We start from the raw sequence: 53,956 nt of genomic DNA, 5'->3' as shown, positions 1-53,956 counted from the left end.
ACGCCCTTCAGGGCGGTGACATCGGTCAGGGCGTCGTATCGTTCCCCGCCGACCACACCCCGGATCTCCGCTGTTACCAGCGCCAGCACCAGGGCGGCGGTGGCCGGTGCGACCGTTGTGGCCGGCGGGTACGCCTCCAGCTCGGCCTGCGTGAACAGGTCAGGCACCGCTCGCCTCCTCGAGGTGGTGGTCCGGCCGGACCGGGCCCGTGTCTACCCGGCCCGGCCGGAGATCACTCGGTGGGGACGTCGGCCGCGTCGAGCGCCTCGATGACGGCCTCGCGGGACGCGTCCGCCGGCACCTCGACGCCACGCCGGTCCGCGTACTCCCGCCACGCCGGGGCACCCGAGCCAGCACCACCCTTCGGCGGCGGCCCGTCGTCGCCCCGGCCCTGGCCGGCGTCGGCGTCGGCGTCGCCCGGCTCGTCGCCGTCCAGCTCGGCGAGCTGCGCCAGCAGACGGGCCCGCTGCTGCTCCCGGGACTCACCCGGCGCGCTCGGCGCCGGTCGGCCCGCCCCGTCGAGCAGGTGATCGCCGACCAGGTCGGTCGCCCAGTCCGGCAGGGACCCGCCAGCGGCCAGCAGCACCGGCTCGCCCGTCTCCGGGTGCCGGACCACCGTGTTGTCGGTCAGCCGCCGCATCACAGCACCTTCACCGACATGATGAGGTCCGGGTCGGTGACGACCGGCATCGCGATGCCGGCGACCATCGTGCCCGTGTGGACCGGGTTCTCCGACTCCATCGCTACCGCCACCAGGCCCGGGGCGTTCTCGTCGCCGAGCGCCTGCGCGCGGACCAGCTTCTTCGCCTCCTCGGTCGTGCCCCACTGGGTCTGACCGACGGGCATGCCGCCCTCGTTGCCCGGCTCCTCCGGCAGGAAGACGATCCGGTCGTCGGGGATCTGCCGGCGCATCACACCGGTGTGGTCCGGGACCATCGTGTCGTCGATGATCAGCCGGGGCAGCTCCCGGTCGGTGAGCGCCTGCCGCACGCTGCCCGCACCGATCGACGGCGGGGCCCCGAGCAGGCTGCCGAAGATGTTGCGCAGGTCGGAGTCCTTGAGCATGACGTTCAGCACCCGCGTGCTGGTGATCATCACCCCGGGCATGACCTCGGACCCGGTGGTCGTCTTGTACACCGTCTTGTAGGTATCCAGCTGGCCGAGGATGTCCGGGCTGCCGCCGTTCCACAGCGTGCCGGCGGTGAAGTAGTGCTGCGCCGGGATACCGAAGTCGACGCTGCCGAGCTGGAGCCGGTTCTCCGGGGCCGTTGGGGTGCCGACGGTGACCTTCCCCGCCCAGATCGCCTCACCCTGCGCCAGCATGATCCGCTGGAGGGCACCCCTGGTCAGGGTCAGCAGGTCCTGGTCGAACACCTCGGCGATGGCGTCCTCGTCGCCGGCCGCGCGGGCCGCGTCGAGCAGCTGGGAGTCCTCCTCCAGCAGCCACAGGATGCCCGACAGGGGCAGCATCCGGCCGGTGACCTCGGTCATCTCACCGCGGTCCATCGGCACCGCCGGGGTGTTCCACGGCCGGAACGGGATCGCCCGGCGCAGCGACCGCGCGGACCGGCGGAACAGGTACCGGTGGTCGCGGCGGGTCACCGACGGCAGCCACCGCTGGAGGATGCCCGCCGGGAACGGGATCTGACGGGCCGCGAGGGTCAGCTCCTCGGGATCGGTCAGTTCGAGAGCCATGGTCGCCATGCTCAGGCACCCACCTTGTCGAAGTAGATGTTCGGGGCGAGCTCGGCCTCAGCCGCGGCGTCGAACCCGCTGTTCGCCGGGAGCAGGTCCTTGTAGACCCGGCCCCGGTAGTAGAGGGCCGCGTCGACGTGCCGGCCCGCCCGAACCTGCTTGTCGCCGAGCAGGAACCCCTTCGCGACCTCCGTGCCGCCGGTCCCGAGGTCGGTGCCGCCGCCGGTGGTCGTCGACACGGCCACCGTCGGGCTGGACCCGCCGGTCAGGGACGCGCTGGACGCGGTCATCTGCGCCACGTTGGTGTTCGCCAGCGCTCCCACGAAGGTGACCGTGACCGGGGTGCCCGGGTGCGGGCCGCCGGCCGTGGTCACGTTGCCCGAGCCGATGTTCGACAGCGCTTCCAGGGCGGTGCGGACCTGCGCGGCCGTGGCGTTGTACGGGATCGCCGCCGTGGTCTGCCCGCTGAACGTCAGCGTGTACGTGCCGCCCGTCGGGGTGCCGGTGATCGTGACGGTCTGCACCTCCTCGGTGCTCCCGCCGTACGGGGCGAACCGGTTGGTCGCGGTGACCAGCGCGAGCGTCGCGCCTGAGGGGATGTTCCCGTCGGCGTAGACCGCCAGGACGGCGTCCGCGTCGAGGGTGATGGGTGCACAGTCGACCGGGAACTCGCCGGCCCACGCGGGACCGCCGGCACGCCGGGTCGTCTTCGTCACCCCAAGATCGCTGTACATGGGTGTGATCCCTCATCTCTGGGTGGGTGACCCCGACGGCGGTACGCCCCGGGGATAGGTCAGGTGCCGGCCGGCTTGCGAATACCGAGCCGCTCCAGCCGCTTCGTGGCCCGGTCCGCCGAGGTCGGCTTCGCGCCGCCCCGGTTGCCCTGCGACCGGTCCGGCTTCGGCCCCTTGCGCTCCGGCTCGGCCGCCTTGACCGCGAGGTACGGCTTGCGTTCCAGCAGGTCGTCGAGGGCCTCCGCGATCGCGTCACCGTCGATGCGGCTGCCGTCGAGGAAGTCGTCGACGCCGTGCTCACGCAGCAGCAGCGCCGCCGCGTCGGCCGGGTCGGCGAACCGGCGGGCCTTCGCCTCGATCTTGTCCAGGACACGATCGTTGAGCGTCTCCCGCTGCGCCTCGGCGCGGGCCTCCCGCCGGATCTGCTCGGGGTCGACCTGGTCGTCCCCGCCGTCGCCGCCGGGCTTCCTCTTGGCCAGGAGCGCCTTCACCTCGTCGGGCGTCTTCACGCCCAACTCCCGGGCCAGCGCGGTCCACGGGCGCAGGTCAGCGCGGGCCTTGTTCCGCTGACCCTTCATCGTGTCGAGGGCCTTCTTCCCGGCGTCGCGCAGGTCGTCGGCGTCACCGTCGCCCTGGTCGTCGCTGTCGCCGTCGCCCGTTTCCCCGTCGTCGTCTCCGGTGCCGGAGTCGTCGTCCGGGGCTCCGCCCTTGACGGGCCAGATCGGCTGGCCGTTGCGGCGCAGACCGATCGCGGTGAGCCCGGTGAACGGGTGGACGGGCAGATCCGGCCCGAGGGCCGGCAGGTGGATCCTCATCGTGACTCCGTTGCGGGGTCGGCCCCGACGCCTTGCGCGCCGGGGAAGTCTCTACAGCAGGTAGCCGAACCGCTTGAGCAGCCTGATCGCTTCCTGCCGGTCGTTCCCGGCGATGGCCAGGATCGACTCCGGCATCAGCCGGGGCGTCTTCGCCGACCGGTACCGCTGACCCTCCAGCTTCACCCCGGTCTGCTTCGCGCCCAGCCGAACACCGGCCACACCCCGGGTCGTCACACCCTCCGAGGTGATGAACAGGGGCCGGCCGTACACGTCGACCGCCTCCAGCCGGCCGCGGTCCCGGCCACCGCGCAGCATCCGCGCCTCAGCGGCGGTGATCCGCGCGCCGGCCGGCGTCAGGCCGCGAGCACCCTTGCGCGCGTTGACCACCTGCGAGATGTCCGCGCCGAGGCGGATCGCCTCTGCGCCGGCCGCCGTGAACACCCGGTCCTGCTCCGCCGGGGACAGCGAGTCGAAGAACTTCCGGGGGTCGGTGCGGATCTCCTCGGCGGTGTCCTCCCGGGCCGGTACGTGCACGCAGTCGCAGCGCGGATGCCGATCGAACCCAGCGTTGTAGCGGTAGTAGCGGCCCGCCAGGACTACACACCGCGAGCAGGATCGGCCCACCAGCATCCGCCGGTAGCCGGGCACGTCCCGCGCCACCATCGCCACCTGGTCCGCGACCCGACCAGCGTCCGCGACCTGCGTCCGCACGATCATGTCGAGGGTCGCCGCGCCGCCGGCCAGCGCCTCGTCCACGGGTGCTCCCGCCTTGACCCCGACCAGCGACGTGACCACCGGCCGATACAGCAGGTCACCCAGGTCCCGGCCGTCCGAGGCGACGCCCGCCAGGGCCTGCGGCGGCACCCGGCCGGCCGCCGCCGACGTCACACCCTGGACGTCCAGGATCTCGTCGAGGTACCCGTCCGCCCGACCTGCCGCGGCGACCTGCGCCCCGGTCAGCAGCACCAACAGCCGGGCCAGCGACTCCAACCACGAATCGCCGATCCGGGCCGGGTCCACCAGGGCCCACAACCGGCCTGCCTCGGCGGCGACCGCCAGGGCTAGCCGACGCCGGGCCGCGGAGTGGTCCTGGGCGACCTCAGCCGCCGACATTGGCGTCGGCCGGCGCCGGTGGGGGCACGTTGCCGGCCAGGCCACGGGCGATCTCCGCGACCGGGTCGCGGGCCTCCTCGGCCGCGAACAGTTCGGCGAGCTTCTTCCGGCGGGCCGCCGAGTAGCCGAGATCCACCCACGCAGCCTCACGCGGGATGATCTTCTGCTGCACGAGCTTCACCGCCGCGTCAGCCGCCTGCGCCCGGGTCGGGGTGGCCGCCGACCGCCACTGCGTCTCCAGCTGCTCCATCCGCGGGTCCCAGCGGCCGTCCCGGATGCGAACCGCGATCTTCATGGCCCGCTCGTACGCCGCCTCCAGCGCCGTCTGGAAGTCCTCGACCTGCTTGATGACCCTGCTCTCGTCGGCGAGGATTCCCTCCGCCGAGGGCGGGTTCGTCGTCGCCTGGCCGAGGTAGCGCATCGGCAGCCCCGACACCCCCGAGACGAGCTTCGCGTACAGGCTGACGATGGTGTCGAAGTTCGCCAGGTCAGCGGCCGAGAACGCCCCGAACTTCGCCTCCGGGTTCGCCGAGGCCCACAGCGCGCCGAAGTACGCCTCCCACGTCGGGAGCGTCTCGCCCGTCTTCGGGTCCCGGAAGTCAGCCGGCGTCAACCCGGCCGCCCACCGCTGCGGCACCGCGAGCGCCTCGGTGGCGACCTGCCCGTTGGTCAGCGCGCGGGCGGCAGCGTCCGTCAGGCCGATGATGCGGGTGAAGATCGACCGGCCGTCGCGCTTCGCCAGCCGGGCGCCCCGGACCAGCGGCACCACCGGCACCACCCCGAGGTTGTGCACGTCGCGGTCGACCTCAGCCCAGGCCGCGTTGCGCCGCTCCAGCCAGATCGTCTCGTTCGGCTGGTAGAGCGTGGCGTGTGCGACGCTGGGCGCAACGCTGGTGTCGGTGTAGAACTTTGCCGCGGCGACCGGCTGCCGGGTCCTCGGGGACAGCTCGACGGCCATCTCGTCGGACGACTCCACCGTGATCAGCGGAATCTCCGCCGTGCGCTCCCGGTCGTCGTCACCGCCCTCCGCCGACGGGGCGTCCGGGGTGTCCGCGTCGCCCGCCCCGATGGTCAGGAAGCTCGCGCCCCGCACGATCGCGTCCAGCTGGCCCAGCTTCGACTCGGCGTCCAGCCCGTTGGCCTGCCAGATCCGCCAGAGCTCCTCGTCCGCCTCGGTGGCGTCCGGCAGCTCGAACCCCTCCAGGGTCGTACGGGCAGAGATCTCATCGGCGTACGTGCCCGGCCAGGCCGCGATCGTCAGGAACCGGCGCAGCTCCGGCGGGATCGCCAGGCCCAGCTGCTCTACGCGCTGCTCGCCCTCGTAGTACGCCTCCAGCACCCGGTTACGGCGCTCCGTGCGCATCACCTTGATCTGGAGGCGGTTGAGCAGCGTCTTCTCGTCGTCGCTGAGAGCCACCCGAACCTTCCCCCCTGGCTAGCGGAACACGAGCACCGTGGTGTCGACAGGTGCGGCGGGAATCCACAGGCCGGCGGCGGTGACATCCCCGGCGGCCTCGTGGCACAAGATGGACGTCACCGCCGCATCGATCTTGCGACCGTCCTCAGGCTTGGTCAGGACGTACCGCGGGTTGTCCTTGGTGCCGCCTGGGCGTGGGTCCTTGTGAGTCGCTTCGACGTGGTCCCTGGTGGTCGCGCAACCGTCGTGCGAGAACGTCGAATTCGCCTTCGTGATGTCGGTGAGCAGCCGCTGAGCGGCGGCATGCATCTGCACCACCCGGTTGGTGTACCAGCGGATGACGACCTGCTCGCCGTACTTCGCCGCCCAGGAGTCGATCTCCGTCGTCCACCAGGCCGGGTCGGCGTACATCCGCACCACCTGGAACCGGCGCATCAGCTCGGCGAGCGCACTGGCGACCTCAAGACGAGGCACCTGGCCACCCCAGTCGGCCGGGTCCCAGATCGTCGGCGTCCGCGACCCGACCGGCCCGTACATCGGGGTGAACTGGTAGCCATCCTCGGTTTCGGCCCGGATCGCCGTCCAGTCGTCGATGTCCGAACCGTCGAAGCCGAGCACCACCATCGTGCCGTCCGGCACCGACCGCACCGACTCGCGGGCATTCCACGTTTCGATGTCCTCAAGCCAGACGCCGGCGCCGGCCTTCATCCGGTTGCCGTAGAACCGCTCGGCCTGGGCAAGCTCGCCCTTCTCGATCAGTTCGTTCGCGAAGCCCTCGATCGCGTCGAGGTGAACGTGCTTCGACCCGGCGTACACGATCTGGTGGATCTTCCGCCGCTCAGCCTTGTTCTTGTAGCTGAGGTGCGACGGCGGGGGTCGGTAGAACTTGAAGATCCCCGGGGCCTTCGACTGGTAGGACATCTGGGCCTGCGACCGCTGCGTCGGGTCGAACGCGTTCGTCGTCTCCTGCGAACGGCCCTGCATGCCCGCCAAGCCACGGTTCTGCGTATCACCGACCATGGTCATCTTGTTCTGCTTAGTCCAGATACCGGTCTCGTCCTGCGCCGCGTACGTGATCGGGTTACCAAGGCGGGACTGCGCGCTGGAGGTCACGACGTCGATGCGGTTCAGCTCCGGGTCGTCGTCGTCAGTGCCCAGAATCCGGGTGAACTCCTCGCCGACCCTCATCTGGTCCGACAGCGGCCCCTGCTTGATCATCGACTTGAGCGGCCGGTAGATGTTGTCCGTCTGGTCCGAGCTGGTCGCCGTGATCTGGATCAGCGGAGTCGGCCAGCGCATCGCCATCGGCTCACCCGGCGCGTACTCGTACTCCCAGCCACACCCGCAGCCGTGATCCGAGCACGCCCAACCGTCACCCCGGCCTGCCCAGCCCGCGAACAGTGCCGGGCCGACAGCCTCAATCGCCACGCCAGTCGCCGACCACGGGCCCTTGCCGGTCTTCTGCGGCGCGATGACCAGCGACCGCCGGTGGTAGAACGCGGTGCTCAGCAGCGGCTGCTCGGGAATCCACAGCGCGTCCTCCCGGACCCGGTAGTGGTTGAGCGTGCACCACTCCTGCCATGGGTACATCTCGAACGGCTGACCACGGCGGAAGCCGTCCGGGACGACGCAGTGCGCACCCACCCAGTCGATCGTGATGAACAGGGTAGGCCAGGCGACCACGAACTCAGGCGCCTCCACCGACGACCTTGAACCGGTCGCGGGCCAGCGACCGGGCTGGCACCGTGGGGGCTTTCTCCTCGCGCTTCGCAGCCACCTGGTCGGCGGCGATCTTCCAGCCGTTGAAGGCCAACCCTGCCGGCGTCAAGCCGATCTGGTCGGCAAACCGGTGCAGCGAGTTCTTATCAGCTGCGGTTCCTTCCGCCGACTCGCAGATCACCGAGGTTCGCACCCACATGGCGACCGCGTGCCAACGCCACGGCTCCACCGACCAGGCGGCGGCCTGGGGGGTACGCCACGCCCAGGTCCACAGCGCCAACTCGCGCTTGCGACGGGCTGCCGTGGCCTTCTCGTCGAACTCCTTGACCCGCTGCTTGTCCACGAAGTAGACGTCGTACACCGGCACTCGCGGCAGCGGGAACGTCGGCACCTTCCCGTCGAACCCCGCGGCGGGCAGCGCGGTCAGGGACACCCCTCGCTTGGCGGACTTCTGCGACGTCGGATCCGGCTGTGGGCCGGACCGGTTACGGGCACCACCGGATCCCATGATGATCTCCCTCAACCGCCTTGCGCGGCATCGGCGGTCGTCACCTTGCGTGACCAACCGTGGTCGTTCTGGAAGTTTGAACCCTGCGGACCTCGAAGAGACCTCCCCGGCGGTCCTCTGACCTGGGGGTCCGTGGGGGAGTCCCCCCACCCCCGATTACCCAGAGTGATGGTCGGCGGGGTCACCCGAGTTGCTGAGGTAGTCGATGACGGCGATGTCGATCCAGTCGGCTCGCTCGCGCAGTTCACCCACCGTCGTGTGGTACGCGACCGCCGTCTCGTACTGCTCGGGTGTCAGCTCGTCACCCATGGCCAGGGCAAGCGCCTCCACCTCGTCGGCGCGACCGCGCATGAGGGCGACGAGGTCGGGCGCGCTGAGGTAGACGGTGCCGTCGATGGTGCGGGCCTCGATGGTGGTGCTCACCGGTCGCGCCTCCATCCTCGGTTACAAGATCGATGTTCGGGTCCGCGCCAGGTGGTGCGGTCGTCGGTGTGCCCGAGGTCCCACAGCTGGCCCGGCTTGATACGCCGTTCGGGCATGACGCAGGTCGGGGCAGCGCAGTCCACCTCGCCGCGTTCGACGGCGGGCCGCCAGCGTTCGCGCTCCTGCTCGTGGGCGGGGCCGTATCCGCGCTGCTGGCGGGTGCCGCGTGCCCGGTCGGTGGCCCGGGTGTGGGTGGGGCACCTTCCGGTGCTGACGAGCTCCGGGCAGCCGGGGCTCGCGCAGACCTTGAGTGCGCGCGGCACGGACCCTCCTGTCGGCTTTCCGTCGCGGGCTGGACCCCGCATCAGCGGGTAATCACCCTGGCCGGATGCGTAGATCCCTTGCTGTCGTGGCCGTTGCGGTCGTCCTGCTCACCGGGTGCGGTACCGACGAGAACCGCGACCAGGAACCCTCAGCCAAGCCGCCAGCCTCGTCAGGCGATGCCGTCGACCCGACAGCGTCGGCGCCGGTGCTGGAGGGTGCCCCGTCGTCTACGGCCCGCTGGCCGGACGGCATCACGGCACGCCTGCTGAAAGTGGAGCGGGTGCCGAACGACTGGGGTGTGGACGTGGCGAAGAGCTGGGCCATCATCCGGGTGCGGCTGGAGGTCGCCAACACCGGTGCGGCCCCTGTGCCGGTGGACGGTGCAGGCTACATCCATCTGTTCTACGGCGTGAACCGGACGCCTGCGGACGGCCCGACTGGGTACGCCTACCCCGACCCGGAGGAGGAACGTGAGAAGGGGTTGACCTCGAAGAACCCTACGCGGATCGTGGCCGGCTCGAAGGTGGTGTTCACCCAGTCTTTCAAGGTGCCGGTCGCAGAGCTGGGGTCGTTGACCGTGTCGGCGGAGCCTCCCGCCGAGGAAGGCTTTCGTGACCCCTACGTCTTCGTCGGCGTGGACAAGGTGCTCACCGGGGTGAAGTGAGGGTGTGCGGGCCGGCCACCACCGCCAGCAGCCGGCCCGCTCTCCCCGCACCCCTGCACGTCCCGTCCCTGGACGCACGACAGCCCGGCGGGACCTGAGTGGTCGACCTACCGGGCTGCGGGCACACCTCGCCTACGAGGTGGATGAACAAATGATCAGGCGGCGGGGGTGGTCAGGTCAAGTCGGCGGGGTCGTCCGCGTGTCGAGGTGCGGGTGGCCAGCTCGATGGCGGCGGCCTCGTCGATGGGCGAGTAGCCCTGGACGGTGGTGAGGCCCTTGCGGTCGCGCCACCGTCGGATCATGGCGGGGGTGACGTCGGGGCCGAGGCGCTCGGCGAGGTCGGCGGGGGTGCCCCACTCGCGTCCGTTGACGGTGATCACAGAGCCTCCCCCGTAGTGATGATCTTCTAACAGAATCGTCATTATGATGCGCCGCATTTGCGGCCTTATCGGACACGGGACCGTTTTATGACGGGTATCAGGTGCCGGTCGGCCGGGTGAGCGACCGCTCCAGGGCGGCCACGTACGCGCGGCCGTCGGGGCTGGTCCGCCAGCAGGGTTCGACGGCGGCGGCGCGAAGGCGGTCGAGGTAGGGGGAGATCACGGGCACGTATCCCCAGACGTAGCGGGATCGCCTGCGTCGGGTGAGCCGGCGGCGGAGGCTGCGCGTCATGGTCGTCTCCTCGGGTCGGGTGGCCCGGGGCGCGCGTGCACCCCGGGCCGGACGGGTCAGGCGGTTCGGCACGGCCCCCGCGACCGCGCCGAGGTGTGGTCATCGCATCGGGGCGTAGTGCTCGCCGGAGCAGCCGGCGGCCGGGTGGACGTCGGCCACGTCCGCACAGCCGGCTTCGGCAATCGCTTGGTGGTCGTCGCAGGAGGGGAGGGCGACCCAGCCCCAGCCGGGGGCGCGGCCGATGATGTGGACGGTGGCGGCTTGGGTGCAGGGCGGGGCGTCGAGGTCTGCGGCGTAGGCGCAGCCGTCCGCGGTGTCGCTGGGGAGTCCGACGAAGGGCTTCACCGGGTCGCCCCCGCGACCGCACCGAGCACGGACGCCTTGGGCCAGATGCCGTTGCAGGCGGCGCACACCACGGCCCGGTCCGTCTCCGGCCCGACAGTGGTCACCTCCAGCCGTCGCTGGCGGCAGTCGGGGCAGGGGTGCGGCCCGCTGAGCGCCACTCTGGCGGCTCCGATCCGGAGCACCCGGCGTGCGGACTGGTCGAGGTGACTCAGGGCCTCAGCGGTCTTCTGGGCGGCGTGGGCGGACATCGCCGGGATGGCCCGACGGATGCGGGTCACCGGGTCCATGCCGGGCGCACCCGGGAGCGTGCCGGCGACGGGGTCCAGGGCGCGGAGGAGGTCGCCGAGTGCGGCGGCGGCCGGGTCGGGTCGGCCGGGGGCCCATGCGCCGATGGCGAGGTCCGCAACGGGGTCGCCGTGGCCGCCGAGGCCGTGCCGGCGGCCGAACTGCTGGGACGGGATGCCGATGTCGATGCTGCCTCGGTCGCCGTCGACGGCGTCGGCGATGGCCGCGCGGGCGGCGGTCTCCAGGCGGGCCAGGGCGTCCGCGAGGGAGTCGGCGGCGGCGGTGGCGTGCAGGTGGTGCGAAGAGGTCACAGCAGCTCCATCAGCGAGGGTTGCGGGGTGTGGTCGGCGAGCGCCCGGTCGGTCGAGGCGATCCGGTGAGCGCCCGTGCGCCGGCCGGCGGTGCGTGCGGGGGCGGCGAACAGCGGGGTGACGGTGGTGTGGCAGGTGCAGTCGCACAGCCACCGGCAGGCGCGGCCGGCACGCCATACCGGGGTCAGGGCGGCGTGGTGGTTGCTGCTGACGATGTACGTCTCGGGGTCGGGTTGGCCGTGGCGGTGCCATTCCTGGGTGCGGGGGCACTGCCCGCAGTTGCCGTTGCCGCAGTGGCCGCTGGGGCCGCCCTGGCAGGGGCAGCGGGTGGGGTCGGGGGTGGCGGCGAGGTAGCCGGCGGTGAGGACGGTGTCGCGGATCCATGCGGCGACGTCGGCGGGGATCATGCGGCGTTCCGGGCGGCGCGTTTCGCGGCGGCACGTCGGCGGCCGGTCATCCGGGCGGCGGTGGTCGGTGCGGCGGCCCGGTCACCACCGGGGGCGGCACGGCGGTCGCGGCCCCACAGGGTGGAGGGCTGCTCGCCGTCGTGCCAGAGGACGAGGAACCTCTGGCGGGCGCGTCGGACGGCGGCGCAGAACGTGTAGTAGCGCATACCGAGGGCGTCGGCGGCCTTGGCGTAGTCCTCGTGGGCGGCCAGGGCGAGCAGGGTTTGCCGGTCGGCGTCACGCATGCACGACCAGATCTGCCACAGGCCGAGGCTGTCGACGACCCGGTCTTCGTGGGTGTGGGTGACCTGACGCAGCGCCCAGTAGCGGACGGCGTTGACGGCGGTGTCGTTGGTGTGGTGGGAGACCCCCCGGTGCCGCATGTCGTCTTGGGTGGCGGCGTGCAGGACGTAGCGGGCGTAGCGGAGCAGGTCCTGCCGGGTGGGATTGTCGGCGGCGTAGAGGTGTTCGGCGACGGCGGACCAGGCGATGTCGTACCGGTCGTGGTAGTCGGCGGCGTGGTGGGACCAGTCGGTGGCGACGGCGTGGCGGGCGATCTCGTGGAGGTCGGCGAGGTTGTAGCCGTGGCGGAGTTCGTGCATCAGGACACCTCGGGGATGTGCAGGGTGGTGATGGGGCGGCCTTGATAGGTGGGCGCGGCCGGCTCGGTGTCGGCGGCGGGCAGCGGCGGGCGGTCGGCGGCTTGCCGGTCGGCGTCGAGGCACTGGCTGTGGTTGACGCACCAGTGCTGACCGAAGGCGGTGATCCCGCCGGGGAGGTGGGCGGCGGCGGCGATACCGCGGGCGAGGGCGTTGAACACGGCGGCGGTCTCACCGCGTTTGCCGCCCCGGAACTGGAGGATGTCGCCTTTGTGGGCGACGGTGTCGGCGCTGTCGGCGGCCCAGCGGCGGATGCGGTCGTCGCGGTGTGCGGGTGGGAGGGCGGCAAGTTCGAGGATCCAGAGGGGCACGGCGGCTTGCAGGGCGATGATGAGGCCGTCACTGCTGGGCGGGGCGGTCACCGGGTCCTCCAGGTGCGGGCTGCGGCGAGTGCGAGGGTGGCGGCCACCCCCGCCACCAGTGCGGCGGCGAGGGCGGCCAGACGACGGCGGGTCACGTGAAGCACGAGCTGTTGTCGCATTCGGCGTCGTCCTCAGTACCGGTGAGTTCGTCCTGGGCCATGACGACCGCTTCGGCGAGCGGACGCCCGTGCCGGGTGAGGTAGACGGGGTCCTTGCCGATCTCGCGGCGGGTGCGGTTGATGCGCTCTTCCAGGTCGCAGGCTGCGGCGAACTGCTCGGGCCTGTCCCGGCGCTCTTCGGCCCAGGTCGCCAAACGCTTCATCGGGCAGAACCAGCAGGCACTTTTGGGCGGGATGGGCAAGCCGGCGAGGCGGATGATGCGGGCGCAATCGTCGCGTCGCATCGGCGGGTTCTGGTCGAGCAGCGGGTAGACGGGGCGCTCGTAGGGCTGGGCTTTGCGCTGGTTGACGCGCCACACCTCGTCGAGGCTGATGCCGATGCCGACGACGGCGGGGTTGTCGGTGCTGGCCCCATGCTGGCGGAGCCACTTGCCGACGACTTGGATCTTGAATTGGGCGGTGCAGGTGCGGTTGCCGGGTGCGCCGTTCGCCATCCGTACGGGGATCTCAACGGAGCGGGAACCCTCGCGGTGCAGCTTGGTGTACAGGGTTTCCCGGGTGCCGTCGCGGCGAGCGCGGTGCAGCTCGTGGAGCTGGATGCCGTGCAGCGCGGCGTAGGGCTTGGCGTACTGCTCGACGTACTCCAGGGTGGCCGGGTCTTCGCTGTCGTCGCCGACGTTGGCGAACAGGAAGATCGGGAAGTCGATGCGGCCGGTGGCGGCCAGCACGAGGGCGGCGGTGGATTGGACGCCTCCGCCGTAGCTGAAGGTACGCAGTCCCTGCACCGGTCAGCCCTCCCGCGTGCTGGCCGGGCTGTTGGCCGGGCACGACGCGGCGAAGTGGCCACCCCGCATCGTCTCGGACGGCCCGTGCAGCTCACACCCGGTCGCCTCGGCGGTGCGCACCACGTACCCGCAGGGGGCTTTGGGGCAGGGGCAGGTGGCCTCCAGGTCGGACGGGCCGGTGCCGCGGGTGACGTGGTAGCCGGTGGGCGGTCCGCCGAGGTGGTCGTCCACGCGGCCGGCGGCCACGGCGGCCTGGTGCTGGGCGGCGTCGCGCTCGATCTGCGCGAGGGTGGCGGCCTTGGCCAGGTCGGCGTACTCGGCCAGTGCCGCCCGCCACTCGTCGACCTCGGTCACCCGCACCCAGCCGGTGCGCAGGCACGGCTCCCCGGGGTGGCTGGTGATGCACATCTGTCGGACGGCGGAGGTGAGGGCGGCGGCGAGCCGCTCGGCGACGTCCAGCGCGCGGGCCGGGCCGGAACCGGGGGACGGCGCGTGCACCGCCGGCTGGCTGTCTCCCGCGTCGGGCCCGTAGGTGTCGATGAGGCATTGGCGGCATTCGTCGTCGAGGCTGACGTCATGTTCGCATCGGCCGACCTCCTCTTCCTCGTCCTCGGGTTCGGTGGCCAGCATCAGGGCGGTGCAGGTCTGCCCGTACTTGTCGTGGATCTCGTCGAGGGTGTGCAGCCCGTAGAGGGGGTGCTGCCAGCGGCCGTCGGGGGCGGTCCGCCAGATGACGTCGCGGGTGTCGATGCGGACGCTCTCAGCCCGCTCCATGGCGTCGGCGAGGCGCTCGCAGTCGTCCCGCTCGGCGGTGCCGTCGTCGTCGGGGTTGTCGGCCCAGGCGTCGAGGCGGTCGGCGGCCCAGCCGATGCCGAAGCCGAGGGAGTCGGCGGCGTGGTCGTCGGCGAGGAGCCGCAGGTCCCGGGCGGCGGCGCGCAGGACGGCCGGGAGGACGGCCGGGTTGTCGGCCGGGGCCGGCTCGCCGACCGTGTCGTGGGCGGCCCATGCCCGGTCGGCCTGCTCGGCGAGGTCCCGCAGCCGGGTCAGCAGGGTGCCGTTGGCGCGGAGCTGCTCGCGGAGTCGGTCGGCAACGCTCTGGGCGTGGTCGAGGTCGGCTGTCACGTTGTCGAGCTGCTCCCGGGCCTTGTCGCGTTCGCGGATCACCTCGTCGCGGTCGCGCATCATGGCCCGTCCGTCGGCCTGCTCGCGGTGGAGCTGGATGCGGAGGTCGTCGCGCTCGACCTCCAGCGCGTGGGCGGTGGCGCGAGCCTGGTTGAGCCGGCTGGCGGTGGAGTCGCGGTCGACGGCGCACTGCCGGATGAGGTCGGCGACGGAGGCGACGGGGTGGGCGTAGCCGGCGGCGTTGAGGGCGGCCCAGGCGTCGGTGATGGTGCTCAGTGCCTCGTCGCGTTCGCGCTCGACGGTGATGGCGATGCCGTGGGCGCGGTGAGCTTCGGCCCGGAACTGGTCGCGCTCGACTTCGACGTCGTGGGCGGCGGCCTGGGCCTCGGCGAGCTGGGCGGCGGTGGACAGCTCGGTGGTGCGGAGCGGGATGCGGTCGGTGTCGGGCACGGCGGTCTCCTCAGGCGGTCGCGGGCTGGCGGGTGGCGGGCTGGTCGAGGCAGCAGGGCTGCCCGATGGGGGCGGGGCAGCCGTGGAGGCAGGTGCCGCAGGCGGTCTCCTCGCGGGGGCAGCCGGCGGGCGCGTTGGGGCAGCAGGGCGGGATGCCGGCGGGCTGCCCGGTGTCGGTGACGTAGACGGTGGTGGGCGGGGTCGGGGGCACGGCGGTCTCCTCAGGCGATGTCGTGGGCGGGGAGGTGGACGTCGACGACGGGCCGGTCGAGGGGCGGCTCGTCGCGGTGCGGGCGGCCCGGGATGGTGTCGATCGGCTCGGGCTCGGCGGCGGTGAGCTTGCCGAGGGCGGACCGGAGGATCGGCTCGTCGCCGAGCTGGAGCCAGGCGCGGGCGGAGTCGGCCAGGGCGCGGATCTCGGCGGGGGTGAGGGCGAGCAGGGCGGCCCGCGTGTCGGCGGCAGCCGCTTCCTCGGTGGGCACGAGGGTCAGGGCGAAGCCGAGCGCCCCTGCGTAGGCGCGGAGTTTCTCGACGCGGGGCAGGTTGTGGCCGCATTCCCAGAGGGAGAGTGTGGCGAGGTTGAGGCCGGTGGCGTCGGCGACGTCGGTGGCGCGAACGCCGAGGATGGTGCGCAGGGTGCGGAGTTCGGCGATGAGCGGGTCGACGATGCGGTCGGCGGATTGGCGTCGGCTGGTCATCGGGTTACCTCGTCGTCGGCGGGGGTGATGTCGTTCAGCGGCGGCTGCGGGATGTAGCCGGCGTCGGCGAGCAGGCACAGGAACCGCTCGCCGGTCATCACCACGAAGCCCTGCCCCGGGGACGCCTTGCCGCGGCGCTTGATCCAGGCGGCCCCGACCGACGCCCGGTCGTTGCGGCGTTCGGTCTCGGTCTCGTCGAGCCACGCGGCGAGTTCGGTGCGGGCGGCGCTCTTCGCCTCGATGACCACCCCGGGGATGCCGGCGATGTCACCGCGGTCCTTGACGCCGTTGAGGGTGCGGCGCTCGGCGTACGGCACCCCGTTGGCGAGGAGGTAGCCGACGATGGCGGATTCCCAGGCGGTGCCCTTGCGCTTGCTGGCGCTCATTTCTCTCCGATCAGGTCGTCGAGTGTGAGTTGGGTGGGACCGGTGCATTGGTGTTCGGCGTGGATGGTGCCGCGCAGGGTGTTGGCGGTAATGCGTTCTGCGTCGCGGTGAATGAGGTGCCGGTTGCTGGTGAGTACGTAGGTGGCGAGTCCGTTGAGAAGTGCGGCGATTTCTGCTTGGCGGTCGAGTAGTGGGGCGGCGTTGACGCGGGCGGTGAGTCCGTCGTCGAGGGCGGTGAGGAGTGCTGTGTGGCAGCGGTGGCAGCGGGTCTCGGTGGCGGTGGTGGAGGCGAGGTGCCGGTGCCGTGGAGGGGTGTCTGCCGGGTTTCGGGCTTTCTCGGGTTTTTGGCGGCCAGTCATGGAAGCCGTCCCCACCGCTCCGTGACGCTGTGTAGTTGCTTCGTCGTACGCGGGCGCGCGGGGGGCCGAGAGAAACCCGAGAAACCCCGAAACCCGGCGGCGGTCTCCATCACCTGTCCTGCTCCGTCCTGATTTGCCACTCTTTCGACTTGTCGCTGTTCTCCCCGACGCACCGGACCGCAAGCCCGTCCGCCCACCGGCCCTCCCGGTTGCGCAGCCACCACCCGAGGGACTTGGCGATGCCCGTCGGGCCCTTCGGCGACTTGGCGGCCTTGGCGGCCAGCTCGTCCGGAAGCGCGTCTGCGGGGATCAGCCCGGGGGTGATGAGGTTGCCGGTGTCGAGGTCGCCGAGCAGTTCCTTGGCGGTCCAGACGCGGTCCTTGTACGCCTTGTGGACGGCGGCAAGGAATAGCGCCCACTCGTCGTCATCGGTGCCGACTTCAACCTGTGTCGTTGGGTGATCGAATTGCCCGTCGATTCCGGCCACGGTGAGAATGCCGTCGACGGTGCGAACCCATCGGGCATAACTGTCGCTGGCCCGTTCCGCCGGAAGCGGCTTCCCCGCCGCGACCCACGCCCGCACGAGGGTGAGCAACGCGTGGAGCAGTTCTCCCCGCCGTTCCTTCACCCACGTTTCGAGGTTGTCGATGGCGAACCCGGTACGCAGCTCCGGGTTGGGGCGGCCGGGGTCGATGACGGTGCGGATGGTGCGGCGCGGCAGGTCACCGCCGATGCTGATGTTGTTGCCGGTGACGGTCCAGATGCGGTCGTTGTTGCTGCGGGTCCAGGACGTGGTGCCCAGGGGGCGGTCGTCCCACAGGTTGGTGGTCAGCAGGCCGGCCAGGGTGCTGCTCTTCAGGGCGCCGGAGACGTTGTCGAGGATGACGACCGGGCCGGTGGTGATGGAGAGGATCGCGGTGATCTGCTTGCGCAGTTCGTCGTCCTGCTCGGGCAGTTCGGCGCGGAACACGCCGCCGTGGATGTGCCGGGCCAGGTTGGCGAGCAGGGTCTTCCCGGAGCCTGGCTGGTGGGCCTCGATGGCGTGGAGCTTGTACGGCGGCGGGGTGAGCATCCGCAGCAGCGGGGTGAGCAGAGCGCCGAGGTAGTTGGCCCGGTAGTGGCCGGACACGAACGGGAACCCGTCGACCATCTCCAGCAGCAGCTTGACGGCGTCACGCACATCGCTGTCGGCGGGCCGATCAGGTACGCGGGGCACCACCAAGCCGGGCTCCGGCAGGTGGAGCAGCCCGGTGGCCTGGTCGTAGCCGGGCGCCTCGATGAGGGTGCCGTCGGCGCGGACGACGGGGGTGTGGATGACACCTCGCAGCGTCCGGAGGTTGGGCAGCATGTCGGGTACGTCGAGGGCGGTCCGTGCGGCCGACCGGGGGAACAGGGCTTGCACGGGGACGTCCTCGTCGCCCTTCTTCGTCCAGCGGAAGCAGCCGTAGGTGTAGGTGATGCGGCTGGCGAGGTTGGAGTCGTTCACGGGGCGGATCTGGGCGGGGCCGTCGATGTTGAGTTCGTTGTCGGTGAGCGGCACGTACCCCTCTTCGCCTTCGCGGGGGGTGTGGACGACGGCGTCGACGCGGCGGAACAGGCCGGCGAGGCGGGCCCGGCCGGCTTCTTCGCGGAGCCAGTCGGCGGCGACGGCCGCGTTGGACACGTCGACCTCGGGGCTCCAGATGCGGGGCGGCGTGCGCTGCGGTGCGGCCGGCGCGGCGGGTTCACCGGCTGGGGTGGGTCCGGCGGTCGGCGTGACGGCCTGGTCGTGGTGGGGGCCGAGGATGTCGCGGAGCATCTGCCGCTGCTCGGTGGCCGGGTCGGCGAGGGGGCTGCCGTAGCCCTGCTGGCCGAGGGCGCGGGCGGCGCTCTTGTGGTCGCCGCCGAAGTGCAGGGCCGCGTATGCCCCGAACTTGCTGTACGACTCACCGCCCTCCAGCGGGCTGGCGCCGGTGGTGAAGACGTGCAGCTTGTCGGTGCCGAGCGCGTTGGTGCTGGCGCTGATGCCGGTGGGCTTGCCGGGCCGGGTCCAGTACGTGACGTCGTCCTGGGTGTAGTGCTCTCGCCAGCCGGCCGGGCCGAGGATCTGCGGCCAGGTGGCGCGCGCGTTGAAGTCCTCGCCGGGGTGCACCTGGCCCGGCGCCCGGGTGGCCGGGCCGCCGACGATCGGGTTAAGAGCGGCGGTGGGGGGCGTGTCGGGGGTGATGCGGGTGGTGGCGGCGGCCAGGGCGTCAACGAGCTGCTCGTAGCGATACCGGTGGGGGGTCGCCCCGACGATGCGGCAGGGGCGGGCGAGGCCTTCCTTGCGGTTGACGGTGCCGGGGATGCGGAGCACCCGGGCGAGGTCGCCGACGCCGCGGCCGTACCGCCAGCCGAGGGACGCGGCGGCGTGCTCGATGACCCGCTGCCAGTCCTTGGCGAGCCGCTTCGCGGCGTCGAGGGTGTCTGGGGTGACCGGGTACGGCTGGTCGAGCAGCCAGATCGGGTAGAGGCCGCCGCCGGAGTGCACCCAGATGGTGGGCTCCGGCAGGCCGGTGGCGGCGATGACGGCGCGGCCAGCGGTCTCGTCGGGGGGCAGGTCGTGTTCGGCGTGGCCGGGGCCGGCGAGATCGAGATCAGCCCAAAGGGCCGGCAGTGCGGCGGAGTCGGCGGCACCACCGCGCTGCCCGGCGGGCAGGGGTGCGGTGAGGCTGGTGACGCGCAAGTAGATGCCCTCGCGGCCGGCCTGGTCCAGTTGGGCGACGTAGCCGGTGGCGGTGTCGAGGTCGCTGGCGTGGAAGGTCCGCCCGGCCCAGTCGCCGGTGGAGCAGATGTGCACGTGGCCGGGGCTGTCACCGTGGATGATGCCGAGCCAGCGGCGTACGGCGACGGTGTCGAGGCTGACGTCCACGCCGTGCCCTGCCGTGACGGTCATCGATGCTCCGATCTGGGTGGGCCGGCCCCCACCCCGACGGGGGCGGGGGCCGGTGGAAACGGTTGAGCGGGGTGGGTCAGAACGGGATGGACTGGCCGGCGGCCGGCGACATGGCGGCGAGGATGGCCCGCTGTTGCGCCTCGGGCAGGGCAGCCCACTTCGTCGGGTCCATGCCGGCCGGGCACGGGATGGCGACGGCGGCGGGCTGGGTGATGCCGAGGGATTGCGCCGCCGGCGAGGCCGGGGCGGCCTGCGGTGCGGGCTGGGCCAGCATCGGGGCGGCCTGCGGCGTGCTCTGGGCGCCGAGGAGGCTGCCGGGGTCGACGGCGGGGGTGCCGTACTCGGCGGCGAACTCGAACGGCGACCCGGTCGCACCGGTTCCCCCGGTGCGACGAACGGCGAGCCGTCCGCCGATGGCCAGGCCCGGGGCGTTCACCCGCTGCACTGCCTCGCGGACGGGCTTCATCATGCGGGGCGAGATGTGCAGCTTCCGCTTGCCGTCGTCCTGCGCGTTGGAGGGGTCGCGCATCTCCGTCTGGAGGGTGACGACGATCTGCATCTTCGGGTCGCCGCTGGGCCAGAAGTCGAGCTCCTCGGAGTCGAACTTCTTCATCTGCTCGACCTTGGGCTGTTCGACGATGGTGCCGATCACGGTGTAGCCGATCGGCTCGTCCTTCCATTTGATGGACTTGATGCCGCCGCTCATGAGCAGGTCGTTGGCGTCCATGTCGATCTCTCTTCCTGTGAGGGGTGCTACGCGACGAGGCCGCGGAGCTGGCTGGTGATCTTCTGGTCGGTGTCGCCGGGGCAGCCGGTGGCATCGGCGGGGCCGCCGACGCGGCGGAACGGACACCAGTCGCACGCCTTGCCGGGGGTGGCCGGGACCGCCGGCCAGAGCTCGGGGTTGGCGGCGAGGTTGAGGCCGTTGACGCCGATGAGGTCGTGGGTGGCGTAGAACCGATCGACGGCCCATTCGGCGATGTCGGGCCGGTATTCCTCGGTCCACTCGGCGCTGTCGGCGTAGTCGTGCGACCGGGCCAGGAATACGAGGCGGACGTAGCGGACCGGCCTGCCGGCGCGCTCGTGGCCGCGTCCGTAGAGGTGGGCCTGGACCCGGTACTCGGGCTTGACGAGCTGGTCGTTGGGGACGGTCTTCCGCTTGACCGCCCGGAGCGCGGTGACGCCGGTGTACTTCCAGTCGACGACCATCTGCGCGTCGAGGTCGTACGCGTCGCCGTGGCCGGTGATCGGGTCGACGTCGGGCAGACCCGGGTCGACGGTCAGCTTCTCCTCGATCAGCCACCGCTGCCGGCCGAGCTGCGCGTTGTGGAACCGCAGGGCTTCCTCCATGAGCCCGTGCACGGCGGTGCCCTGCATGGGCGCCCACGGGGGGCGTTTGTCCTCCGGCTGCCGGGCTACGCCGACCAACTTCATGGCGATCTGCCGCTGGCACGGCGTTCCCAGCTCGGACGGACCGAGGCGGGTCTGTTGGCTGCGGGGCCGGGACGAGTCGAGCTGGGTGAGGACCTCGCGCATCTCGTCGACGGTCGACGGCGGCGGGCCGGACGGCACCGGGGCGACGGCCGGCTCGTCGATGCGCAGCGACGCGATGAGCGCGGCCAGCTCGGCGTCGGAGACGGCGGCGGTCATGCGAGCACCCCGTTCAGGGACGGCACGATGACCGCCTGGTGTGAGGCCCGGGTGACGGCGGTGTACAGCCACCTCCGCCCGTTGATGTGTCCCTCGATGGACGCGGCGGCCGGGCCAAGCGTCTTCGCGTGCTCCCGGTACGCGGCGCCGTAGAACACCGACGACTCGTCGACGACCAGGACACGCTGCCACTGGGAACCCTGGCTCTTGTGGGTGGTGATGGCCTGCGCGTAGGTGGCGGCGACGACCGTGCCGCGTCCGTCCCGCTTCGCCTGGCGCTCGCCTTCGAGGTCACGGAACCCGGCCGCCCAGCAGGTGAGCGTCCGCTCGTTGCCCTCGTCGTCCCGGACGACCAACTCGTACCGGTCGGCCCGGTCGCTCTCGTGGCTGTCGAGGACGTCGAACTGCTGGCCGTTGAACACCTCGGCCTCACCGGAGTTGGCGAGGCAGATGATGCGATCGCCGGTCTGCGGGCCACCGATCAGACCGCGCAGGGCGCGCAGGAGATGCACGGCCTGCCAGCGGGTGGCGTTGCGGCCGACGAGGACCTGGTCGAACGCGAGCAGCTCGGGGATCGTGAGCTGGTCGACGCGGCCGGACTCGCCGTCGCGTCCGGTCACCCCGTAGTTGCGCTGCCCCGGCTCGCTGTTGCGGATGGCGGTGGCCATCCGCGTGACGGGGCTGTCGAGCGCGCTGCGGTGGATCTCGGTGAGCAGGTAGTCGGGGGCGTGGTTGATGAAGTAGCCGCCGCCGTCGACGGGGGGAAGCTGCGCCGGATCACCGAGGCACAGGATCCGGCACCCCCGCGACAGGAGGTCCCGGGCCATCCGCTCCCCGACCATCGACACCTCGTCGAGGACCAGCAGGTCGGCGCTGTCCAGCTCGGTTTCGTCGCGGAGGATCCAGTCCGGGGAGTCGACCTTTGCCTGCTCGCGGCGGATCTCCTCCCGGAGTTCCTGCCGCTCGGTCGGGTCGATGGTCTCGCGGAGCTTCTTGTTGAGCTCGTCAAGCTTCGCCTTCACCTTTTCCACAGGCTGGTAGATGAGGCTGTGGACGGTGGATGCGCCGTCGCACCCCTTGCCGCGCAGCACGTACGCGGCCTTGCCGGTGAACGCGGCGTAGAGGACGTGGCGGACCATCAGCTGGTCGACGATGTGCCGGGCGAGGGTGGTCTTACCGGTGCCGGCGTAGCCGAATAGGCGGAATACCTGGCTGCTGGCGGACTGGTACCAGCTGGTGATGGCCTCGATTGCTTCGGTCTGCTGCGGGGCGAAGTCGAGGTCGGTCGTCCGCGGCGGGTGTGGGGCGCTGGCCTGTGTGCCGACGAGGTCGGCGAGGCGCAGGTCGATGTCGGTCATCGGTCTCCTCGGTGGGCGTGCTGGGGATCAGAGCAGCGGGGCGGGGTTAACGTCTTGGGGCGGCGAGCCTGGGTTGCCGGGGGTGGTCCAGTTCGTCACGCCGCCACCGACCCGACGTCGGCCCGCTGCCGGCGGACCTGGCGGCGTTCCCGCTCGGACAGGCCACCCCATACGCCGAACGGCTCGCGCCGGTCGATGGCGTCCTGCCGGCACTCGGCCTGCACGGGGCAGCGGGCGCAGATGCGCTTGGCGGTGCGGGTCGTGCCGCCCTTGTCGGGGTAGAACTCGTCGGTGTCGGTGCCCCGGCAGTTGGCCTGTTCGTGCCAGGCGGGCAGGGCGTCGAAGGCAAGGCGGAGGGTCGTCATGGCGTCTGCTCCGTCCGGGTGTCGTCGGGGCTGGTGAGGGCGTCCCGCAGGTCGGCGAGCACCTCGGCGGTGCCGGCCGGTCCGGGCCACTGCGGCGGCGGGGCGGCCTGGTCGCGGACGGCGGTGGTGTCCATGCGCCCGGTCAGCTCGTCGACGGGCGCGGGCAGCCACCGGTCGGCCCAGTGGGTGGGGGCGAGGGCGACCCGGTCGGCGGGGTGCAGCGGGTTGTGGTCCGGGGTGACCTCGCGGACGGTGCCGGCGCGGTGCCGTCCGGCGGGCTGGGCCTGCTGGCCGGTGAGCCAGGCGGCGATGCGGGTGCGCAGCGTCGGGCGGGTGGGCCAGGCGGTGACGGGGCTCGGGTCGACGGCGGTCACCGGGCCACCGCCAGGTCCCGCAGGTTCACCGGCAGGCCCTCGGCGGCGCACTCCCGGCAGCCGGCCACGCACACCTCCACCCAGTGGGTCCGCCGGTAGCAGAGGTGGCACAGCCGCTTGCCGTGGCTGGAGCAGCAGATGCCGATGGCGGCGGTGTCGGTGCAGCGTTCGCAGGGGTTGGCGGCAGCGGCGGCGTGGCGGGCCAGCATGTCCCGGTAGCTCTCTACCCCCGCGCACTCGTGGCCGTTGGAGCGGTCGAACACCTTCTGCGCGTTGCCGCGCCCGGTGGACGTCCAGCCGCAGTGCGAGCAGGTGACGCGGGCGCTGCTGCCCGAGGTGAAGAGGAACCGTCGCTGCTTCACCGGTTCACCGCCTCGGCGTCGTCGGCGTCGAGGGCGGCCCGCATCGAGCGGATCTGCTCCTCGGCGGCGGCCAGCTCCCGCTCCAGCCGGGCGATCGTGGCGTGGAGCTGGTCGGCGTCCTCGGCCCAGATCCGGGCCGTCTCGGCGACCTCGGCGGCGGTGGCCGCTTTGGCCTGGACGAGGCGGATGGTGGCGAACGCGGCCCACCCGGCGAGCGCCCACGGGCTGAGGTGGGCGGCCTGCAGGTCGCGGGTCAGCTCGAACCCGTAGACGGCCTCCCCGCGCTCGGCGAGCCGGCGGGCGGTTTCCGGGTCGGCGGCGAGGGCGTCGACGTCGGAGAGAGCGTCGACGGCGGCCTGGTCGAGGTGGGCGATGTCGCGGGGCGTCAGGTCGGTCATGCTGCTGCTCCGATCAGGAAGAGGGCGAAGGTCCACACCACGTCCAGCACCAGGTAGGCCAGCGCCCAGAGGGCGAGGCAGACGGTGACGATGGCGGTGAGGGCGGCGAGGGTGCGCAGGTCGTCGGCCATCAGGCACCGCCCCCGTTGGCGATCTCCAGCAGGACATCGGCGTGGCAGGGCTGGTCGAGCCGGCACCAGCAGGCGAGGTCCTTGCCGGCCAGGTGGGTGCGGATCTCGTCGGGCGTGACCTTGAGGAAGTGACCTCGGCGGCTGGGGTACGCCAACTGCATGCCCGGCGTCGGCTCCGTCAGGGTGAGCCGGAACAGCTCGACCAGCTCCTCGCGGGTGCCCCACCGGACGTGCGTCTCAACGACGTCGTCCTGGCTGAACCACATGTCGTGGCGCTTGCCCGCGCGGCTGAGGCGTCCCTCGTGGTCCCAGTCTCGGCCGAACCGCTCGTGGTGCCGGGGCCCGTAGTGGACGAGCCCCCACTGGCCCCGGTAGATGAACGGGTTGCCGAACAGGGTGGGCCGGCCGACGTACACCGCGCCGTCGGGCATCCGCCAGCCGGCGGTGCGCTTGCGCTGAATCCGCCGCATCACGCCACCGCCCGCAGCTGCCGGGCGGGCCGGTCGTACTGGGCCAGGTCCGCCCGCTGCTCGGCCGTCATGCCGGCGATCAGCTCGGCGATGCGGGCCTGCGCGGTGGCGGCCTGCGCACGGAGGCTGATCACCATCGCGACCGGGTCACCCGACAGGCCGAGGTCGTCCAGGGTGGGCGGCGCGTAGCCGTCCAGCGCCGGGTCGACAGCCACGGGGAACAGGTCGACGGCGTCGGCCAGGGCGAACGGGGTCGGCTCGGACGGCAGGGCGGTCAGCGGCCAGCGCGGGGCGACGTCCGGACCGGGCCGACCCGACGTGCCGGGGAACGGTGGCAGCGGCGGCAGGTCCGGCAGCGGGGTCGGGTCCGGGGCGGTCACCGGGTGCTCCGGGCGAGGTCCGCCAGCGCGTCGGTGAGCCGCATCAGCGCGGCGAGCCGGCGCTGCGACGCGGCCAGGTGCCGCCCCCGCACCTCGTCCGTCTTGTTGAGCGCGTAGGCGTAGTCCTGCTTGGCGTCGGCGTAGCGGACGGCCATCCGGACGACGGCGGCCTGGAGCCGCAGGGTGGTGGCGAGCGGGTCCGACTCAGCCGGCGCGGTGGTCGTGTCGGGTAGGGTCTGCTGCATCGGGACTCCTTGCTGATGGGTTGATGTCCTGGTGGAGCCCTCGCGCCGTGCCAGCGGCCGAGGGCTCGCGTGTGTCAGGCCGCGGCAGCGAGCCGGTCGCGGCGACACGTCCTGCACTCGCGCCGCGCGTAGCCCTTCGAGGTGCGCCGGGTGTACGTGTTCTCCGGCGTGTACTCGTGGCCCTGCGGGCAGTGCGTCTTCGCCGCGTTGTGGTGCGGCATCGTGTGGCGGCTGCGCAGCAGGTTGTCCCGCTGCGTCACCGCCTCCAGGTGGGCCGGGTTGACGCACAGCCGGTGCCGGCAGCCGACCCCACCCGGGCAGGTGGTGTCGTCGTTGTGGCAGGTGTGGTCGACGTGCAGCCCTGCGGGAACGGGCCGGACCATCAGCTCGTAGGCCACCCGGTGGGCGCCCTCGGCCTGCTTGCCGAACCGGCCGTAGCCGTCCTGGTCGCTGCTGCCCCGCCAAGGCCAACAGCCGTCGGGGCCGGCGGTCGAGTCGACCTGGGTGATGAAGGCGCGGAGCCTGCGCCGGTCGATGGCGATCATGCGGCCACGGCCAAGCCAGCGAGCGGGCCATTGAGGGCCGGCTTACGCCCGGCGGCCTCGATCAGCGCGACGTCGGCCGGGGAGAACCGCACCAGCCGGGACTCCGGGTGCTGGGTGAACGGCCACTCGCGGCTCTGGACGCGGACCTCGACGAACCTCAGCGACACGTTCAGGTATTCGGCCAGCTCCTGCTGGGTCAGGTGACGGTCGCCCATCACGCAGCAGCCTTCAGCAGGGTTCGGCGCTGCCGGGGACCGCCAAGATTCAGCGCCAGGCAGATCCGCTTGTAGACCGGCGGCGAGACGCGCCGCCGCACACCGGTTTCGATCTGGGAGAGGTAGGGGCGGCTGATACCGCAGGTGGAGGCGAACGACGCCAGCGACTCGCCCTGGAGCTTCCGCAGCTCCCTGAGCTTCGCGCCGTCGATTTCAACTCCGGCGTGGGGCGTGGTTTCCATACCCAGCATGTTAGCCAGAGTCAGCCATTGTTAGCAACAGTGGGCGGCTGAACATGGCCTACATTGTCCGAACGGCTAGCGTGTTGGCAACCCGTAGCTATGATCAGCAGCCGTTCGCTGGCACAATGCCGAACATGGATGAGCGCGGAGGGCAGGACCAGCTCGGGCAGCGGGTCCGGAGCCGACGGCTTGAGCTGGGATTAAGCGCCCGTGCGGCGGCCCAGGCGGCCGGCATCGACCGGAACACGTGGTCCTACCTCGAGAACGGCACACGGCGGACAGCCGAGTTCAACTACGCGGGCGTCGAGCGGGCACTGCGCTGGGCGCCGGGCAGCATCAGCGCCATCCTCGGCGGCGGCGAACCGACCGTGCTGCCGTCCGACATCCCGCCTGCCGAGGACGACGACGAGGAAATCGCGTTGGTCCGGACCGACCCGCGCCTCACCGACGACATGCGGCAGCGGATCATCCTCCTGATCCGCGAGCGCCGCGAGCGCGACAAGGCCGCCGCCCTGGAGGACACTCGACGGATGATCGACCTCTTCCGCCGGGGCTGACCCGGAGTGTGGATCGAGAAGAACGGGCCGTCCTGGCGGATCCGCGACATCATCGACGGCAAGAAGGTCACCCTGGAGACGGGCTGGCCGAACAAGACGGCCGCGAAGAAGCGCCTGACCACCCTCAAGGCTGACCAGCTGCGGGGCGACTTCATCGACCCCCGCGCCGGGAAGCTCACCGTCGCGGACTGGGTGGGGCAGTGGTGGCCGGGCCACGAGACCGGGCTCAAGCCGACCAGCCGCCAGTCGGAGGGTTCCCGGGTGCGGATGCACATCGTGCCGCTGCTCGGACACCTCGCCCTGGACGAGGTCGACAACCTGGCCATCCAGGCGTGGATCAGCAAACTGATGGCCGGCCTGCCGGACCTCGAACGACCAGGCAAGTGGGCGCGTCGGCCGCTGTCGGCGAAGACGACCCGGTCGTGCCATGGCCTGCTGCACAGCCTGATGAAGGCGGCTGTGCAGGCCAGGAAGATCCGTACCAACCCCTGCGGGGACACGAAGCTGCCCGAGCTAGTGCCCCGGGAGATGCGATTCCTGACCGAGCCGGAGGCCGGCCGGCTGCACGCCGCAGTGCCGGAGCACTGGCGGCCCCTGGTGCTGCTGCTCGTCTCGACCGGGCTGCGGTGGGGCGAGGCAGTGGGACTGCAACTCAAGAATCTCGACGTGCTCGGCGGCCGGCTGACCGTCGTCCGGGCGATGCACGAGATGTCCGACGGCAGCTTGATCTTCGGAACGCCGAAGACGGCGCGCGGCCGGCGAACGGTGACGTTCACGCCGAAGGTCGCTCAGGCGCTGGCACCGCTGGTCGTCGACAAGGAGCGTGAAGCGTTGGTGTTTACCACGCCGACGGGGAAGCCGGTGCGGTCCCGGAACTTCCGGCGGGGCTGGTTGGAGTGGACGTCGACGGCCGGGTTCGGAGGGCTGCGCATTCATGACCTGCGCCACACCCAGGCCGCCTGGCTGATCTCGGCGAACGTGCCGTTGTCAGCGATCTCGCAGCGACTCGGGCACAGCTCCATCGCGGTTACGGACGGGATCTACGGCCACCTGCTACCGCAGGTCGATGCCGGGATCCTGAGGGCGGTCGCCGAGGCGCTGGAGCACATCGACCCGGAGGTGCTCGCGGCTGAGGTGGACGACGAGACGGCGGGGGAGTTGCTGCCGGACATGGCCGACGAGATAGGGGAGGGGTAGGGGAAACGGGATGTGTCTAGATGGGTCTAGCTGCGGCCGGATGGGTCTGCGTCGCAGCTCACGGCCATCTCGATCCCCTGACCAGCCCTTCCGGGCGAGTTCAATTCCCATCAGTCACCCGGTTAGTGGATGTTATCCACCACAGGCCCCCTCACATGAGGGGGCCTGAGTCGTTTCCGGGCCTGAGTCGCCTCAGGGCCGGGGTGTCGTGCACGCGAACCGGCCCCCGCCTGGTGGCGGGGGCCGGTCCGGTGCGGTCTGCCGCAGGGGTCAGGGCGTCGGCTCGGCGCTCGGCGTCCCGGTGCTGTTCCCGGCGTCCGGCTGCCCGGCGTCCGGGTCGTACGGCAGTGCGCTGCCCTTGACGTACTGGTCCCAGCTCATGTTCCAGTCGGTCCAGCCGTTGCCGTTCTGGAGCTTGCGCTCGGTGCCCTTGACGGTGATCGGGTCACCGACCTTGGTGTTGGCGAACAGCCAGGCTCCGTCCTTCATCGACACGTTCACGCAGCCGTGCGAGACGTTCGTGCTGCCCTGCTGCCCCTCCGACCAGGGGGCGGCGTGGATGAACTCGCCACCCCAGGTGAGCCGCTGGGCGTAGTCGATCTTGGTGCGGTAGCCCTCCTCGGGGCCCAGCTCCTCCATGGTGTCGAAGACCGTCTTGCGGAGCTTCTCGATCACCACCATCGTGCCGCTCGACGAGGGGGTGCTCTTCTTGCCCAGGCTGACCAGGATGGTCTTGACGACCTTGCCGTCCTTGGTGACGGTCATCCGCTTGGTCTTGTTGTCGACCTGCATCACGACCGACGGGCCGATCTTGACGTCCACGGTCAGGTCGGACCGGCCGTACCAGCCGTCGCCCATCGGCAGCCCACCGGCCTGCACCCGGTACGAGACCGTCGTGCCCGGCTGCCAGAACTCCTTGGGGCGGTAGCGGACCTCGGTGGGGCTGACCCAGTGCCAGACGCCCTCCTGGGCCGGGGTGCTGGTGACCGTCATCCGACGCTGCACGTCGTCGCGGTAGTCCTCCGGGACAGCCCGACCGAACTTCACGATCAGCGGCATGCCCACGCCGACCACCTGGTTGTCGCCGAGGAAGCTGGTCACCCGCACCTGCTTGTCCGGCTTGGCCATCACCGTGAAGGCGCTGGTGGCCGTGGCCGGCTTGCCGTCCTCACCGGTCGCCGTGACGCTGGCGGTGTACTTCTCGCCGTACTCCAGGGCGCCGGTGGGCAGCCAGCTCGCGCCGTCGGCGGCGAGCTTGCCCTCGACGGCCTTGCCGGCGGCGTCGGTGAGCGCGACGGTGGTGTCCTTCGCGTCCTTGGCGGTGAAGACGATGCCGGTGGAGGCCGGGACGTCGGTGGCGTCGGCCTTCGGTTCGGTGATCGTCGCGCTGGCCTTCGGCGCGGCCTCCTCGCCGCCGCCCTGCCAGCTCGACGGCTTGTCGCCGCCGGAGCCGGTGCAGGCGGAGGTGAGGGCCAGCGCCGCGGCGAGGACCCCCGCCGCGAGCACCCGGCGTCGACCGGTACGCCCGGTCAGGTGGTCCTGGACAACTCGCATGATTCCCTCACAGTTGTGGTCCCCGATGTCCCATCGTCCCTCACAGACGCGGCGGCACGCCCGTCGGTTGCGAAGGGTGAACTGAAACACGCCGCCGAGCGGGGCGCGACCACGCTGGGTCATCGGCCCGTGCCGGTCCGGGTCGGCGCGCCGCGCCGACCCGGACCGGAGGTCAGACCAGTGGACCCGAGCCGCCCTGCGGCACCGGCACCGCGCTGCCCTTGACGAAATCCGCCCAGGTCAGGCTCCATGCCGTCCACCCGTTGCCCGGTTCGAGCTTGCGCGGGGTGCCCTTGACCGTGATCGGGTCGCCCACCTTCGTCTGGGAGAAGAGCCACCGACCCATCGCCATCGACACGTTGACGCAGCCGTGCGAGACGTTACGCCGGCCCTGCACCCCCTCGGACCACGGTGCCGCGTGGATGTACTCGCCGCCCCAGGTCAGCCGCTGGGCGAAATCGATCTCGGTGCGGTACTGGTTGGCCGGGTCCGGCTCGTCCATGGTGTCGAAGACGGTCTTCTCCTTCTTCTCCATCACCACCATGGTGCCGCTGGACGACGGGGTGCTCTTCTTGCCCAGGCTGACCGGCAGCGTCTTGATCAACTGGCCGCCCTGGAAGACCTCCATCTGCTTGGTGGCGTTGTCCACCTTCATCTCGAAGGACCGCCCGATCTTGGCGGTGGCCGACCGGTCGACGTTGCCGTACCGGCCGTTGCTCAGCGGAATCCCGGCCAACGCGATCCGGACGCTCAACGTCGTCCCCGGCTGCCAGTACTCCGGCGCCCGGTAGTACGCCTGCGTGCCGTTGGAGACCCAGTGCCAGGCCCCCGGCTGCGGCGGATCGGTCTTGACGAACATCCGCTTCTGGACGGCCGCCCGGTCCTTCTTCGGGATGCCCGGGCTGAACTCGGCCACCACCGGCATGGCCACGCCGTACGTCCGGTCGTCGAAGAGGTACAGGCCGGAACCGATCATCGACTTCGGCTTGGCCATCGTGGTGAACCTACTCACCCCCTGCCGGGGCTGACCGTCCGCGCCGGTGCCGGTCACCGTGGCGGTGTACCTGGTGTTGTACTTCAGGGCCGACGACGGCACCCAGGAGCTGCCGTCCAGACGCAGCTTTCCGTCGACCTGCTTGCCGTCACCCGTGGTGAGGGTGACCGAGGAGACCTTTCCGCCATCCGGGAGGCTGGCGCTGATCTCGGTGCTGACCGGTCTGCTCTTCGCCCCGTCCGCCGGGCTGACCGTCAGACCGTCCGCCGTCGGCGCCGACGGCGACGCGCCGCCGGACTGCTCCGGGGTTGCCGCCCCGGCGCTCGGCGTAGCCACGGTGCCGCCGACGAACTCGGCTTCCTTCTTCTGGTCGCCGCCGCAACCGGCCAGAGCCAGCGACGCCGCCAGGACGAGAGCGCCCGCCATCGCCCCGCCCCGCGTGAACCTGCCCATCCCCACCTCTGTTCTCGCGTGCCTGGCGGACATCGTGCCCCATGCCGGCCACCGGCTCGATCCCGGACGTGCGCTGTCGGGGGGATGTGGGAGCTTTTGCCCGTTAAGCTCGCCCGAAGGGTGGAGCCGGGTATCGGATTGGAACCCCGCTCATGGCCCGTGCTAGTGTTCTCTCCGTTGCCAACGAGCGCCGCTAGCTCAACTGGCAGAGCAGCGGACTCTTAATCCGCGGGTTCGGGGTTCGAGTCCCTGGCGGCGCACCACCAAAAAGGCTCTGACCTGGGGTTTCACCCTGGGTCGGAGCCTTTTGGCGTTTCTGCCGGTGGTTCGGTGTCTCGGTGGGTGCTCGAGAGCCGTTGGACCGCTACGACTTCCGGTGGACGAACGGCATGTGGGTGGACGTCGGAGCCGCCCAGCCTCGCCTATGCGTTCTTCCGGCCGTCGTCTGATGATCTTGCCGCATGCCCGGGTGGTGTGGGCACCGGGCCGTCGGTCGACGGATGTGATCGGGGTTGACCCCGGGCTGCTTATTTCCGCGGCTGTTTCTCCTCAGCGAGTGCGGCGGCTGCGTGGAACGCCGTGGTCCAGGGGAATGCGAGCCGGCGGTCGTTGCCGGTGCCGGGTGGGTGTGGTTCCCAGTTGTGTTCGGGTCCGAGGAGGATGTGTATGCCTTCGTCGCGGAGGTTGGTCACGGCGCGGCGGTAGGGGTGTCGGGTGGCGAGGGCGGTGTTGACGAAGGGGACGATGACGGTGGGTATGTGTCGTCCGATGAGTTCGGCGATGGTGGTCATGGCGTAGTTGTCGGCGAGGCCGAGGGCGATCTTGTTGATCGAGTTGTAGGTCGCGGGTGCGATGACCAGTGCGTCGGCGGTGGGTAGCGAGCGGCGGACGCCCGGGGATGTCCGGTAGTCAGATCGCACGGGTGCGCCGGTCAGCTTTTCGATGGCTGGGATGTCGATGAAGTCCATCGCGTGGGGTGTGGCGGTGACCGCCGTGGTCCAGGACCGTTGGTGTGCGGTGTTGATCAGAGTGGTGACGTCGGGTGCGGGACCGGCGGCGCAGACGACGATCTGGAGATGGCGTCCGGTCACCGGGAGATCCCGGCGGTCTGGGTGAAGTCGACGACGGCGGCGCGTACCGGGCCGGTGGCGAGGTAGGCGAGGTCGTTGGCGAGGCGGTGGACCGCCGGGCGGCAGCGGATCTCTTCGGGTGCCACCTCGTACGCGGTGCGGAGGGCGTTGAGGCCCTGTTCGTGGCGTCCCCACTGGGTGTAGGCGCGGGCCACGTCGACGTAGAGGGCGGCTTTGCGTTCGGCGAGGGTCACCTTGCCGAGAGGGATGGTGCGGGCGATGGTGATGGCGGTACCGGCGTCGCCGAGGGTGAGGGCGATGTTCACTCGGTGCAGCAGGACGTTGGTGGCACCGAAGCCGGTCCACCGGTCGTTGCCGTCGTAGCCGAGTCGGGTCGCGGCGCGGGTCGCTTCGTCGAGCATGGTGTGTGCGGTGTCCCGGTCGTCGCGGCGGGCTGCGGCGACGGCACCGCGTAGGACGAGGGCGCCGTACACGGCGACCGCGTCGGTCGACGCGAGGCCCGTATCCCGGTCGAGTACGCCGGCGGCGTCTGCGGCGAGGGTCACGGCCTGCTCGTCGTGGTTGTTGCTCATCAGGGCGTGGGTCATGATCCGTGCGCTCGCGGCGACGGCCACCGGGTCCTGGCTCGTCGCGGCGGCGCGGGTGCTCCGCTCTGCGGCGACCAGGGCCATTGCACGGTCGCCCAGCTTGAGCAGGACGCTACCGACGACGTGGTAAAGCTCGGCGGCCAGGACGTCGACCTGCCGTTGCTGCGTGCCCTCCGCGCCCGCCCTGGCGGGTTCGAGAGCGGGTAACATCGTGCCGAGCCGGTCGAGGACCCGTTCGTATCGGCATGCCTGGTAGTCGCGTTTGACGGCGGCCACCTTGCCGGAGAGCTGCTGCACGGACAACACCGTGGCGGGCTGTTGCCGGGGCGAGACGAGCGCGTCGAGCACCGGCCCGACGCCGGGGGCAGCAGCGACGCTGACCGCAGCGCTGCGCAGGAAGTCTCGCCGTTGCACGTCACCATCCGAGTCCGGGCTGTGGTGGCTGTCCTCACCAGTATCGGCATCTGGGCCGGGGTGTGGTGGCGTGGTGCTCGCGGCTGCACCGTTGGTGCCCGTCGCCCGCAGGGCTGCGAAGCGTTCGCGGACCTCGGGTGTGGCTCGGGTCAGCACGGTGTCCAGCGCGGCCTGCATGTCGGCGCGGGGGATGACGTTGTCGCCCTGGCTGCTCCACTTGGCCACCGTCCGGCGGGCCGCGCCCAGGTGCTCGGCGAAGGCGGTGACGCTCATCCGCGCCGCCTGGCGTAGGGCGGTGGCGTCCCGGCCGGTCCAGGTCGTGATCGGAGTCATCGCACGTCCTCCCGACAGGGACCGTCTCCTGCCTGGTGATCGTAGCGGCACCTGGGGTTACCGCAGGTGCACCGGCGGTGCACCGACAGGACATTCCGTGCCTGCCCTGCCCCGGGCGAGGGTGGGTGTACCGGGCCGCCTTCCCAGGGCGCGCCGGTAGGTCAGCGGCAGTCTCAGAGCAGGGAGCTTCGGATGGATGTGCCGAGCGGTGACAGGCCGGAACGCGACCCGACGCCTCCGCAACTGCCGTCACCGGCCAGTCCGCCGGCAGCGCTGGTGACTCCTCGGTCGCGTACCACCAGAAGGCGGGTGGCGGTCACCTCGCTGCCGAGCCGCGGGCCGGCAGCGGTGGGTCCACCGGGCCCTGGTGGACCCACTGCTGCGAAGGATGCGTCGTGACGGGGGAGCGGGCATGACCCTGTACGCCTCCCGTTACGCGAACGGTCAGCAGGAGCGGCCCGGCCCACCGGCGTCGACAGAGCCCGTGCCGGCGGGGACCGCGGGCCCGCCGCTGTTGACCCATGTGTGGCGTCGATTCTTCGCGCAGCGGACCCGAGGGGAGATCCGCCGGTGAGCGTCGACCAAAGCCCTCCGGCGACTGCGGCGGGCCGTCGCAGCCCGATGGGTCATGAGCATGTGCCGTCGCGTCCGCACTGGGGCTGCCGCGCCTGCGGCCATCCATGGCCCTGCGACGGGGCCAGGAGCGCGCTCCTGACGGAGTACGCGGGCAACCGGATCGGCCTGTTCCTCTATCTGGCCGGATGTCTGCACGAGGCCATCGACGACCTGAGCCAGCCGGACGCCAGCGGGACGAGCAACTGCGAGGACCTGTTCGACCGCTTCGTCGACTGGGCCAGGCGACGCGCCACCTCTGCCGGGGCGACGACCGGCGCACCAGTGTCTTCGAGGGAGGCGTGATGGTGAGCGGCATCGGTGTGATCACCGCTGTAGGGCGGTCGGCGATCGCGGAGGTGTTTCACACCCTGGTGGTGCAGCCGACGAGCTTCTGCAACCTCGACTGCTCCTACTGCTACCTGCCTGACCGTCGGTCCCGCCGCCTCATGACCGTGGAGGTGGCGCGGGCCTGCGCCACCTCGATCGAGCAGCAGGGCAGCGAGCATCCCGTCAGCGTCGTCTGGCACGGAGGCGAGCCCACCGCCACGCCGATCGGCCACTTCCGGAACCTGCTCACCGCCTTCGAGCCGCTTCGGCGGACGGGGCGGGTGCGTCACGAGATCCAGACCAACGCCACCCTGGTCGACCAGCGGTGGTGTGACCTGTTCACCGCTTACCGATTCGAGATCGGTGTCAGCGTGGACGGCCCTGGCACCCTGAACCGCAACCGGGTCGACCGCGCCGGTAGGCAGACGGTCGATCGGACGATGCGCGGCGTTCAGATGCTCGCTGACGCGGGTCTGGAGTACTCGGTGATCTGTGTTGTCACTCCGGAGACCATCGACCACGCCGACGACCTCGTCGACTTCTTCACCGACCTGCCTGGGTGCCAGTCTGTGGGCTTCAACATCGAGGAGCAGGAAGGCGCAGCCCGGCTGCCCGTGTCGGAGGGCTCCGCGTACCGATTCTGGCAGCGGCTCGTGCAACGCCGAACCGCCGGTAGCGGGCTGCGTATCCGTGACCTGGACCGGCTGGCCGATTACCTCACCGCCGCCCGCGCCGGACACGTTGACCACACACCCCATGAACCGATTCCCACGGTGTCCTGGGACGGCCAGGTCGTGCTCCTGTCACCGGAACTGCTCGGCATCACCGATTCCGAGTACGGGGACTTCATTGCCGGCAACGTGGTCGAGGAACCGATCACCGCGATGATCGGCCGGGCCGGCGGTCTGCGTTACGTGACCGAGTTCGTCACCGCGCTCAACGACTGCGCCGACCGGTGCGGGTTCTACGACTTCTGCCGTGGCGGATAGGCCGGCAACCGCTACTTCGAACACGGCACCTTCACCGTCCGCGAGACCAACTTCTGCCGCACCACCCGACAGGCCCTCGTCCGCGCCACCGCGGACCACCTCACCCCGACCGGAGGACCAGCATGACCGCCGCCCTCGCCGCACTCGTCAACGCTCCGCCGCACCACCTCGACCGTCTCGGTGTCGCACCGTCCCAGGCGGTAGCGTCGATCGACGCCGCGAAGTTCGACAACCGACCCACCTGGGACAACCGTGGCAAATTCGACAGCCGTCCGGGCTGGGACAACTGGGACAAGAAGAAGCGCTGACAGCGAACTCCCGACACTCGGGTGGTGCGGCGGCCGGCCCGTCTCGCACCGCCCTCGGAATCAGGTAAAGGACCACATGCGGACCACCACAGTCGGCGAGCTGCGGATACTGCTCCCGGAGTTGGACCCTGACGATCTCGACCCCATCAGCGACCCGACCGACGACCTCAGCGACGCCACCATCGAGAACGTCTCCTGGCGTGGCGGCACCCTCGACGGCGTCACTATCCGTGGTAGCCGGCTCGTCGGCGTCGATGTGAGTGAGAGTGGCTGGGAGGGCGGGTCCCTCTTCGGCTGCGAGATCACCCGTGCCGACTTCTCCGGCACCACCATGTCCGGCGTCAGCATGGAGCGCTGCGCCGTCACGGGTTCCCGGTTCACCGGCACCCGGCTGACTGATGTCCGGTTGAAGGACGTGCTGTTCGAGGGATGCCGCTTCGACTACGCGTCCCTCACCCGTGTCACCGCAGCCGGAGCCGTGGCCTTCGTGGACTGCCTTCTCACCGACGCCGCCTGGTCGTCCTGCCGCCTACCCAACATCGTCCTGCGGTCCTGCCAACTGGCCCGCCTGGAACTCGACTCCTGCCACCTCCATGGCGCTGACCTGCGAGGCAACGGCCTGCACGACCTGAAGACCGGTCTCGGCAATCTGCACGGGGTCACCCTCGACGAGGACCAGCTACCCGACCTCACCCACCTGGCCGTTCAGGATCTCCACCTGACCGTGCGCAAGCGGTGACATTGCCGGTTCTCATGCCCTGCCGGTCGCCCGCTGCACAGCACACGAACACATCGGGAGAACAACGTCGTGGCCTATCACCCAGGGCCGAACAACCTGCTTCGCGCGGCTCGGCTGGCGCTGCCGTCTCCGTCCGGTTCGGGGCGTCCGATGTCCCGGCAGGAGTTGGCCGACGCGGTCAACGCCCACACCCACGCGCACGCGGGGTGCCGCAGCGTCGTTGACGCCCGCTACATCGGCAAGCTCGAACGAGGGGAGCACCGGTGGCCGTTCGAGCCGTACCGCACGGCGTTGCGGGAAGTCCTCGGTATGACGACCAACGCTGATCTCGGCTTCTTCATCATCCAGGGACACGCCCAGGATCCTGAAGCGAGCCCGGAGAAACCAGGACCAGAAGCTAACTGGACCTCACCCCCCGGTGTCGACCCGGGCCGCCCGGTTTCGGTAGTGATCGCGGCTGGTCCGGTCATCATGCCCCGAGCGGCGGCGGTGCGGGTGACCGTGAACGTCCACGCCGAGACTGTCACGGCGCTGGTCCGTCACGACGACGCGACCGGCGCTGTCGCGGTCCTCGCGGGACCCGTCGAAGTGATGATCGAACCGTCGGATGTCGGGCGGGACCGCCTCGCGGCTCGCCCGAGTGTGCCCTCGACTACGACAAGCCTCTGCCAGGTGTCCCGGCTTTCGGAGCGGCGGCACCGATGACGAATGTGCGGGTTTCGCAGCCGGCCATGGATGGCCGGAGTTCGTCGGCTCTGCGCTTTCCGGGGCTGATCAGTCAGCAGCAGGTGGCCGAGGCGCGCAGGGACCTCGGCCGGCGGTTGGCCGCGTGGCGTGCCGAGCAAGGGCTGACGCAGATGCAGCTCGCCAAGAACATCTGCTACTCCCGCAGCTCGGTCGCCAACGCCGAGATCGGCCGGGACACCAGCGTCCGCCGGTTCTGGCAGGACGCCGACCGGGCGGTCGACGCACAAGGGGCGCTGCTCGCGGCGTTCGACCAGATGGCCGCACTGGTACGGGACTTCAACACCCAGCGGGCGCAGGCGCGGGACGAGGAACGCCACCGACGCGCCGGCCGGACCGCCACCCGGACCACTCACGCGGCGACGGCTGACTGCGGGTGCGGGACGGTGGTCGTCGGCCGGTGGACCGGACACGAGACCCGCGCGCTCCGCGAGGCGCTCCGGATGACCGTCCACGACTTCGCCCGCCACCTCGGGGTGGCGCCTGAGACGGCCTCCGGCTGGGAACAGCACCACACGCGCACACCACCACCGACGATGGCCACACAAGCCGCCCTGGACGAGACGCTCATGATCGCCGACAGCAACGTCAAAGCCCGGTTCCTGCTGATCCTCGACACCCCGAACCACCACGCGTAAGCCAGCCGGAAAAGCGGTGAAGGCTGCGCGGCACGACCGCCACGCCGCGTGAGACGGCAAAGCTTCCCCACCGCGCCCGGTCGGCGGCATGAGTAAAGCGAGATCCAGGCAGCTGAATACGGCTTTCGCTCACGTTCGATACGGCCGCGACCACGCCGTGACCAAAGAGCTGCAGGTCGCAGTCCTTGGGCATTGAGGAGGCAGCGATGGCGTCGCAGCTACCGGCATCCGATCGGGATCGGCTCATTCACCCGCTCAGCGTCGTGCGCGCTGCACGAGGGTGGACATACCAGGACGTGGTCAGTGCGATCGCGAAGCACAGCCGGAATATGGCCGCCCGGCGAGAGAAGGCGTGGCGGTGGGAGCACTGGGGAGTGGTCCCCGATCTCGAAAGTCAGCTCGCTCTCGCCGCGGTGCTCGACATTCCGCAGGAGCGCGTACGGGAGGCGCCATGGCCGCAGTGGCTTCCCGCCGGTGACCCGATCCCGACCTCCTTCGGATGGACCCAGTCGGGCGGACTGCAGGCACTCGTCAACGCATTGGAGTACGCACACGTGGACCGCCGTGCCTTCATGAAGATCACAGGCGTGCCCCTGGCCGGCATCGCCGAAGCGTGGCTGACCATCGAACCCCGAGAACTCGTTGCCGTCCTGCGAGGCGGCCAGGTGACCGCTGACCTGGTAGAACGGATGGAAGAGGGTCTTCCGCGACTACGCTTCCTGGAGGCGACCCGAGGCGGTGAGCAAGCCCGGGCCCTCATCCACGCCGAACTCGGCATGGTGGTGGATGTCCTCGACCGATCCGCCTACACGGCTGTGGTAGGTCAGCGACTGTACGCCTTGGCGGCAGAACTCGGCAGGATGGCCGGCTGGGCGTCGTTCGACGCTGGCCTGCACGCAGCGGCGCAGCGTTACTGGCTCGCCGCACTACACGCCGCACACGCCGCCGCCGACCGATTGCTGGGAGCCAACATCCTCAAATCGATGAGCCTGCAGTGCTACGACTTCGGCCGCCCCCGAGAGGCACTGGAGTTGGCGCGTAGCGCCCACGAGGGTGCCAGAGGGGTGACCCCACGCGCCGCCGCGATGCTGGCGCTACGGGAGGCCAGGGCTCACGCGGCGATCGGCGACAGCACGGCATGCGAACGCCTCCTCAAACAGGCCGACGTCGAGTTCGATCGCATAACATCGACCGACCCGGAGCCCGCCTATCTTGGGTACTTCGACGAATCCGAATTCAACGCCCAGGTCGGGACCTGCTACCTGGATCTGGGCCGATCGAAAGAAGCCGACAGGTACTTCAGCCGTACGCTCCGGTTGGTTCCAGCCACCAAGGTGCGCGACCGGGCCACGTACGTGATTCGCCGTGCGTCGGCGCAGACGCAACTCGGAGACGCCGACCACGCGGCATCGCTCGTCGCGGAGGCGATACCACTGATCCGTGAGGCCCCATCAGAACGGAACATGCGCCGCGTCGTTCGAGCACGGCAACGGCTCCCGTTCACCAAAGCCGACCCGCGCGCTCGCGCCCTCGATGACCAGCTCGCCACCCTGGGGGTCTGACCATGGCTGACGACATCAAGGTCGCCGTAGTGACCGGCGCCAACCGTGGACTCGGCGCAGCCATCGCCCGCAACCTGGCCGAGCAAGGCCTGCACGTGGTGCTCGCTGGCCGAAACGAGTACTCCGTCGACCACGTGGTGTCCGACCTGACGAGAGACGGACTATCCGCCAGTGCACACCAACTCGACGTCAACGACCCGGCCAGCGTGGCGCGTGCCTTCGCCGACACCGCAAAGCGCCACGGCCGGCTGGACGTCCTGGTGAACAACGCCGGCATCGCCATCGACCGCGGCCAGACAGCGGCGAGCCCCGACTTCGAGCGGGTCCGCAGCGCCCTGGACACCAACCTCCTGGGCGCGTGGCGCTGCTGCGCCGCCGCCGTACCGGAGATGAAGAAGAACGGCTACGGCCGCATCGTCAACATCAGCAGCCACCTCGCCTCACTCGCCACCATGAGCGACACCAACGTCTCCTACCGCGTGTCCAAGGCGGCCCTGAACGCGCTGACCCGGGTCCTCGCGGCCGAACTCGCCGGCACCGGCATCCTGGTCAACGCATGCTCACCGGGACGCATGAACACCAGGATGGCGTACGGCGAGACCGACCGAACGCCGAAGGAAGGCGCCGAAACACCCGTGTGGCTCGCCACCCTGCCACCCGACGGGCCGACCGGCGGCCTCTTCGCCGACGGCAAGCCAATCGACTGGTAGAAGACACCTGTGACGCATCGGCTGCTGCCGCCGCGCTGCCTACTCCAGTCGGCCGCTCAAGACGTTCGGTGAGTGAGTCGAGGTGGAACAGGCAGCATTTGCTGATCGCTGTGTTGTCGAGATCGTCTCCCCAGCGGGGCTCGGCGGCCTTCGGGAGTTTCGCTGTGTCCGACCTGCCACGAGCGCCGCGTCCACGGCTCAACCCGGCCGACTACCTGGTTGAGACGGTGACTCCATCTTCGAGGTAGACGCCGCCATGCCCGATCGCGGCGACGGCTGCGGCAACCCGTCGAGCCAGTCGTGGGATCAACACCTCGTCCAGGCGTTCCGGCTCGACGAAGTCGAACCGGTCGAGTTCGTCCGGGCACAGTCGTATCGCCGTGATCTGGTCCGCTGTCAGTACGCCTCCGTCGAAGACGAACATGAGTCCGCCGTCCCAGGGTGGGTTCGCCGGTACCCAGTCGACGCAGAGCAGCGTTCCCGTGGGCACGGGAAGACCCAGTTCCTCCTGGATCTCGCGTACACAAGCATCCGCCGGGGACTCGTCCGGCTCCACCATTCCGCCGGGAATCTCCCACACGTCCTTGTAGGTCGGGTGGACCACCAGCACCCGGCCGACCTGGTCCCGGAGGATCACGCCGGCGGCAGCGCGGACCCGCGTCACGCTGGCGATGTAGGAGAGGTCGGGTTCGGTCTGTGTCTCGGCCACGCGACAGACCCTACGGGCTCGCCGCTGGCGAATGGCGCGTTACCAAAGGAGGGATGTCCAAACCGCAGCGACTGGGCCCGCTCTTGATACGGGTCTGCTGCGCCTATCGGTGCAGCAGACCCAACCACCACGCGTAAGCCTGCCGGACAAGCGGTGAAGGCTGCACGGCACGAGCGCCACGCCGCGTGATACGGCAAGGCTTCCCCACCGGGCCCGATCGGCGGCACGAGAGCGCGATACCTCCAGAGGTTCGTCTTGTTCGCACTTGCGGGCATGCTGGTTCAGTGTTTGCCAATGACGTAGTCGCAGCCCTTGCAAAGTGGTCGCCGTGGCTACCCTTCCACGATGCTGCTGTCTCGGCGCCGCGTCTCCCGGGCGTGTACCTCGCTCGGCAAGGGGCAGCAGGCGATCTCGTCTACGTGGGCATGGCCGGCGAGCGTCGTGGCCAAGGACTTCGAGGACGGCTTACGGTGTACCACCGTGGGAAGGCAGCGGTCAGTGGGCTGGGGGAAGCCGTCCTGGATCGGGCCCTTGCCGATGTCACATTCGTGCAGGAGCATCTTGAGCAACTCGTCGGCGGCCAGCCCAAGCGCGCGGCGGCTTGGGCGCAAGATGCCTTGCGCTGGGCTGACCTGCATATCAGATGGGCTGTGACGGAGGACCGGCAAGCTGCAGTGACACTCGAGCGAGCAGTCCTGGACGCGTCGGCCGCGTCACCGCTTTGGAACCGAGCACGATAGCGATTCCTTATTGGGGCATCTGAAGCCTGCCCCGAGCGGACAGCGGCATGAGAGTGCACCTTGCGGCCACCCGGGTCTACGTCAAAGCCTTGGAGCTCGCCGATCGCGAACCGGGTGCCGGCCCTGACCGTGCAGGCTGAGCAGGACATCGTCACCCGGCTGCCTCGCGCCCGACATGCTATCCACTGTGCCGACCCGTTCGTTCCGGACGGGCACCCGTCCGTCGTCAGGAACTCCCGACCTGCCAAGCCTCCTCGACTCGCTGAAGGAACGCCTCGCCAGTGAGGTCAGTCGCCGCGCAGACCGAGTAAGCCACGAGCAGCGCCGCGCGAGCCTTACGCTTACCCAGAAGGCCTAGCCTGTCGAGAACCTGGTGATACGGCACCGGCAAGGTGAGATCCTCAGCTGCAGTGATCTCCTGCGCACAGAACTGCTCGACGGCTGCCCGCACGTCGACTCCCGGCGTCAGGCGCCGTTGGCGGTGGCTGATGTTGTGCAGCAGCTTCTGTCGATAGCCATAACCGAAGCGGGCGTCCATATCCCGGCATACCGCCTCGAAGATGGCGTCCGGCTCGACCGAAGCATTGTCCCTCCATCTCTTCGTCAGCTTCGCATCGCGCCGAACAAGCAGACTAATCCGATCCAGGTCGGACAGAGCTTTCGCCGACTCACCCAAGAATGCCTCCGCGGCAGCCTCCCAGGACCGGCCGCGGGCCCACTTCGCGTAGAAGGCCTTCGCCCGCCGGTTGTCGTCGTGTTGTTTCGCCGTCCGCAGCTGGTAGACGGTGTTATCGAAGCGCGCGACGCTCGGCGACTCCTCGATTGAACGAAGAAATGCTACGTCGGCACGGATGCTTTCGCGGAAGAGCTTGTAGTACTGCGTTACCAGCGCGTCGAAAGCGGCTTCGGTACCCGGTCGGGGTTCCGGATCTGCGGGCGTCTCGTAGCTCAGGTCCACACCCGTGCAGATCAGCTTATTGAGGGCGAGTGCGGCGAGTGGATCGGTCATTTTGGCCGCGTCTCGCGGTACAAGGTGCGGGGCTCGGCGACTGGTCCACGCGTGAGCTTGAATCCGATCATGAAAGCGGGTAGTGGCTGATGCCTGACGAACTGTTGAGAGGCCGAGAACAGGCGGGGCTCGAAATATACCCTCGTGCTCAATTCGTCGACCCAGACCTCACCACTCTGCTCATCCGCCCTCTCGACCCTGCCGGTGAAGATCCTCGGGTCGCCAGACTCGTCGGCAAGCAGTACCAGGGTATGGATCCGCCGTGGCAACTGCCTGGTCATTTGCTCGGCCTCTCGGAACGTGCGTTTGGCCTCGGAGTAGTTGCCGGAGACGAAGAGAGCCAGCGCCTTGACGAAGGTGATCTTGTAGCTCTCGGGAAGCTCGGTGTCGCTGAGGTCGGTGACGAGATGGAGCAGGGTGTCCAGATCCGCCTGCGAGAAGTGGACTGGTATGCGACCGCCCCGGAGCAGCCGTTTTCCAGTGATCTTCTTCCAGGTGAGCTCCAGGAGTAACTGGGCACAACGCCAATCCCGCCGGGTCGCCAGCGGTGCTCTTTGCAGACGAGCGAGCGCGTTGGCTTCGCCCACCGACCCCGAGTCGGCTTCGAATTTGGCCAGAAAGTAGGTCGCGGCGGGGTCAGCATTCTGTTCCAGGCTACGGATGTTCGCCCACAACGCGTCGTCATCGGCCATCAGCCTGTTGAGCTCGGCGCCGCGGCGGTCGAGGTTCGCTCGCTGTGCCTCGCTCAACGGCACCCGGTCGACCGAGTCCAGCATGGCGACGGCATTAGTAAGGCGCTCTAGCCGTTCGTGGGAAGAGAGTGACTCAGTCTTAATCGCATCCTGGGTCGACCATGCCAGAACATCGATGGGGTAGGGGTTCCCCGGATCGATGGCGTGTGCCTGGAGCACCGCGCGGAGGATATCATCGAGCTGGCTGATGATACCGGCCGTGGCGGCAGCCTCGGGCTGCTTGGAGATCTCATGGATGATTGCACCCAGCGTCGAGGCCAGTTCGACCGTCAGCGTCAGGCGCATCATCCCCTTGACGCTGCTGTCGGCGAGCACCTCCTCAAGTAGGTCGCGGTTGTACTCAAGCTCGGCGATCCGCTCCTCCGAGGTTCCGTCGCCCCGCTCCTGCCGCCAGTGGACGAAGCCGCGCACGAAGAGGGATTCCTGCAGCACCAGACGGGGGTGAAGGCGTCCGGTTTCCGCCCGCCGATCGGCGAGTGCCTCAGATATTTCACCGTAGTGTGGCTTGTACCTGTTGTCATGCAACTTCGGGCTGAGCCGTTCGAGGAGTGAGACCACGAACGCGACCTCGTCTGCCCCGGCGGTGTAGCCCTCGTTCACCCGGAGCTGCCGGATTACCTCGGTGATGATCTCGATCTCCACTTCGAGGGAGATCTCATGCTGAGCCAGGAGTTCCGCCTCCAGGTGAGAGCGGACTGTTAACAGATACTCGCCGTTGTCATCCTCAATATCGCGGATAATGTCGAATGAGTTCAATACTTCCAGTATGTTCCGCGCACCCTCGCGACCGAGGATGCGCAGGACCAGATCGATCGGGACGGGCACGCCGTGCCGGGTAGCCACCAGCACCAGGGCTGTCACCTGCTGGATCGAACGGCGCTCGCCGAAGGTCTGCTCAATAAGCGGCTTCTCGTCTGCCGCCGGACCGGGAAGCATATTGCCGAGGGCGAACCCCGCGGCGTGAAACGCCGCCGCCATGGCGGTCAAGCGTTCACCCTGGCTAGCCTGCCTGCCCCGTTCCCGGACCAGCTTCTCCATCCCCTTCTCGGCGGCCCGCATCTCCCGTGCGAGGCCGCTGGTGAGGTTGAAGTGGGAGTCAGGCAGGGCGTGGTAGAGAAACGCCAGGAAGCTGGTGTCCAAGGCGGCCTTGGGTGCACGAACCTCGATGCCGAAGGACTTCAACGAGGCTAGGAGCTGCTTCAACTCGTTCTCAGTCAGTTCCGCCGGGGCGTTAACGGACAGAGAGCTGCTGTTTCGTGCGGCGTATCCCGAGCCGACGATAAGCACTTTACGGCCCCGGCTGCGCAGCTGCCGCAGGAGTGCCGCGTACTCGTCCGGGTCGACCATCCCGTCCCACACCAGGACGGTCGCCTTCGCACCGTGCTTCTCAGCCCAGGTCGCGTACATGTCGATGTCGTCGAGCGACGGCCGTACGGTGCGTCGGGACTGGTGCAGCACCGCCCACTCACCACTGCGGGCCAGCTCCACAGCAAGCGCGGCCAAGGCAACGCTCTTTCCGGTCGCCGTCTGTCCCAGCAGGACGAGTGGCGCGAGAAGATCTGGCTCCTTGAGCGCCTCCGCTACCTTCTCTGCGAGGTCCGACTCGAAATCGCGGCGGATGTTCATGCCTGCGGCGATGCCCCGCCACTGCGGCGAACCCTCGGTGGCACCGGCGAACCTGCGGAACTCCTGGTACCGCGCCGCCTCGGAGCTGAGGACGGGTGGCGTCAGCAATTCGAGGTCGACGGGGCGGGCGGAGCGCCGGATCTGGTTCCACGTGTGGATGTCGATCTCGACGAAACCGTCGCCGATTGCGATGACGTGCTGGGAACCACGAGCTGGCCCAACTGGGCTGCCGACGGTGAGCGCGCCTGTTTCGGCGAGCCGGCTAATGGCGTCGTCCAGCGACTCGGAGTGCAAGACGAGTTGGCCGGCGCTGACCAGGCTTGAGACGAAGGGGTCTCCGACCCAGGGTCGTCCCGTGAAGAGGTGCACCTGACCAGGGCCGAGAGCGCGCAAAGCCGGCACCAGGTCGGTGACCGCGAGGTCATCGCCCGGCGCCCAGCCCTCGATCACGACGGTGCCTCGCGGCGTGACGGTCTCCGTCACCAGACGCATAAGCTCTTGGACGCATCGCATCCGGGCATCCGCTATCTGTAGCGGGTTGATCGGAGGCCGCTCGGACTCCGGAAGGTCCTGCCCACCGAGCAGAAAGCGGACCTCAAGTTGGGTTTGACTGCGAGAGGGCGTGGACGACATCGCGCCGAGCGGCATGACCGTACGCCACGCGGTGCGGAACTGCGCTGGTACCGCGGGATCGGTCCGCGTCGTGTAGATCCCGCTCCAGCGGTACTCCACAGCGGGGCTCTCATTAAGGGATGCCGACCGGCCGAGCAGGAGGAACGCTGGCCCGTTGGCGAGCCGAGCAGCAAACCCCTGCAGCGCGGGCATCGACTTCGGCATCGCTCTCCTCGGCAGGCATCAGCGGCAAGCACGGTCACTCAAGCTCAGATCGTTCCAGGCGGAATGGTCAAAGTGAACCGGACAGTCGTCTTCGAGTCCAAGTTCCGTAGACGTACGTCCCGTCATCGGTATGAGAGGGCCTAGGCCTGGCCATCGTCTGCTCGTGGATTTCGTCGTCTCGGGGTGGGTGTCGGGTTGATAGTGCCAGATCGGGCCGACGTCGAAGACCTGTCGGCTGAGAGGACGTCTGATTCACGTATTTTGTGTGTGTTGTGGTTGTGGGGGTTCTCGCCAGGTTGGGGTGGTTTCGGTGGTGAGGCGTTTGGCGAGGTTGTCGATCATGGCGAGGGTGATCATGCTGGCGGAGTTGTGGGGTTGGGTTTCGTAGTCGCGGACGAGTCGGCGGTGGTGCATGAGCCAGCCGATGGTGCGTTCGACGACCCATCGGCGTTTGACGACGCTGAAGCCCTTGATCTGTGGGTCTTTGGTGACGATCTCGACGTCGACGCCGAGGTGTGCGCCGTGTTCGATGACACGGTTTTTGAAGCCGGCGTCGACCCAGGTCTTGGTCAGGGTGGGGTAGGTGGTGGTGGCCTGGTCGAGCAGGTCCATGCCGATGGTGTTGTCGCTGGTACTGGCGGCGCAGACGGTGACGGCGAGGAGCAGGCCGAGGGTGTCGGTGATGATGCCGCGTTTGCGTCCGACGATCTTCTTGCCGGCGTCGGTGCCCTGTGTGGACAGTGGGACGTTGGTGGAGGTCTTGACGCTTTGGCTGTCCATGATGGATGCGGTCGGTTCGACGGTGCGGCCGTGGTGGTCACGGACGAGGCCGGTGAGCTGGTAGTTGAGTTCGGTGAAGATGCCTTCCTTGCTCCAGGCGGCGAAGTAGCCGTAGACCGTGGCGTGGGGTGGGAAGTCGTGGGGCAGGTAGCGCCAGGCGATGCCGGTGCGGTTGACGTAGAGGATGGCGTTGACGATGTCGCGGAGGTCGTGGGTGGGTGTGCGTCCGCTGGCCCCGGCGTCGGTGCGGGCCTGTCGCCATGCGGTCAGCCGGGGTGCGATCAGGGCCCACCGGGCGTCGGACAGGTCGGACGGGTAGGGGCGTCGTGCGGTCATGCAGTAGGCGTACGGTGTCGGGGCGACGGCTGGGCGGACGCCATGTCCGCCTATGCGGGGATGAATGTGAACCAGACACGATCCCGGGGTGGAATGCACTGAAGTCGGGCAGGTCGGCGCCCGCTGTTATGCGCTCTTACTGGGCTGGTTCGGACATATCACGCTACCGATGTCCAAACATGAATCGGCCACTACTGCCCCGAACGCGAAACAAACGTCCAGTGAGCGCGCCTTCGACTTGTAGGTGGGGGTGCTATCGGGGCGGGTCTCGTCTGCCAGTCCGCCCGTGCTGTCGCTGGTCCGGCATGCGGTTTCGGCAACTGAGAAGCGGCGGCGTGGCTCTGGCCGGGTCTGCCGGCAAGAGCTCGTCTCAAAATATGAGACATCTGATCCGGTTGGTCAAGATTTTTCTGCCTGTTTCGGGCGGGATTCCGTGCTACTGGGTGCCAGTGCGGGTTAACGGGTGCCATTGCGTCCGGCTGGGTCCGGGAGCGTGGCGTTTGGCTGCTGGTGATGCTGGTTGACAGGGTGTTGCTGGCGGAGGCGTACTGGTATGCACGTGACCGCGTGGTGGTCTGTCCGTCGGGTTCGATCGGCCGGTCTGGTGACGCTTCTTTAAGAGCGCTGCCGGTCGTTCGGGGCTTGGGGTGGGCGGGCCGTCGATGGTTCTGGGTGTCAGGGGGTTCGCGATGAAGGATCTTTCTCCGGCTGTGTGAGCCGACGCTCCATCGGGCCGTTGCGATGCTGCGGCCGCCAGGGCATCTGCGTCAGGCCGAGACGAGCCCGTTGTCGGTGTGGCTGCTTGCCGCCCTGCTCCGCCGATACCTGCTACCGCTGTTCTCGCTGCCGCGACCGTCCTTGTGGTGGTCGTGTCGGTCGTTGCTGTCCTCATCCGCCCCCGGGTCGGGTTGGTGCGCCGGTCGGTGTGTTCGTTGACAACTTCACAGCGCGTCTTTCCGTAGCCCACCGCGCTCGCCTGTGGCTGCGTACCCCTGCGGCGTCGTGACTGCCGTCGCCCGTCTCAGAGGGCGGTCCGCAGTAGCTTGGTCTGATCTATGTGTTGAGTCCGGTTGGTGGCCTTCCGGCGGGTTCGCTATGGATAGCGGCAGGTCGATGGGTTGAACGTGAGTTCTGGTCGTGACCGTCGGGCGGATGGGGCGTTAGCCCGGTCATGGGTGATCGAAAGCGGTATCCCAGTGATGTCACCGACGAGCAGTGGGAGCTGATCGGACCGTTTCTGCAGGCGTGGAAGGCCAAGCGGGTCGCGGTGTCGGTGTCGGGCCGTGAGGGTGACTACGAGCTGCGGGAGATCGTGAACGCGATCTTCTACCAGAACCGGACCGGTTGTCAGTGGGCGTACCTGCCGCACGACCTGCCGCCGAAGTCGGCCACCTACTACTACTTCGCCCTGTGGCGTGACGACGGCACCGACCAGGTGATCCACGATCTGCTGCGCTGCCAGGCCCGGGAGAAGGTCGGCCGTGCCGAGGATCCGAGCGCGGTGGTGTTGGACACCCAGTCGATCCGGGCGGCGAACCACGTCCCGGCGGCCACGACCGGCAAGGACGCCGGAAAGAAGGTGTCGGGGCGTAAGCGGGGCCTGGCCGTGGACGCGTTGGGGCTGGTCATCGCGGTCGTGGTGACCGCGGCGTCGGTCAGCGACAACGCCATCGGCATCCGGCTGCTCGACAAGGTCGTCGCACACACCCCGACGGTGACCCGCGCCTTCGTCGACGCCGGGTTCAAACAGGACCTCGCCCTGCACGGTGCCGTGGCGGGCATCGACATCGAGGTCGTCAAACGCTCCGACACCCGCTCGGGGTTCGTGCCGATCCGCAGGCGGTGGATCGTCGAGCAGACCTACGGCACTCTGATGCTGCACCGCCGACTCGTGCGCGAGTACGAGAGCCGACCCGAGTCCTCGACGTCACGAACACTGTGGGCGTCGACGGCGATCATCGTGCGCCGACTGACCGGGACCAGCACATCGTCCTGGCGGCACCGGTGAACCTTCCCACGGTTCTCGACCTGATCGCCGGACGCGAGGCCACCACACGCCACACCGCCGACCGGCTCCGCGAGCAGATCACCGCGCTCACCGCCGAACTCGCCCACACCGAGCGTGAACTGGCCGATCTGGCGACCACCCGCACCACCCTACGAGGGCTCGCCGCAGCCGAGTTCACCGCCGACGACCCGACGATAGCCAGCGGCCCCTACCAGCAGATCCTGCACGTCCTCACCACCGAGCCCGCCGGCATGCGCGCCAAGGGCATCTGCCTCGCACTCGGCGTCGAACCTCTACCGAAACACGTCGAGAGCACCCGCGCGAAACTGAAACGCATGGTCAACCGCCACGTCCTCACCGAAGACGAACCCGGCGTATTCACCCTCGCCCCGAAACGGACGTAATCCTCCGAACCGTCCTCTCATCTTTATCGATCAAGGAGTTGTTGTGTTCGTCGCCCATCTCGTCTCTGTGCGTTCCGGTTTGGTGCCGGTGGCGGTGGCGGATTCCGTTTCGGCGCCCGTTGCGGGGTCCGGGTTGGCGTCGGTGTTGAGGTCAGTCTTCAACCGGACGCCGGAACGGACCCCCTGCTCCGTCTCACACCGCAGGTCAGGCCGGCTGTCAGCGCTGTTGGCTTGTCCTGCGACAGACCCTGCGTGGTCTCGGGTCTCTCCCCCTGGGGCTGGCATTCCCTACAGGATGGGAGGTGGTGGCTGGTGGATGATCCGGTCCTTCGGGTCCAGTCCCAGCTGACGGCCCGTGATCGTGTGCTGCTGGGCTGGCTCTACGACCACGGTGTGTTGACGTCGTTCCAGGTCGCGCATGCCTTGTTTCCGTCTCTGGATTTCTGTCAGCGGCGGTTGCGGATCTTGTATCGGTTGCGGTTGGTGGCGCGGTTCCGTCCGCAGCGCGCTGACGGCGGCTCGTACCCGTACCACTACGTCATCGATCAGCTCGGCGCGGAGGTCGTCGCCGCGGGCCGTGATGAGCGTCCGCCTCGGCGTGATCATGCCCGGGTGGAGCGGCGCCGTTGGACGTCCAGCCGCACCCTGGAGCACCGCCTCGGGGTGAACGGCTTCTTCACCGACCTCGCCGGCTACACCCGCACCCATCCTGAGGCCCGGCTGGGGGAGTGGTTGTCGGAGGCGGCGTGCCGGCGGTCGGGGGTGTTCACCCGGCCGGAGGACCCGGCTCTGGTGCGCGCCTACCAGCCCCGGGTACGCCCAGACGGCTACGGCCTGTGGGTGGTGCGGGGTGATCGGGTGCCGTTCTTCGTGGAGTACGACACCGGTGGTGAGCCGTTGTCGGTGTTGATCGGGAAGCTGGTCGGTTACCGGGAGTGGTTCGCCGCGATGGGGCGGGCGTGGCCGGTGTTGTTCTGGCTGCACTCCGCCGCCCGGGAACGCAACCTGCGCCGGATGTGGGCCGAGACGCCGCCGCTGGTGCCGGTGGCTACCGGTGCCCGCGACCACGCCACCACGGCGGGCCTGTGCCCCGCCGAGGCGGTATGGGCGGTGGCCGGCGGCGGCGGACAACGGTCGACGCTGGCTGACCTGTCGGTCTGGGTTCTCGACGACCGTGACCCGACCGGGGAGGCGGCATGACCGACGACACCTCCCCGGACCCCTTTATCGAGTGGCCGGCGTGCGAGACGACAGCCACAGGGTCGTTCTGTCACTGGTCTGTCAGCGTCTCACCGGAGGCTGCTGACAGACCGGTGACAGCACCGGACAGCCCTGACAGCGAGCGGACGGAGGTATCGTCGCGGCCTCCGCGTGGCCGGTCCGCGGACCGGCCACGGACCGAGCCATCCACGCCCCTGGTCCGGCGGGACCGGCTCGCCCGTCCGCTGGACCGGTCCGCACACACGGGTGGACCGGGCGTGCTGGTGGTCCGGTCCGGGGAGGTGGTCGGCCACGAGCTCACCCCGTGACTCGGACGCTAGTCCGGGACGGAGCCCGGTGGAGGGTTTCGTTCAGGTCGTGATCATGTTGGCGATTGGTGGGGCGGCGGGTGCGGCCAGCTTCACTCACGTCCACAACGTGGCTGCTGCTCATGGTCAACGGGGGTGGTTGGCGTGGGCGGACGCGATCGTGTTGGAGCTGATGTCCATCGCGTCCGGCCTGGAACTGCGCCGCCGTAAGCGGGCCCAGGTGTCGGTGGTGTTCCCGGCGGCGGTGTTGGCCTGCGCGGTGGCCTTGTCGCTCGCGGCGCAGGTCGTGGAGGCCGAGCCGTCACCGATCGGCTGGGCCGCCGCGGCCGTGCCAGCGCTTGGGTTCCTGGTCATGGTCAAGATCGCCCTCGGCTACACCAACACCCCACCCGAACCCACACCAGCCGGAACGCACCCGTCCACCGCCCGACCAGCGGACCAGCCCATCGCCAGCGCAAGCCAGCTTCCGGCGGACCGCGCCGACGCCCAGCCCACCCTGCCGACCACGGACCGGCGTCTGCCCGCGCGGACCGTCCACGACACCAGCAACGACCACCCACACACCGGACCGGACCACCCCCGGACCGACAGCCCGGTCCGCCGGCACCGGCCGTCGCGGCGCGGACCGTCCACCCACCCCACCGACACCGACGTCCTGCTCCTGGTCGCCAGACGCGCCCAGGAGGACTTCGCCGCCGAAGGCCAGCCGCTCACCCGTGCCGCCCTGGCCACCGCGCTGCGCGCTACCGGTCACACCGTGTCCAACACCCGCGCGTCCCAGCTACTGAAGATCCTCAAAGCCGACCATGCCCCACCAGCCCCACCCATCGACCAGCAGACTCCCGAATCCGCCGACCGCAGCACCCCGTCGACAGCACCGGAACCCGCCACGCCTACCACCTCGCGTACCTCTGCACCGCTTCCACCGCAGTCAGGAGACCCCGCCCCATGAACGCCCACACCACCCCAGACCCCCACACCACCCCAGACCCCCACACCCAACCGGTCGGCCCCCACACGCCTACCAACGTGCCGTGGACCGCCGAGCAGATCCGCGCGCTCGGCACCGCCACCACCCTGCCCACCGCCGCGGCGGTACTCGGTATCAGCCGGTCCCAGGCCTACCGGCTCGCCGCCACCGACACCTTCCCCACACCACTGATCCGCGCAGGCACCCGCATCATCGTCCCCGTCACCGGCCTCCTCCGACTCCTCCTCCTCGACCAGCCTGCCCCGGGTCCCGACGGCGGCCGGGGACTTGATCCGGTTGTGGTGTCGAGCGTGGATGCAACGACCCCGCCACCAGCGGACTACACCCACCACCGCTGGCGGCACCACGTCGAGCACCCCGGAGACGACCAGTGAAAGGCTCCATCTTCAAACGCTGCGGCTGCCGCGACACCACCACCACCGGCCGCCGCCTGGGACGCTCCTGCCCTGACCTGCGCCGCCCCGGCGGCGGATGGTCCCGCAACCACGGCCAATGGCACTGGCAGATCGAAATCCCCGCCCGTGCCAACGGCACCCGCCGCACACTGCGCCACGGCCCCTACCCCACCCAAACCGACGCCGACACCATCCTCGACCGCATCCGCGCCGCCCTCGCCGTCCCCGACCCCACCGACCCCCACGCCACGACCAAAACCGGCGACCTCATCGAAACCGCCGTCAAGACCGGCGCACCCGTCCCCACCCCCGACCAGGTCCGCCGCACCCTGCACCTCGACATCACCCCCACCGAACTCCCCACCATGGCCGACTACCTCACCGACTGGCTCGCCGGACGGAAGAACATCAAGAAGGGCACCCTGCGCTCCTACGAAGGACACATCCGCCTCTACCTCATCCCGCACCTCGGACACCTGCGCATCGACCGGCTCCGCCCCGGCCACATCGACGCCATGTACGAAGCCATCACCGAACGCAACACCACCATCACCACCCTGCGCGCCAGCCGCGACCCCGCCAAACGCGACCAGGTCAAGAACCAGCGGATCGTCGGACCGAGGACGATGCACGTCATCCACGCCACCCTCCGCAAGGCCCTCAACGACGCGATGCGCCGCCACCGCTACCTCGACACCAACCCCGCCCTCCTGATCGAGCTACCCCGCGCCCGAGCACCCAAGCCCACCGTGTGGACCGACCAACGCGTCCGCACTTGGCGCGACACCGGCAAAACCCCGAGCCCGGTCATGATCTGGACCCCCGAACACACTGGACGATTCCTCGACCACACCCACGACGCGAACGACCGCCTCTACGCCCTCTACCACCTCATCACCTTCACCGGCCTTCGCCGAGGCGAAGCATGCGGACTGCACTGGGACGACCTCGACCTCGACGCCAAAACCCTCACCGTCCGCTGGCAACTCGTCCAACAGGGCTGGGCCACCACCATCGACACCCCCAAAACCACCGACAGCGAAGCCACCATCGCCCTCGACACCGAAACCATCACCGTCCTCCGCACCCACCGCGCCCAACAGAACCGCGAACGCCTTGCCGCCGGAGCAGCCTGGACCAAGACCGGTCTCGTCTTCACCACCCCCACCGGCGAAAGGCTCCACCCCGCCGACGTCACCGACCACTTCCACCACCTCGCCACCCAAGCCGGACTACCACCCATCCGACTCCACGACCTCCGCCACGGCGCCGCCACCATGGGCCTCGCCGCCGGCGTCCACATGAAAGTCATCTCCAACCGACTCCGCCACTCCAGCCCACACTTCACCGCCACCTTCTACGGCGCCGTCCTCCCCGAACTCTCACACGCCGCCGCCGAAGCAACAGCCGCCGTCGTTCCACGACGCGGAGGCACCGCAACGCCGGCCTAGTTCGCCGGCTGACCGCCCTGACACTGCGTGGGGCCAGCTGACGATGTTCCCGGCTGGCCCCACGCAGTGTCAGCGCCTTGACCTCGATGAGAGGAGGCCGTAGATCACCCAAACCCGTCACCGATGGCTGCGCGGACCCCTGTGGCCGGTAGGTCGGCCGCCCTGCTTGTGCAGAGGCAGATACTGCTTTACGTTGGCATTCGGAGCCGGCTCAGGCTGCGCGACTGGTCAAGCAAATCTGCGGCCAGTTGACGCGCTTCTGCGCGTGGCATCCGCTTCTGGCGGCGTATCACCTTGGTCAGGCGCTGGATCACGACGCCTTCCCATCGGTCCCGGAAATCGTCGTCGGGCGTCTCGATGAGGATCTTCGGTCGGTGTAGGTCCTGCTTTAGTGAGCGTTTCGCATGTCTGTCAGTCGGGTGTGTTGAGAGTGCGGCGTTGTTGGCGGGTGGCGGGTCCGCCTCGGGTGAGGCGGGCGAGCATGCCAGCGATCGCGGCCCAGCGGATGATGGCTTCC

General features: G+C 69.7%; 64 protein-coding genes, 1 tRNA gene and 1 pseudogene (1 of these 66 cut by a window edge). 19 read left to right on the top strand and 47 right to left on the bottom strand.

The window, feature by feature from the left end; translation table 11 throughout:
• The 11 genes from H1A17_RS05900 to H1A17_RS05850 form a co-directional block, all read right to left on the bottom strand.
• On the bottom strand, positions 1-167 hold the beginning of the coding sequence (locus H1A17_RS05900) for a hypothetical protein (RefSeq protein WP_194821301.1). It extends 235 nt beyond the left edge of the window; the window shows 167 of its 402 coding nt (coding positions 1-167); the start codon lies at positions 165-167; the stop codon falls past the left edge of the window.
• 65 nt (positions 168-232) lie between these two features.
• On the bottom strand, positions 233-640 hold the full coding sequence (locus H1A17_RS05895) for a hypothetical protein (protein ID WP_194821300.1): 408 nt from the start codon (positions 638-640) through the stop codon (positions 233-235).
• A complete protein-coding gene (locus tag H1A17_RS05890; protein WP_194821299.1) occupies positions 640-1,695 on the bottom strand; it encodes a major capsid protein in 1,056 nt (351 codons plus the stop codon). Before H1A17_RS05890 ends, H1A17_RS05895 begins: the two co-directional genes overlap by 1 nt.
• Before the next feature lie 11 nt (positions 1,696-1,706).
• Positions 1,707-2,429 (bottom strand): hypothetical protein, encoded by a 723-nt coding sequence (locus tag H1A17_RS05885; RefSeq protein ID WP_194821298.1) that lies wholly within the window; start codon positions 2,427-2,429, stop codon positions 1,707-1,709.
• A gap of 59 nt (positions 2,430-2,488) precedes the next feature.
• Positions 2,489-3,244 carry a hypothetical protein gene (locus tag H1A17_RS05880; RefSeq protein ID WP_194821297.1) on the bottom strand — a complete coding sequence of 252 codons (756 nt, stop codon included), beginning with the start codon at positions 3,242-3,244 and terminating at the stop codon, positions 2,489-2,491.
• 51 nt (positions 3,245-3,295) lie between these two features.
• A complete protein-coding gene (locus H1A17_RS05875) occupies positions 3,296-4,357 on the bottom strand; it encodes a hypothetical protein (protein WP_194821296.1) in 1,062 nt (353 codons plus the stop codon).
• A complete protein-coding gene (locus H1A17_RS05870) occupies positions 4,344-5,774 on the bottom strand; it encodes a phage portal protein (protein WP_194821295.1) in 1,431 nt (476 codons plus the stop codon). The genes H1A17_RS05875 and H1A17_RS05870 overlap by 14 nt, the downstream gene beginning before the upstream one ends.
• An 18-nt stretch (positions 5,775-5,792) precedes the next feature.
• Entirely contained in the window at positions 5,793-7,475 is a 1,683-nt protein-coding gene (locus H1A17_RS05865) for a hypothetical protein (protein WP_194821294.1), read from the bottom strand.
• Entirely contained in the window at positions 7,462-8,001 is a 540-nt protein-coding gene (locus tag H1A17_RS05860) for a hypothetical protein (RefSeq protein WP_194821293.1), read from the bottom strand. Before H1A17_RS05860 ends, H1A17_RS05865 begins: the two co-directional genes overlap by 14 nt.
• A gap of 156 nt (positions 8,002-8,157) precedes the next feature.
• On the bottom strand, positions 8,158-8,424 hold the full coding sequence (locus H1A17_RS05855; protein WP_194821292.1) for a hypothetical protein: 267 nt from the start codon (positions 8,422-8,424) through the stop codon (positions 8,158-8,160).
• Positions 8,421-8,747 (bottom strand): hypothetical protein, encoded by a 327-nt coding sequence (locus tag H1A17_RS05850; RefSeq protein ID WP_194821291.1) that lies wholly within the window; start codon positions 8,745-8,747, stop codon positions 8,421-8,423. The genes H1A17_RS05855 and H1A17_RS05850 overlap by 4 nt, the downstream gene beginning before the upstream one ends.
• 65 nt (positions 8,748-8,812) lie before the next feature.
• Here H1A17_RS05850 and H1A17_RS05845 point away from each other — a divergent pair, with 65 nt between their 5' ends.
• Positions 8,813-9,412 carry a hypothetical protein gene (locus tag H1A17_RS05845; protein ID WP_194821290.1) on the top strand — a complete coding sequence of 200 codons (600 nt, stop codon included), beginning with the start codon at positions 8,813-8,815 and terminating at the stop codon, positions 9,410-9,412.
• Positions 9,413-9,567: 155 nt separating this feature from the next.
• Here H1A17_RS05845 and H1A17_RS05840 read toward each other — a convergent pair whose 3' ends face one another.
• The 28 genes from H1A17_RS05840 to H1A17_RS05710 form a co-directional block, all read right to left on the bottom strand.
• Positions 9,568-9,792, bottom strand: a complete 225-nt coding sequence (locus H1A17_RS05840) for a hypothetical protein (protein ID WP_228542999.1) — start codon at positions 9,790-9,792, stop codon at positions 9,568-9,570.
• Between the two features lie 97 nt (positions 9,793-9,889).
• Positions 9,890-10,084, bottom strand: a complete 195-nt coding sequence (locus H1A17_RS05835; RefSeq protein WP_194821288.1) for a hypothetical protein — start codon at positions 10,082-10,084, stop codon at positions 9,890-9,892.
• Between the two features lie 99 nt (positions 10,085-10,183).
• Positions 10,184-10,429, bottom strand: a complete 246-nt coding sequence (locus H1A17_RS05830) for a hypothetical protein (RefSeq protein ID WP_194821287.1) — start codon at positions 10,427-10,429, stop codon at positions 10,184-10,186.
• Positions 10,426-11,025, bottom strand: coding sequence for a hypothetical protein (locus H1A17_RS05825; protein WP_194821286.1), 600 nt, complete (start codon positions 11,023-11,025; stop codon positions 10,426-10,428). The genes H1A17_RS05830 and H1A17_RS05825 overlap by 4 nt, the downstream gene beginning before the upstream one ends.
• Positions 11,022-11,432 carry a DUF6248 family natural product biosynthesis protein gene (locus H1A17_RS05820; protein WP_194821285.1) on the bottom strand — a complete coding sequence of 137 codons (411 nt, stop codon included), beginning with the start codon at positions 11,430-11,432 and terminating at the stop codon, positions 11,022-11,024. The genes H1A17_RS05825 and H1A17_RS05820 overlap by 4 nt, the downstream gene beginning before the upstream one ends.
• Positions 11,429-12,073, bottom strand: coding sequence for a hypothetical protein (locus H1A17_RS05815; protein ID WP_194821284.1), 645 nt, complete (start codon positions 12,071-12,073; stop codon positions 11,429-11,431). The genes H1A17_RS05820 and H1A17_RS05815 overlap by 4 nt, the downstream gene beginning before the upstream one ends.
• A complete protein-coding gene (locus H1A17_RS05810) occupies positions 12,073-12,492 on the bottom strand; it encodes a hypothetical protein (RefSeq protein ID WP_194821283.1) in 420 nt (139 codons plus the stop codon). The genes H1A17_RS05815 and H1A17_RS05810 overlap by 1 nt, the downstream gene beginning before the upstream one ends.
• A gap of 91 nt (positions 12,493-12,583) precedes the next feature.
• Entirely contained in the window at positions 12,584-13,396 is an 813-nt protein-coding gene (locus H1A17_RS05805) for a phosphoadenosine phosphosulfate reductase (RefSeq protein ID WP_309236711.1), read from the bottom strand.
• A 3-nt stretch (positions 13,397-13,399) separates the two neighbouring features.
• Positions 13,400-14,968, bottom strand: coding sequence for a hypothetical protein (locus H1A17_RS05800; RefSeq protein WP_194821282.1), 1,569 nt, complete (start codon positions 14,966-14,968; stop codon positions 13,400-13,402).
• A 10-nt stretch (positions 14,969-14,978) separates the two neighbouring features.
• Positions 14,979-15,179: a hypothetical protein gene (locus H1A17_RS05795; RefSeq protein WP_194821281.1), complete on the bottom strand. Its 201-nt coding sequence runs from the start codon at positions 15,177-15,179 to the stop codon at positions 14,979-14,981.
• Positions 15,180-15,189: 10 nt separating this feature from the next.
• Positions 15,190-15,666 (bottom strand): helix-turn-helix domain-containing protein, encoded by a 477-nt coding sequence (locus H1A17_RS05790; RefSeq protein WP_194821280.1) that lies wholly within the window; start codon positions 15,664-15,666, stop codon positions 15,190-15,192.
• Positions 15,663-16,052, bottom strand: coding sequence for a hypothetical protein (locus H1A17_RS05785; protein WP_194821279.1), 390 nt, complete (start codon positions 16,050-16,052; stop codon positions 15,663-15,665). The genes H1A17_RS05790 and H1A17_RS05785 overlap by 4 nt, the downstream gene beginning before the upstream one ends.
• Complete coding sequence (locus H1A17_RS05780) at positions 16,049-16,411, bottom strand: hypothetical protein (protein ID WP_194821278.1); 363 nt, start codon at positions 16,409-16,411, stop codon at positions 16,049-16,051. Before H1A17_RS05780 ends, H1A17_RS05785 begins: the two co-directional genes overlap by 4 nt.
• Before the next feature lie 109 nt (positions 16,412-16,520).
• A complete protein-coding gene (locus H1A17_RS05775; protein ID WP_194821277.1) occupies positions 16,521-19,325 on the bottom strand; it encodes a hypothetical protein in 2,805 nt (934 codons plus the stop codon).
• Between the two features lie 76 nt (positions 19,326-19,401).
• Positions 19,402-20,052, bottom strand: a complete 651-nt coding sequence (locus H1A17_RS05770; RefSeq protein WP_194821276.1) for a hypothetical protein — start codon at positions 20,050-20,052, stop codon at positions 19,402-19,404.
• 26 nt (positions 20,053-20,078) lie between these two features.
• Complete coding sequence (locus tag H1A17_RS05765) at positions 20,079-20,975, bottom strand: hypothetical protein (protein ID WP_194821275.1); 897 nt, start codon at positions 20,973-20,975, stop codon at positions 20,079-20,081.
• The gene (locus H1A17_RS05760; protein ID WP_194821274.1) at positions 20,972-22,333 is read right to left on the bottom strand and encodes an ATP-dependent RecD-like DNA helicase; all 1,362 of its coding nucleotides are present in this window, start codon (positions 22,331-22,333) and stop codon (positions 20,972-20,974) included. The genes H1A17_RS05765 and H1A17_RS05760 overlap by 4 nt, the downstream gene beginning before the upstream one ends.
• 95 nt (positions 22,334-22,428) lie before the next feature.
• Complete coding sequence (locus H1A17_RS05755) at positions 22,429-22,698, bottom strand: WhiB family transcriptional regulator (RefSeq protein WP_194821273.1); 270 nt, start codon at positions 22,696-22,698, stop codon at positions 22,429-22,431.
• Positions 22,695-23,072: a hypothetical protein gene (locus tag H1A17_RS05750; protein ID WP_194821272.1), complete on the bottom strand. Its 378-nt coding sequence runs from the start codon at positions 23,070-23,072 to the stop codon at positions 22,695-22,697. Before H1A17_RS05750 ends, H1A17_RS05755 begins: the two co-directional genes overlap by 4 nt.
• Positions 23,069-23,434 carry a hypothetical protein gene (locus H1A17_RS05745; RefSeq protein WP_194821271.1) on the bottom strand — a complete coding sequence of 122 codons (366 nt, stop codon included), beginning with the start codon at positions 23,432-23,434 and terminating at the stop codon, positions 23,069-23,071. Before H1A17_RS05745 ends, H1A17_RS05750 begins: the two co-directional genes overlap by 4 nt.
• A complete protein-coding gene (locus tag H1A17_RS05740; RefSeq protein ID WP_194821270.1) occupies positions 23,431-23,832 on the bottom strand; it encodes a hypothetical protein in 402 nt (133 codons plus the stop codon). The genes H1A17_RS05745 and H1A17_RS05740 overlap by 4 nt, the downstream gene beginning before the upstream one ends.
• Complete coding sequence (locus H1A17_RS35050; RefSeq protein ID WP_255541973.1) at positions 23,829-23,963, bottom strand: hypothetical protein; 135 nt, start codon at positions 23,961-23,963, stop codon at positions 23,829-23,831. Before H1A17_RS35050 ends, H1A17_RS05740 begins: the two co-directional genes overlap by 4 nt.
• On the bottom strand, positions 23,963-24,433 hold the full coding sequence (locus tag H1A17_RS05735) for a DUF4326 domain-containing protein (protein WP_194821269.1): 471 nt from the start codon (positions 24,431-24,433) through the stop codon (positions 23,963-23,965). Before H1A17_RS05735 ends, H1A17_RS35050 begins: the two co-directional genes overlap by 1 nt.
• Complete coding sequence (locus tag H1A17_RS05730; RefSeq protein ID WP_194821268.1) at positions 24,433-24,813, bottom strand: hypothetical protein; 381 nt, start codon at positions 24,811-24,813, stop codon at positions 24,433-24,435. Before H1A17_RS05730 ends, H1A17_RS05735 begins: the two co-directional genes overlap by 1 nt.
• Positions 24,810-25,058, bottom strand: coding sequence for a hypothetical protein (locus H1A17_RS05725; RefSeq protein WP_194821267.1), 249 nt, complete (start codon positions 25,056-25,058; stop codon positions 24,810-24,812). The genes H1A17_RS05730 and H1A17_RS05725 overlap by 4 nt, the downstream gene beginning before the upstream one ends.
• A 74-nt stretch (positions 25,059-25,132) precedes the next feature.
• The gene (locus H1A17_RS05720; protein ID WP_194821266.1) at positions 25,133-25,603 is read right to left on the bottom strand and encodes an HNH endonuclease signature motif containing protein; all 471 of its coding nucleotides are present in this window, start codon (positions 25,601-25,603) and stop codon (positions 25,133-25,135) included.
• Positions 25,600-25,818 carry a hypothetical protein gene (locus H1A17_RS05715; RefSeq protein ID WP_194821265.1) on the bottom strand — a complete coding sequence of 73 codons (219 nt, stop codon included), beginning with the start codon at positions 25,816-25,818 and terminating at the stop codon, positions 25,600-25,602. Before H1A17_RS05715 ends, H1A17_RS05720 begins: the two co-directional genes overlap by 4 nt.
• Positions 25,818-26,060: a helix-turn-helix domain-containing protein gene (locus H1A17_RS05710; protein ID WP_194821264.1), complete on the bottom strand. Its 243-nt coding sequence runs from the start codon at positions 26,058-26,060 to the stop codon at positions 25,818-25,820. The genes H1A17_RS05715 and H1A17_RS05710 overlap by 1 nt, the downstream gene beginning before the upstream one ends.
• 125 nt (positions 26,061-26,185) lie before the next feature.
• Here H1A17_RS05710 and H1A17_RS05705 point away from each other — a divergent pair, with 125 nt between their 5' ends.
• Together H1A17_RS05705 and H1A17_RS05700 are read left to right on the top strand one after the other, a co-directional pair.
• Positions 26,186-26,617 carry a helix-turn-helix domain-containing protein gene (locus tag H1A17_RS05705; RefSeq protein ID WP_194821263.1) on the top strand — a complete coding sequence of 144 codons (432 nt, stop codon included), beginning with the start codon at positions 26,186-26,188 and terminating at the stop codon, positions 26,615-26,617.
• Between the two features lie 6 nt (positions 26,618-26,623).
• Positions 26,624-27,814 (top strand): site-specific integrase, encoded by a 1,191-nt coding sequence (locus tag H1A17_RS05700; RefSeq protein ID WP_194821262.1) that lies wholly within the window; start codon positions 26,624-26,626, stop codon positions 27,812-27,814.
• 270 nt (positions 27,815-28,084) lie between these two features.
• Here H1A17_RS05700 and H1A17_RS05695 read toward each other — a convergent pair whose 3' ends face one another.
• Both H1A17_RS05695 and H1A17_RS05690 read right to left on the bottom strand, forming a co-directional pair.
• Complete coding sequence (locus H1A17_RS05695) at positions 28,085-29,368, bottom strand: Ig-like domain-containing protein (protein ID WP_194821261.1); 1,284 nt, start codon at positions 29,366-29,368, stop codon at positions 28,085-28,087.
• A 172-nt stretch (positions 29,369-29,540) separates the two neighbouring features.
• Positions 29,541-30,815, bottom strand: a complete 1,275-nt coding sequence (locus H1A17_RS05690; RefSeq protein WP_145918145.1) for an Ig-like domain-containing protein — start codon at positions 30,813-30,815, stop codon at positions 29,541-29,543.
• A 187-nt stretch (positions 30,816-31,002) separates the two neighbouring features.
• On the opposite strand from H1A17_RS05690, the gene H1A17_RS05685 reads away from it, so the two are divergent.
• A tRNA-Lys gene (locus H1A17_RS05685) sits at positions 31,003-31,078 on the top strand.
• Positions 31,079-31,342: 264 nt separating this feature from the next.
• Here H1A17_RS05685 and H1A17_RS05680 read toward each other — a convergent pair.
• Together H1A17_RS05680 and H1A17_RS05675 are read right to left on the bottom strand one after the other, a co-directional pair.
• On the bottom strand, positions 31,343-31,906 hold the full coding sequence (locus H1A17_RS05680; RefSeq protein ID WP_194821260.1) for a flavoprotein: 564 nt from the start codon (positions 31,904-31,906) through the stop codon (positions 31,343-31,345).
• A complete protein-coding gene (locus H1A17_RS05675; RefSeq protein ID WP_194821259.1) occupies positions 31,903-33,240 on the bottom strand; it encodes a hypothetical protein in 1,338 nt (445 codons plus the stop codon). Before H1A17_RS05675 ends, H1A17_RS05680 begins: the two co-directional genes overlap by 4 nt.
• Positions 33,241-33,628: 388 nt before the next feature.
• Here H1A17_RS05675 and amcA (H1A17_RS35795) point away from each other — a divergent pair, with 388 nt between their 5' ends.
• The 9 genes and pseudogenes from amcA (H1A17_RS35795) (at position 33,629) to H1A17_RS05635 (ending at position 39,872) form a co-directional block, all read left to right on the top strand.
• Positions 33,629-33,814, top strand: a complete 186-nt coding sequence (amcA, locus tag H1A17_RS35795; protein ID WP_375372790.1) for a multiple cyclophane-containing RiPP AmcA — start codon at positions 33,629-33,631, stop codon at positions 33,812-33,814.
• A 47-nt stretch (positions 33,815-33,861) separates the two neighbouring features.
• The gene (locus H1A17_RS35500) at positions 33,862-34,158 is read left to right on the top strand and encodes a hypothetical protein (protein WP_194821258.1); all 297 of its coding nucleotides are present in this window, start codon (positions 33,862-33,864) and stop codon (positions 34,156-34,158) included.
• 2 nt (positions 34,159-34,160) lie between these two features.
• Positions 34,161-35,297 (top strand): annotated as a pseudogene (amcB, locus tag H1A17_RS05665) (cyclophane-forming radical SAM peptide maturase AmcB).
• The gene (gene amcA / locus H1A17_RS05660) at positions 35,294-35,479 is read left to right on the top strand and encodes a multiple cyclophane-containing RiPP AmcA (RefSeq protein ID WP_194821257.1); all 186 of its coding nucleotides are present in this window, start codon (positions 35,294-35,296) and stop codon (positions 35,477-35,479) included. Before amcB ends, amcA (H1A17_RS05660) begins: the two are co-directional and overlap by 4 nt.
• A gap of 76 nt (positions 35,480-35,555) precedes the next feature.
• Positions 35,556-36,218 carry a pentapeptide repeat-containing protein gene (locus tag H1A17_RS05655; protein ID WP_194821256.1) on the top strand — a complete coding sequence of 221 codons (663 nt, stop codon included), beginning with the start codon at positions 35,556-35,558 and terminating at the stop codon, positions 36,216-36,218.
• Between the two features lie 150 nt (positions 36,219-36,368).
• The gene (locus tag H1A17_RS05650) at positions 36,369-36,923 is read left to right on the top strand and encodes a hypothetical protein (RefSeq protein WP_194821255.1); all 555 of its coding nucleotides are present in this window, start codon (positions 36,369-36,371) and stop codon (positions 36,921-36,923) included.
• A gap of 26 nt (positions 36,924-36,949) precedes the next feature.
• The gene (locus H1A17_RS05645) at positions 36,950-37,600 is read left to right on the top strand and encodes a helix-turn-helix domain-containing protein (protein WP_194821254.1); all 651 of its coding nucleotides are present in this window, start codon (positions 36,950-36,952) and stop codon (positions 37,598-37,600) included.
• A 206-nt stretch (positions 37,601-37,806) separates the two neighbouring features.
• Entirely contained in the window at positions 37,807-39,162 is a 1,356-nt protein-coding gene (locus H1A17_RS05640) for a transcriptional regulator (RefSeq protein ID WP_194821253.1), read from the top strand.
• 2 nt (positions 39,163-39,164) lie between these two features.
• Positions 39,165-39,872 carry an SDR family oxidoreductase gene (locus H1A17_RS05635; RefSeq protein ID WP_194821252.1) on the top strand — a complete coding sequence of 236 codons (708 nt, stop codon included), beginning with the start codon at positions 39,165-39,167 and terminating at the stop codon, positions 39,870-39,872.
• Positions 39,873-40,083: 211 nt separating this feature from the next.
• On the opposite strand, the gene H1A17_RS05630 is transcribed toward H1A17_RS05635, so the two are convergent.
• The 4 genes from H1A17_RS05630 to H1A17_RS05615 form a co-directional block, all read right to left on the bottom strand.
• The gene (locus H1A17_RS05630; protein ID WP_309236710.1) at positions 40,084-40,581 is read right to left on the bottom strand and encodes an NUDIX hydrolase; all 498 of its coding nucleotides are present in this window, start codon (positions 40,579-40,581) and stop codon (positions 40,084-40,086) included.
• A 966-nt stretch (positions 40,582-41,547) separates the two neighbouring features.
• Positions 41,548-42,330: a hypothetical protein gene (locus H1A17_RS05625; RefSeq protein WP_194821251.1), complete on the bottom strand. Its 783-nt coding sequence runs from the start codon at positions 42,328-42,330 to the stop codon at positions 41,548-41,550.
• Positions 42,327-45,545, bottom strand: coding sequence for a hypothetical protein (locus H1A17_RS05620; protein ID WP_228542997.1), 3,219 nt, complete (start codon positions 45,543-45,545; stop codon positions 42,327-42,329). The genes H1A17_RS05625 and H1A17_RS05620 overlap by 4 nt, the downstream gene beginning before the upstream one ends.
• A 252-nt stretch (positions 45,546-45,797) precedes the next feature.
• A complete protein-coding gene (locus H1A17_RS05615) occupies positions 45,798-46,661 on the bottom strand; it encodes an IS5 family transposase (RefSeq protein WP_194821250.1) in 864 nt (287 codons plus the stop codon).
• Between the two features lie 1,171 nt (positions 46,662-47,832).
• On the opposite strand from H1A17_RS05615, the gene H1A17_RS05610 reads away from it, so the two are divergent.
• The 6 genes from H1A17_RS05610 (at position 47,833) to H1A17_RS05585 (ending at position 53,439) form a co-directional block, all read left to right on the top strand.
• Complete coding sequence (locus H1A17_RS05610) at positions 47,833-48,669, top strand: IS5 family transposase (protein ID WP_194821249.1); 837 nt, start codon at positions 47,833-47,835, stop codon at positions 48,667-48,669.
• Positions 48,666-49,073, top strand: coding sequence for a hypothetical protein (locus H1A17_RS05605; RefSeq protein WP_074472926.1), 408 nt, complete (start codon positions 48,666-48,668; stop codon positions 49,071-49,073). The genes H1A17_RS05610 and H1A17_RS05605 overlap by 4 nt, the downstream gene beginning before the upstream one ends.
• Before the next feature lie 312 nt (positions 49,074-49,385).
• A complete protein-coding gene (locus H1A17_RS05600) occupies positions 49,386-50,273 on the top strand; it encodes a replication-relaxation family protein (protein ID WP_194821248.1) in 888 nt (295 codons plus the stop codon).
• 357 nt (positions 50,274-50,630) lie between these two features.
• Positions 50,631-51,554 carry a DUF2637 domain-containing protein gene (locus tag H1A17_RS05595; protein ID WP_309236709.1) on the top strand — a complete coding sequence of 308 codons (924 nt, stop codon included), beginning with the start codon at positions 50,631-50,633 and terminating at the stop codon, positions 51,552-51,554.
• Positions 51,555-51,631: 77 nt separating this feature from the next.
• Positions 51,632-51,967, top strand: coding sequence for a hypothetical protein (locus tag H1A17_RS05590; protein WP_309236708.1), 336 nt, complete (start codon positions 51,632-51,634; stop codon positions 51,965-51,967).
• Positions 51,964-53,439 (top strand): site-specific integrase, encoded by a 1,476-nt coding sequence (locus H1A17_RS05585; protein ID WP_194821246.1) that lies wholly within the window; start codon positions 51,964-51,966, stop codon positions 53,437-53,439. Before H1A17_RS05590 ends, H1A17_RS05585 begins: the two co-directional genes overlap by 4 nt.
• The last annotated feature ends 517 nt before the right edge of the window (positions 53,440-53,956 follow it).

The sequence above is a fragment of the Micromonospora sp. S-DT3-3-22 genome (assembly GCF_015354745.1).
GTDB classification, from domain to species: Bacteria; Actinomycetota; Actinomycetes; order Mycobacteriales; family Micromonosporaceae; genus Micromonospora; species Micromonospora wenchangensis.
Note: the sequence above shows the minus strand (reverse complement) of the source record. Positions and strands in the feature narration are given on the sequence as shown.

Bases quoted from the DNA above. Each gene is read 5' to 3' on its own strand.
- H1A17_RS05715 (WP_194821265.1), bottom strand. From the start codon at position 25,818: ATGGGCGACCGTCACCTGACCCAGCAGGAGCTGGCCGAATACCTGAAC.
- H1A17_RS05815 (WP_194821284.1), bottom strand. From the start codon at position 12,073: ATGCACGAACTCCGCCACGGCTACAACCTCGCCGACCTCCACGAGATC.
- H1A17_RS05615 (WP_194821250.1), bottom strand. From the start codon at position 46,661: ATGACCGCACGACGCCCCTACCCGTCCGACCTGTCCGACGCCCGGTGG.
- H1A17_RS05695 (WP_194821261.1), bottom strand. From the start codon at position 29,368: ATGCGAGTTGTCCAGGACCACCTGACCGGGCGTACCGGTCGACGCCGG.
- H1A17_RS05635 (WP_194821252.1), top strand. From the start codon at position 39,165: ATGGCTGACGACATCAAGGTCGCCGTAGTGACCGGCGCCAACCGTGGA.
- H1A17_RS05705 (WP_194821263.1), top strand. From the start codon at position 26,186: ATGCCGAACATGGATGAGCGCGGAGGGCAGGACCAGCTCGGGCAGCGG.
- H1A17_RS05640 (WP_194821253.1), top strand. From the start codon at position 37,807: ATGGCGTCGCAGCTACCGGCATCCGATCGGGATCGGCTCATTCACCCG.
- H1A17_RS05755 (WP_194821273.1), bottom strand. From the start codon at position 22,698: ATGACGACCCTCCGCCTTGCCTTCGACGCCCTGCCCGCCTGGCACGAA.
- H1A17_RS05625 (WP_194821251.1), bottom strand. From the start codon at position 42,330: ATGACCGATCCACTCGCCGCACTCGCCCTCAATAAGCTGATCTGCACG.
- H1A17_RS05895 (WP_194821300.1), bottom strand. From the start codon at position 640: ATGCGGCGGCTGACCGACAACACGGTGGTCCGGCACCCGGAGACGGGC.
- H1A17_RS05890 (WP_194821299.1), bottom strand. From the start codon at position 1,695: ATGGCTCTCGAACTGACCGATCCCGAGGAGCTGACCCTCGCGGCCCGT.
- H1A17_RS05655 (WP_194821256.1), top strand. From the start codon at position 35,556: ATGCGGACCACCACAGTCGGCGAGCTGCGGATACTGCTCCCGGAGTTG.
- H1A17_RS05845 (WP_194821290.1), top strand. From the start codon at position 8,813: ATGCGTAGATCCCTTGCTGTCGTGGCCGTTGCGGTCGTCCTGCTCACC.
- H1A17_RS05775 (WP_194821277.1), bottom strand. From the start codon at position 19,325: ATGACCGTCACGGCAGGGCACGGCGTGGACGTCAGCCTCGACACCGTC.
- H1A17_RS05735 (WP_194821269.1), bottom strand. From the start codon at position 24,433: ATGCGGCGGATTCAGCGCAAGCGCACCGCCGGCTGGCGGATGCCCGAC.
- H1A17_RS05820 (WP_194821285.1), bottom strand. From the start codon at position 11,432: ATGATCCCCGCCGACGTCGCCGCATGGATCCGCGACACCGTCCTCACC.
- H1A17_RS05880 (WP_194821297.1), bottom strand. From the start codon at position 3,244: ATGAGGATCCACCTGCCGGCCCTCGGGCCGGATCTGCCCGTCCACCCG.
- H1A17_RS05760 (WP_194821274.1), bottom strand. From the start codon at position 22,333: ATGACCGACATCGACCTGCGCCTCGCCGACCTCGTCGGCACACAGGCC.
- H1A17_RS05645 (WP_194821254.1), top strand. From the start codon at position 36,950: ATGGATGGCCGGAGTTCGTCGGCTCTGCGCTTTCCGGGGCTGATCAGT.
- H1A17_RS05885 (WP_194821298.1), bottom strand. From the start codon at position 2,429: ATGTACAGCGATCTTGGGGTGACGAAGACGACCCGGCGTGCCGGCGGT.
- H1A17_RS35050 (WP_255541973.1), bottom strand. From the start codon at position 23,963: ATGGCCGACGACCTGCGCACCCTCGCCGCCCTCACCGCCATCGTCACC.
- H1A17_RS05725 (WP_194821267.1), bottom strand. From the start codon at position 25,058: ATGCAGCAGACCCTACCCGACACGACCACCGCGCCGGCTGAGTCGGAC.
- H1A17_RS05620 (WP_228542997.1), bottom strand. From the start codon at position 45,545: ATGCCGAAGTCGATGCCCGCGCTGCAGGGGTTTGCTGCTCGGCTCGCC.
- H1A17_RS05765 (WP_194821275.1), bottom strand. From the start codon at position 20,975: ATGACCGCCGCCGTCTCCGACGCCGAGCTGGCCGCGCTCATCGCGTCG.
- H1A17_RS05650 (WP_194821255.1), top strand. From the start codon at position 36,369: ATGTCCCGGCAGGAGTTGGCCGACGCGGTCAACGCCCACACCCACGCG.
- H1A17_RS05780 (WP_194821278.1), bottom strand. From the start codon at position 16,411: ATGACTGGCCGCCAAAAACCCGAGAAAGCCCGAAACCCGGCAGACACC.
- H1A17_RS35500 (WP_194821258.1), top strand. From the start codon at position 33,862: ATGGGTCATGAGCATGTGCCGTCGCGTCCGCACTGGGGCTGCCGCGCC.
- H1A17_RS05690 (WP_145918145.1), bottom strand. From the start codon at position 30,815: ATGGGCAGGTTCACGCGGGGCGGGGCGATGGCGGGCGCTCTCGTCCTG.
- H1A17_RS05610 (WP_194821249.1), top strand. From the start codon at position 47,833: ATGGGTGATCGAAAGCGGTATCCCAGTGATGTCACCGACGAGCAGTGG.
- H1A17_RS05860 (WP_194821293.1), bottom strand. From the start codon at position 8,001: ATGGGATCCGGTGGTGCCCGTAACCGGTCCGGCCCACAGCCGGATCCG.
- H1A17_RS05790 (WP_194821280.1), bottom strand. From the start codon at position 15,666: ATGACCAGCCGACGCCAATCCGCCGACCGCATCGTCGACCCGCTCATC.
- H1A17_RS05835 (WP_194821288.1), bottom strand. From the start codon at position 10,084: ATGACGCGCAGCCTCCGCCGCCGGCTCACCCGACGCAGGCGATCCCGC.
- H1A17_RS05740 (WP_194821270.1), bottom strand. From the start codon at position 23,832: ATGACCGACCTGACGCCCCGCGACATCGCCCACCTCGACCAGGCCGCC.
- amcA (WP_375372790.1), top strand. From the start codon at position 33,629: ATGCGTCGTGACGGGGGAGCGGGCATGACCCTGTACGCCTCCCGTTAC.
- H1A17_RS05875 (WP_194821296.1), bottom strand. From the start codon at position 4,357: ATGTCGGCGGCTGAGGTCGCCCAGGACCACTCCGCGGCCCGGCGTCGG.
- H1A17_RS05710 (WP_194821264.1), bottom strand. From the start codon at position 26,060: ATGGAAACCACGCCCCACGCCGGAGTTGAAATCGACGGCGCGAAGCTC.
- amcA (WP_194821257.1), top strand. From the start codon at position 35,294: ATGACCGCCGCCCTCGCCGCACTCGTCAACGCTCCGCCGCACCACCTC.
- H1A17_RS05720 (WP_194821266.1), bottom strand. From the start codon at position 25,603: ATGATCGCCATCGACCGGCGCAGGCTCCGCGCCTTCATCACCCAGGTC.
- H1A17_RS05675 (WP_194821259.1), bottom strand. From the start codon at position 33,240: ATGACTCCGATCACGACCTGGACCGGCCGGGACGCCACCGCCCTACGC.
- H1A17_RS05785 (WP_194821279.1), bottom strand. From the start codon at position 16,052: ATGAGCGCCAGCAAGCGCAAGGGCACCGCCTGGGAATCCGCCATCGTC.
- H1A17_RS05770 (WP_194821276.1), bottom strand. From the start codon at position 20,052: ATGGACGCCAACGACCTGCTCATGAGCGGCGGCATCAAGTCCATCAAA.